Raw genomic sequence first — 57,671 nt, forward strand, 5'->3', positions numbered from 1 at the left:
ACCGGGCCCGGTGCCCGGTGGCGCGCCGCGGTTGTCCCGGACGTCACCTCATATGCCGCCGCCGCAGGCGCGGTCGGCGCTCCTCACTCGCCCAGGATGGTCAGATCCGTCCGGCTGAGGCGGTCGGGGGCGGCCCGCATGTCGATGCCGGTGATCCGCTCGTCCACGATCGTGAAGCCGAAGACCACCCTCGGCCGGCCGCGCGGCGCCCACACCGCGCCCACCGACCCGTCCACCAGGGCCAGTCGGGCGTGCCGGGCCCGCCCCGAGAACGTCCGCGCCACCGAGCTCGCGCCCCGCACCTCCGTCGGCGAGCCCGCCGCCACCGCCTCCGGGTCGGCGTGCAGCACCACGTCCGGGTCGAGCATCGCGATCAGGGTGTCGAAGTCGCCGCCGCGCGAGGCGGTCAGGAACGAGTCCACTATCCGGCGCAGCCGGTCGGGCCGGTCGTCGGGCAGCGGGTCCACGCTCTGCACCCGCACCCGGGCCCGGCCCGCGAGCTCACACGCCGCCCGCGGGCCGCCGACGCCGACGATGGGCGCGATCTCCTCGTACGGCAGACCGAAGAGGTCGTGCAGCACGAACGCCATCCGCTCGGCCGGGTCCAGCGTCTCCAGCACCACCAGCAGGGCCAGGCCCACCGAGTCCGCCAGCAACTCCTCGTGTGCCGGCCCCATCCGGGCCAGGTCCGCAGCCACCGCGTCCGGCACCGGCGCCGCCAGGTCGTCCGGCGCGCGGCGCGCGGCGGGCACCCGGGGCAGCAGGGGAGCATCCGGCAGAACCGTTCCGCGGGTGCGCAGCCGGTCCAGGGAGACGTTCGCGACCACCGTCATCAACCAGGCGGGCAGCCCCCGGACACCCTCGTCCGTGGCGTCGTCACCGCTGTCGACGATCTGTAACCACGCTTCCTCGACGGCTTCGTCGGCCTCGTTCAGCGTCCCCAGCATCCGGTACGCCACGGCCCGCAGATGCGGGCGGTTCTCCTCGAAACGCCGCGCCAGCCATTCGCCGTCGTCCATCGGTCACATTCCTCCGTCGCGCTCCGTCAGTGAGTGACGAACGCGTCACGGTCACACCCTCTGGCCACGTTCCGTCATAGCAGTGACGAACAAAACCCAGCTCATGTGACAGGAAGAGGTACCCCGATCGAGTCGAGGCGATCGGGTCGTACAGGGGAGGCCCCTCGAATCAACCGGAGTTCGACCGAGCCCTGAGCGCCGCACGGCCGCGCGGGGCTCCCGACCCTTAGCGAGCAGTCATGACGACGCATCCTCCATCACCCAGGCAGTCCGTCGAGGAGCCGCCGCCCCCCGCAACGACTTCGTTCGCCCACAGGTACGCGAGGGCCGTCGTCGGCCGCCGCTCCAAGTGGGCGGTCCTCGTGCTGTGGGTGCTGCTCATCGGCGTGGGCGGATCCCTCGCGGCCAAGCTCGGTGACGTCCAGAACAACGAGGCACAGACCTGGTTGCCGAAGAACGCGCAGGCGACCAAAGCGGTGAAGATCGCCGAGGACTACTTCGCGGACAAGGGCCGCCTCGGCGCGGTCGTCGTCTACGCGCGCGAGGACGGCCTCACCGACGCCGACCTGGCGAAGATCAACAGCGACCGCGGCCAGTTCGTCACGGACAAGCTCGCGGCGGCGGCGATCCCGCCGGTCACGGTCGCCGGCGACAAGAAGGCCGCGTTCCTCAGCGTGCCCATCAAGTCGGACAAGAGCGACAACAAGGTCCTGGGTGACGGGGTGAAGGACGTCCGCAAGGCCGCCCAGAAGAACGCGCCGGACGGCCTCGACGTCAAGATCGCGGGCCCGGCCGGCAGCATCGCCGACTTCATCGATGTCTACTCCGGCATGGACGGCGCGCTGATGGGCGCCACGATCGGACTCGTCGCGATCTTCCTGCTGTTCACCTACCGCAGCCCCATCCTCTGGCTGATCCCGCTGATCTCGGTCTTCCTGGCCAGCCAGGTCGCCAGCGCGGTCGTCTACCTCCTCGCCAAACACGCCGGGCTCACGGTCAACGGGCAGAGCGCCTATGTACTCATCGTCCTCGTCCTGGGCGTCGGTACGGACTACGCGCTGCTGCTGATCGCGCGCTATCGCGAGGAGCTCCATCGCCACGAGGACAAGCACGAGGCGATGGAGTACGCGCTGCGCCGCTGCCTGCCCGCGATCACGGCCTCCGCGGCGACCGTGGGCATCGCCACCATCTGCCTGGTGTTCGGCTCCATGAACTCCACCCGGGGCCTCGGCCCGGTCGTCGCCCTCGGTGTCGTCATCGTCTACTTCGCCATGACCACGCTGCTGCCCGCGTTCCTGGTGATCCTGGGCCGCTGGGTGTTCTGGCCGTTCACCCCGCGCTACTCGGCGCAGTACGTGGACGCGGCCGTCGAGAAGGAGCACGGCTTCTGGGCCAGGATCTCCGGCTTCGTCGGCCGCAGGCCGCGCCCGATCTGGATCGGTACGGTCGTCGTCCTCGGCGCGCTGGCGTTCGGCGCGATGTCGCTGTCCACCGGACAGACCCAGGCCGAGCAGTTCACCAAGAAGGTCGACTCGGTGGCGGGCCAGGAGCTGCTGTCCCAGCACTTCCCGGCCGGCTCCTCCGCTCCCGCCGACGTCTACGTCAAGGACGCGGGCGCGGCCACCGCGCTCTCCACCGTCCAGGGCGTGCCCGGTGTCACCAGCGCCACCTCGGTGGAGTCCAAGAACGGCTGGACGCACATCGAGTCCGTCCTGAAGAACGCGCCGGACACCCAGGCCGCCCGGCAGACGGTCGACCGGATGCGCGACGCGCTCGACCGCGCCTCCGGTGAGGCCCAGGACGCGGTGGTCGGCGGGCAGACCGCGATCGCGCTCGACACCTCCGACGCCCAGGGCAAGGAGGAGAAGGTACTGATCCCGCTCATCCTCGCGGTGGTCCTGATCATGCTGATCATCCTGCTGCGGGCCCTGGTGGCGCCGCTGGTGCTGCTGCTGTCGGTGGTGCTGTCGTACACCGCCGCCGTGGGCGCCGCCGCGCTGCTCTTCCACGCCGTCGGGTATCCGCGGATCGACCGGGGGCTGCTGCTGTTCGGCTTCCTGTTCCTGGTCGCGCTCGGTGTCGACTACACCATCTTCCTGATGACCCGGGCCCGCGAGGAGGTCGGCAAGCGCGGCCACCGCGACGGCATCCTCACCAGCCTCACCGTCACCGGTGGTGTGATCACCTCGGCGGGCCTCGTCCTCGCCGCCACCTTCAGCGTCCTTGCGGCGATCCCGACCGTGGCCTCGCTCCAGCAGGGCCTGCTGGTGGCGGTCGGCATCCTGCTGGACACGTTCATCGTCCGCAGCCTGCTGATCCCGGCGCTCGCGCTGGAGCTCGGCCCGAAGTTCTGGCGCCCGGGCCGTCCCGAGCGCGACGAGGCGGACCTGCCGGTCAGCGCGCGCACCGAATCGGCGCGCCTGGGCTGACCCCGTACGTACGACGGGCGCACCGGCTCGTAGGTGCGGTCCTCGATCGCGGGCGCGTCGCTTCCTTGGGGGAGCGACGCGCCCGTGCGCGTGTCCGGGGCCGGTCCGGAACCGGGACGTCACACTTTCTGGGGCCGGCTCGTCAAGGTGGCGACACTTCGACGAAGGAGGAGCCATGACGTCGCCCATCCTGGTGACCGGCGGCACGGGCACGCTGGGACGACTGGTCGTCTCCCGGCTGCGGGACGCCGGCGCCGACGTCCGGGTGCTCAGCAGGAAGAGCCGTCCGGCCGAGCACGGCGTCACGTATGTGACCGGCGACCTGGCCAAGGACCAGGGCATCGGCCCGGCGGTCGAGGGCGTGCGGACGGTCGTGCACTGCGCCAGCGACAAGAAGGGCGACGACGAAGCGGCCCGCAACCTGGTCCGCGCGGCCGGGGCGGCGGGCGTCGGGCACCTCGTCCACATCTCCATCGTCGGCGTCGAGGACGTCCCCTTCGGCTACTTCAAGGCGAAGCTGGCGTCCGAGCGGGTGGTCACCGGGTCCCCGGTGCCGTGGACGCTGCTGCGCGTCACCCAGTTCTACGACTTCATCCTCAACGGGGCCCAGAAGGCGAGGAAGCTGCCGCTGGTCCCGGTGCCCTCGGGCTTCCGGGTGCAGCCGATCGACCCCGAGGAGGTGGCCGACCGGCTCGCCGAACTGGCCCTGGACAAGCCGGCCGGGCGGGTGCCCGACCTGGTGGGGCCGCAGGCCACCGACGCGGTCGCGATGATCCGCGCCTACCTCAAGGCCCTGCACCGGGGCGCCCCGGTGATCCCGGTGCGGATGCCCGGCATGGGGAAGATCCGCGCCGGCGGGCTGCTGCCCAAGGGCCCCGACGGGTACGACACGGCCCGGGTGACCTGGGAGGAGTTCCTGGCCGCCAAGCTCGGCTGATCGGCCGAGGCGGCGGTCCCCTCACCCGGCAGATCCGCCCGGAAGACAATTTCATAGGAAATAACCGAACTGGATACTGAACATCCAAGATCTGAACGTGATGTGACTTGTCCCATAGGCTGGGTTTCGCGTTGTGTGACGGGCCCGGTGGAGGAATGTGACCCATGGACGAGACCGAACGGCTGGCGGAGCGTTTCGAGACGTACCGCCCTCATCTACGGGCGGTCGCCTACCGGATGCTGGGCCAGCTGAGCGAGGCCGAGGACGCCGTGCAGGAGTCCTGGTTCCGGCTCAGCCGCTCCGACGTGAGCGCGGTGGAGAACCTGGGCGGCTGGCTGACGACGGTCGTCGCCCGCGTCTGTCTGGACATGCTGCGCTCAAGGGAGTCGCGGCGCGAGGACCTGCTGGGCGAGCGGCCGCCGCCCGTCCACCACGGCGTGCACGAGGGCGCCGACCCCGAGCAGGAGGCGGTGCTGGTCGACTCGGTCGGCCCGGCGCTGCTGGTGGTGCTCGACACGCTCTCCCCGGCCGAGCGGCTCGCCTTTGTGCTGCACGACATGTTCGCCGTCCCCTTCGACGACATCGCCCCGGTCGTGGGGCGCTCCACCATCGCCACCCGGCAGCTGGCCAGCCGGGCGCGCCGCCGGGTGCAGGGCGCCGAGGCCGCGCCCACCGCGGACCGCGGGCGCCAGCGGCAGATCGTGGACGCCTTCCTCGCCGCCTCGCGCGGCGGCCGGTTCGACGAACTGCTCGCCCTGCTCGACCCGGAGGTCGTCGTCCGCGTCGACGGCGCCGCGCTGGCGATGGGCGCGAGCGGCGCCCTGGGCTCCCAGGCGGTCGCCAAGACGTTCTCGGGCCGGGCGCAGGTCGCCCAACTGGCGCTGGTGGACGGGGCCCCGGGCATGGTCTGGGCGCCGAACGGCAGTGTGAAGGTGGTGTTCGACTTCATCGTCGTGGACGGGCGGATCGCCGCGATCGACATGCTGGCCGACCCGGAGCAGCTGGACGAGATGGACGTGAAGATCCTCGCGGAGTAGCCCTGAGCGCCCTGGACGCGGTGGCGGCAAGGGAGCGGGAGGAGCACGAAACCGGGAGCGCGCCCCGTTTTCGTGGGTGTGCACCTCCCGGAACACCCGTCCGGGCCACCCACTCCATGCAACACCAAGAGGCGCAGCGCGGCCATCGGGCCGTGCTGCGCCTCTGCTGTTCCTTGAGCGGACCCCGAGCCGGTACGGACCGGCCGCGCCCCGGCCGCGTACTAGCCGCGCCGGACCGCCATCCGCCGGCGGGCCGCGTCCGCCAGCGCCGTGAACGGGCTGTCGTCGTCGGACTCCTCGGCGTGCCACTGCACTCCGACCGCGAACGGGTGGCCGTCGACCTCGATGGCCTCGACCGTGTTGTCCTCGGACCAGGCGGTCACCGTCAGACCCTCGCCGACCTGGTCGATGACCTGGTGGTGGTGGCAGGGCACGACGTCCTTCTTGAGGAAGTCGGCAATGAGGCTGCCCGGTTCGAGCCGCACCTTCTGCTGGCCGTACTCCTTGCCGCCGGGGGAGTGGTTGTCGTGGCCGACGACGTCCGGCAGATGCTGCTGGAGCGTGCCGCCGCGCAGGATGTTGATCAGCTGCTCACCGCGGCAGATGCCGAGCGTGGGCAGCTTGTCCTCCAACGCGGCCTCGATCAGAGCGAGTTCGGCCCGGTCGCGGGTGGTGTCGTTCCAACCGGTCTTCTCGTGCTTGTCCTGTCCGTACAGCGCCGGGTCCGCGTCGGGACCCGCGAGCAGCAGCAGACCGTCGAGCCCGTCGATGGTCTGCTCCACGCCGGGCTGCGGAGCCAGCAGCACCGGTATGCAGCCGGCGTCGGCGACCTTCTGGACGAACGTCTGCGGTACGAACGTCGCGTCCATCTCGAAGATCGCGAACTTGATCTGGGTCACGACGGCCGTGATGCCGATGATGGGCCGGCGCGTACGGTCCAGCGAGCTCAGGGTCTCGTTGACGGCGGAATGCACAGTGCACCTCACAAAGTGTCAGAGCTGGAGTGCGGAGCGGAACTCCGCCTCGTGGTGGGTGATCCACTCGGCGTACGTGTAGGCGGGCCGTCCGGTGACGACGTCGACGGTGGGCAGCACTTCGGCGTCCGCCCCCTGCAACCGCTCGCGCCGGTCGAGGAGTTGGTCGGCCACGAACCCGGAGAGGTAGTGGACCATCTGGGCGCGGACGCGGTCGCGCGGCACCTCCTGGAAGCGGACGGGGATGCCGAGCGCGGCACCGAGCATGCGCACCCGCTCCTCCTGGCTCAGCGACTGGGGCCCGGTGATCGCGTGGATCCTGCCGGATTCCGCCGCGAGCAGGGACTTCACCGCGACCGCCGCGATGTCGCGCTCATGGATCGGCGCCATCGCGGAACTTCCGTACACACCGTGGACCACTCCGTCTTCGGCGATCTGGGGTATCCAGAGGAGATCGTTGGACATGAACGCGCTCGGCCGCAGGAACGTCCACGACATTCCCGACTCGACGACTGCCTTCTCGCACGCGATGTGCGGCTCTTCGGCAGCATAGGTGACCGCCTCGGAAGACAGCATGACCACATGTTGCACCCCGGCTCGCGCGATGGCGTCGACCGCTCCCCGGAGCTCGCCGAACACCGGCCAGAGGTAGAGGCGGTCGACCCCGCGCAGCGCCGGGGCCAGGGTTTCGGGCCGGCTCAGGTCGGCCGCCAGGACCTCCACCTCGCTCGGCAGGGCGCACTTGGCGGGGTCGCGTGCGATGGCCCGCACCTGCTCCCCCGATTTCAGCAGCTCGTCGACGATGTTTCTGCCGACGTTCCCGGTCGCGCCGGTAACCAAGATCATGTCTTTTCTCCCGTGGTCAAGGGGGGACGGACGTGCGACGGATGTCCTGCAATTTCGCGAAGGCGATACAAGCGGCACGGATAATCCGGGCAGGTGGGGGAGTGCGCTCGAAGGGAAGGGGCAGCGGGGCGCCGCCCGGTTGTCCCTCGGGCGGGCGGATGCGGCGAAATAAGTAACTGACCGGTAGGTACGGGGATAAGTGACCGACTGGTAAGTAGGGAGAGGGAAACAAAGGTGCTGTCGCAGTAAGCGTCGGCCATGAGGCGGCGGTGCCCCATGGCCGACGGTGAAGCGGGGGAGTGCGGTTACTTGACCTTGCTCTCGGAGAGGTTGATCCGCCAGGAGACGCCGAAGCGGTCGTTGACCCAGGCGAACTTCGCGCTGAACCCGTAGGTGCCGACCGGCATGATCACCTCACCCTTCTCGGAGAGGCCCTGGAAGACCCGGTCGAACTCCTCGTCCGAGTCGCACTGCACGTACACCGCCATGGCCGGGGAGAACGAGTAAGTGTCCCAAGGGGCGTGGTCGGAGCCCCGGGCGCCGTCCGGTGGGATGTTGATGCACATGAACTGCTGGCCGGCCAGGGTGAAGACCGCGTGCTGAAGGGTCCCCTCCACCCAGCCCGGCTCACCGGCCCGGGCGCGAATGGTGTTGATCACCTCTGAGTCGTCGAAGAGGGACGTGTAGAACGTCACCGCCTCCTCGGCATCCTGCGGGAACGCCAGAAAAACCGTGAGCTTCTGCGTGACTGCGGAGGACATCGCTCTCCTTATTAAGTCTGGTGTTCTGCGTGGATCACCCTTCCAACATCCAATTCACCCAGTCAAGAGGGCAACCGCGGAAAGTCGATGTCGAGCGGTGAATTGGATCTTGTTGTCCCGCCGTGGCCCCGAAGCCATCCGGAACAAGGGACTTCGGTCTCTTGAATGCCTCATTCCTATTCTGTTTTATCGATCATTTCCGCGCGACGGAAAATGATCACCGTGGAAGAGGTGGGAGGCATTTCCATAAGCCTTGCCCAAGTGATGGATGGGTTCCGGGAAAAGATCATGAAAAACAGCAGGACCCATTCCCCTTGACGCCCCTGATCGACGGGTTGCAGACTTCTTCGGCGGCCCGAAAGGTCTTTTCCGTGAGCCGTTGAGCATGATCACATTCAGTGCTCCGTTTTCGATCTCGATAGGCCGGTTGAGCGGTATCGAGAGGCGTCGCGAGTTGATTCCCGAAGTGCTGAATTCGATCTCGCATATCTCACCCAGGAGGGCGAAGAATGGGAACTGGCGTGATCATTGCCGGTGCCGGACCCGTCGGGCTGATGCTGGCCGGCGAACTCCGGCTGAACGGCGTCGACGTCGTCGTCTACGAGCAGAGAGCCACCCCCAGCGGTGAGTCGCGCGGGGTCGGCTTCACCCGGCGTGCCGCCGAGGTGTTCCACCAGCGCGGACTGCTGGCCCGCTTCGGTGACATCGAGATCGGCAACGAGGGCCACTTCGGCGGGGTGCGCATCGACTTCACCGCCCTGGAGGACAACCACTTCGGCATCCGCGGTGTGCCGCAGTACCGCATCGAGGAGATCCTGGAGGCGTGGGTCACCGACCTCGGCGTGGATGTGCGCCGCGGCCACGAGGTGGTCGACTACCGGGAAGGCGCGGATGACGTCACGGTGGTCGTCGACGGGCCGGACGGCCGTGCCGAGCACACCGCCCGGTACCTGGTGGGCTGCGACGGCGGACGCTCCAGGATCCGCAAGCTGGCCGGCATCGCGTTCCCCGGCCGGGAGGCCACCCGCGGAATGTACGTGGCCGACGTCGTGGACCGCCCCGACATCAAGCCGCGCGTCATCGGCGAACGGGTCGACGGCGGCATGGTGATGGCGATCCGCCTGGAGGAGGGGGTGACTCGGATCATCATCCACCCGGCGAAGCTCACTCCCCGCGACAACAGCAAGCTGACGTTCACCGAGATCGCGGACTCCTGGCAGGAGCTCACCGGGCAGTCGCTGCACGGCGCCGAGACGAAGTGGGTGAGCGCGTTCACCAACGCCACGCGCCAAGCCGCCGAGTACCGGCGCGGCCGGATCCTGCTGTGCGGCGACTCCACCCACATCCACATCCCGGCCGGCGCCCAGGGGCTGAGCGTGGGGGTCCAGGACGCGGTGAACCTCGGCTGGAAGCTGGCCGCCACCGTCAACGGCTGGGCGCCCGAGGGTCTGCTCGACACGTACCACGCCGAGCGGCACCCGGTGGGCGAGAAGCTGCTGCGCAACACCCTCGCCCAGGCCTCCCTCTATCTCACCGGCGACGAGATGGAGCCGATGCGCCAGGTGATGCGGGAGCTGGTGCAGTCGCCGGACGCGGCGCGGCGCCTCGCCGGGCACGTCAGCGGTCTGGGTATCCGCTACGACATGGGCGGTGCCACCGGCCACCCGCTGCTCGGGCTGCGGATGCCCGACCGCGAGGTCAAGCTGGGAGACGGCTCCACCACCCGGGTGTCGGAGCTGCTGCACCCGGCGCGCGGTGTGCTGGTCGTCGCGGACGGCAGCGCCGAACCGGCCAGGCTCGCCGCCGGCTGGTCCGACCGGATCGACATCGTCACCGACGCGGGCTGGTCGGACCGGGTCGACATCGTCCCGGACGGCTGGGTCCCGGCGGACACGGCCGAGGGGACGACACCGGACGCCGTCCTGCTGCGCCCCGACGGGCACGTCGCCTGGGCGTCGCCGGACGGCGGCGAACTGCTCGACGCGCTCGTCCGCTGGTTCGGCTCGCCGCGCTGACCCGGCGTCCCGTCCACCCCGCAGACCGACAGGAGATCCCGTGATCGAATTCGTGGAGGCCGACGAGACCACTCCTTATACACAGCAGCTCCAGGAGCGGACCGGCCCGGTCGTGCTCGTCAACACGTTCACCGTCCCGGAGGGCAAGGCCGAGGAGTTCCTGGCGCTCTGGCGCCGGGACGCCGCATACTTCACGCGGCAGCCCGGTTTCGTCTCCACGCAGATGCACCGGGGCATCGCCGGCAGCCGGATCCTGGTGAACGTCGCGGTCTGGCAGTCCGCCGCCCATCTGGCGGCGGCGCACAGCAACCCCGAGTTCCACCCGGGCGGTGAGGGCTACCCGAAGGGGTGCACCGTATCGCCCCATCTGTACGAGAAGGTCGCGGTCGAGGGCATCTGCTCCGACTGAGGCAGCGCAGGCCCGGGGGCCCGTCACGCCGGTGTGACGGGTTCCGGGTCTGTTCTCGGCCAATAAACCGGCCAACTTCACGCCACCGGGCTGGAGTTGCCCCGACGCTCGGCCCGGGAAGTGCGACCGGCGGTTACCCCGGTGGTGGGCGACCGCCTCGGGCGCATCACGAGTGCGAAGCCGATCAACGGGCCGGAATGTGCGATTCCGGCCCCTCTTCTGACGGTCCCTGACGTCCGGCGCCACTCGGTGGGCCGATTCCCCCGACTGTTCACCTTCGACGGTACAGAAGGTTGTCCGCGCTTGACGGAACCTGAACTTCCGCTCTGTCGGCCCGGCGTTTGCCCTCGTACAGCAGTGCGGTACGCACGGCTCCGGGGGCCCCTCGGGCTGCCTCGCGGGCGTCTCGCGCGCGCGTGAACGCCCTTGTCCCGCACGGGAATCCGGGCTCCGCGAACCGGCTCCGGGGTGGTTGACAAGGCCTCCCCCGTCGCCTTTCATTTCGCACACCGGAAGTGGATTCCGGTTCCGATTCATTGCGAGGGGGCGCAAAGTGAGTCTGGCCGAGCAATCGATTGACGATCAGTTACTGAAGATCCACGCGGCGGACCTCGACGAGGTCGTGACCTCCATGGTCTGGATCGAGTCGCATCCCGCCGGTGAAGTACGCATCGACTCCCTGGTGTTCGAGGACTCGCCCCGCCTCGGCGGCGCGGACGAGGACCATGTGCGCGTGCTCGCCGAGGCCGGCGACTCGCTGCCGCCGATCACCGTCCACCGCCCGTCGATGCGTGTCATCGACGGTACCCACCGGGTGCGCGCCGCGCTCCTCAACGGCCGTACGACCATCCAGGCCCGGATGGTCGACTGCGACGAGGGCGCCGCATACGTCCTCGCGGTCAAGGCCAACGTCACCCACGGTCTGCCGCTCTCGCGCTCCGACCGCTCGGTGGCCGCCGCGCGCATCATCATGACCCACCCGCAGTGGTCGGACCGGGCCGTGGCCGCGGCCGTCGGCCTCTCCGACAAGACCATCTCCCGCATCCGTTCCCGCTCCTCGGCGGACGCTCCGCAGTCGAACGCGCGCCTGGGCCGCGACGGCCGGCTGCGCCCGCTGGACAGCGGATACCGCCGCCAGCAGGCCGCCGCGATGATCCACGAGCGGCCCGACGCGGGGCTGCGCGAGGTGGCCCGGGCGACCGGCCTCTCCCCGGCCACCGTCCGGGACGTGCGCCAGCGCATCGACCGGGGCGAGGACCCCGTACCGGGCCGCTACCGCACGGCCGCGGGCCAGAGCCCGGCGCCGGGCGGGCCCGTGGTGCCCCGCCAGACGCAGCGGGCGGTGAGCGCCCGCAGCGAGCGCCGGGACGTCACCGTCGACCGGCAGAAGCTGCTCGCCAAGCTGAGCGAGGACCCCTCGCTGCGGCTCAACGAGGCCGGCCGGCGCACCCTGCGCTGGCTCCACCACTACACGGTGGAGCCGGAGGGCATGGAGACCCTCGGCCGCGGTCTGCCCGGGCACTGGGCACCCGAGGTCGCCGACCTCGCACGCAGCTGCGCCGCCGCCTGGCAGACCCTTGCCGAGCAGCTCCAGCAGCGGGCCGAGTGAGCCGGCCGGGCGCCGGCCGTGACAGCGCCGCCGAGCGCTGAGCACCGCGCACACGCACCGAGCGGCGCGGAGGGAGTGCTGGTCGCGGGCAGAGCGCCCGCGCCAGCACTCCGCCCGTTCCGCCGTGCAACTGCGGCACACCCGTATCCGTCCGTCGGCGGGCGGATCATCGATACGTTCGAACAGCTGCCCAACCAGCCGCCACTAACGTCAGGTTGGAAAGGCTTCAACGCGCTGACGTAACCAGGAGGCTGTCCGTGTCCCCTTACGCAGATACCCGCGACCAAGGCCCCCGGACGGGGGTCTGGTTCATCGGAGCCCGCGGCTCCGTCGCCACCACGGCGGTCGCCGGCTGCGCCGCCGTCGCCGCCGGGCTCCAGCCCGCCACCGGCATGGTCACCGAGACCCCCGACTTCGAGGGCGCCGGCCTCCCGGAGCTCTCGTCCTTCGTCTTCGGCGGCCATGACACCGCCGCCAGCCCGCTGCCCAAGCGGGCCGAGGAGCTGGCCGCCGGCGGCGTGCTGCCGCACGGGCTGCCCGCCGCCGTGCGCGCCGAACTCGCCGCCGCCGACGAGGAGATACGCATGGGCGGCCCGCTGCCCGGCGACACCCGCGACGACGAGGAGCTGATCGCCGCGTTCGCGGCCGACATCAGCGACTTCGCCCGCCGCACCCAGGTGGCCCGTACGGTCGTCGTCAACGTCTCCTCCACCGAGCCCGCGCCCGCCGAGGGCGACACCCGGCTGCCCGCGTCCTCGCTGTACGCCGCGGCCGCGCTGCGCGCCGGGTGCGCGTACGTCAACTTCACCCCGTCCACCGGGCTGCGCCACCCCGGCCTGGAGCAGGCGGCCCAGGCGGCCGGTGTCCCGTACGCGGGCCGCGACGGCAAGACCGGCCAGACCCTGCTCCGCGCGGTGCTCGCGCCGATGTTCCGCCAGCGCGCGCTGGCCGTACGGGCCTGGTCCGGCAGCAATCTGCTGGGCGGCGGGGACGGCGCCTCGCTCGCCGACCCGGCGGCCGCCGCGGCCAAGAACGCGGGCAAGAACCGCGTCCTGGAGGACACCCTCGGCACGCTGCCCGAGGGCGAGGTGCACATCGACGACGTGCCGGCGCTCGGCGACTGGAAGACCGCCTGGGACCACATCGTCTTCGAGGGCTTCCTCGGCTCCCGGATGGTGCTCCAGACGATCTGGCAGGGCTGCGACTCGGCGCTCGCCGCGCCCCTCGTGCTGGACCTGGCCCGTCTGACCGCCCGTGCCCATGAGGCCGGGCTGAGGGGCCCGCGCCCCGAGCTGGGCTTCTACTTCAAGGACCCGGACGGCGGCTCCTCGGCGCTCGCCGAGCAGTACGGCGCCCTGCTGGCGTTCGCCGAGCGGCTGCGGGAGGCCCGGTGAAGCCGGTGCTGCGCGACTGGGCCGAACTCCTGCGGATCTCCGCCCTGTTCACCGTGCCCGGCGACGCCCTCGCGGGGGCGGCGGCCGCCGGGCTGCGCCCCAACCGGCGCACCGCGCTCGCCGTCGGCTCCTCCCTCTGCCTGTACGAGGCGGGGATGGCCCTGAACGACTGGGCGGACCGCGAGGAGGACGCCGTCGACCGCCCGCACCGCCCGATCCCGTCCGGCCGGGTGAAGCCCGCGGCGGCCCTGGCCGCGGCGGCCGGTCTCACCGGCGCGGGCCTGGCGCTCGCCTACCGGGCGGGCCGTCCCGCCGCTCTGGTGGCGACCGCGCTCGCGGGCACGGTGTGGGCGTACGACCTGCGCCTCAAGCACACGGCGGCGGGACCGGCGGCGATGGCCGCGGCCCGCTCCCTCGACCTCCTGCTGGGCGCGACGGCCACCGGTGGCAAGGTGGCGAAGCCGTCCCTGCTCCCGGCCACGGCCCTGGGCGCGCACACCTACGCGGTGACCACCGTCTCCCGCCACGAGACGCAGGGCGGTTCGTCCGGCGCGCCGCTGGCGGCGCTGGCGGCGACCACCGTGCTGGGAGCGCTGACGGCCGGGCGTCCGCCGAGGCGCGGAAGCCGGCCCGCCCCGGGTGACCTGGCCCGCGCGGGCCTGGCCGCGGCCTATGCCGCCACCGCCGCCAAGCCCCTCTTCCACGCCGCCCTCAACCCCTCGCCCCCGCTCACCCAGCGGGCTGTCGGCGGCGGGATCAAGGCGATGATCCCGCTCCAGGCGGCGCTGGCGGCGCGGGCCGGATCCCTGCGTACCGCCGCCGCCCTGACCGGCCTCGTCCCGGTGGCCCGCACGCTCGCCCGAAAGGTCAGCCCCACATGAGCCTCCGCCTCGGCTACGGCACCAACGGCCTCACCGACCTCCGCCTCGACGACGCCCTCGGGCTGCTGGCGGACCTCGGGTACGAGGGCGTCGGGCTGACCCTGGACCATATGCACCTCGACCCGCTCGCCCCCGAACTCGCCGCCCGCACCCGCCGGGTGGCCGACCGCCTCGGCGAGCTCGGCCTCGGCGTGACCGTGGAGACGGGCGCCCGGTACGTACTCGACCCCCGGCGCAAGCACGGCCCCTCCCTGCTCGACCCGGACCCGGAGGCCCGCGCCCGCCGCACCGCCCTGCTCGTCACGGCCGTCCGCGTCGCCGCCGACCTCGGCGCGCACGCCGTGCACTGCTTCAGCGGCATCACCCCCGAGGGCACCGACGACGACACCGCCTGGAAGCTGCTCGGCGAGGCGCTCGGCCCGGTGCTCGACGCGGCTGCGCAGACGGGCGTTCCGCTGGCGATCGAACCCGAGCCCGGCCATCTCCTCGCCACCCTCGCCGACTTCCACCGCCTGCGTGAGCAGCTGGGCGACCCGGAGCCGCTGGGGCTGACCCTGGACATCGGGCACTGCCAGTGCCTGGAGCCGCGCTCGCCCGCCGAGTGCGTGCGCGCCGCCGCGCCCTGGCTGCGGCACGTCCAGATCGAGGACATGCGGCGCGGGGTGCACGAGCACCTGCCGTTCGGGGACGGCGAGATCGACTTCCCGCCGGTCCTGGAGGCGCTGGCCGCCACCGGCTACCGCGGACTCACCGTCGTCGAGCTGCCCCGCCACTCGCACGCGGGCCCCGAACAGGCCCGCCGTTCCCTGGAGTTCCTGCGCCCGCTCGTCGCGGGTGCCGCCGCGCCCCTGAAGGGAGCCTAGCCGTGATACCTCGTGCGGAGCTCGACGCCCGCTTGGGCGGCGCCGCCCGTGCCTGGCTCGACGAGGCGCTCGCCGAGGCGGCGCACACCGCCGCCCGCCCGTCCGCCGGGTACGGCACCGCCCCCTGGGAGCTGCGGTTCGCCTCGGCCGGGCGCCACCTCGGCGCCGACGTCCTCGACGACGCCCGCGTCCTGCTGCTGGTCACCGCCCGGGTGGACGCGCCCACCGCGACCCGGATCTACCAGCAGGGCACCGCCGCCGAGCGCCGCGCCGTCCTGCTCGCGCTGGCGGACCTCGGCATCGAGCCGTCCGCCGGGGTGCCGCTGGTCGAGGACGCGCTGCGCGCCAACGACACCCGTCTGGTGGCGGCGGCCGTGGGCCCCTACGCGGCGGCCCACCTGGACCCGCACGCCTGGCGGCACGCCGTACTGAAGTGCCTGTTCACCGCCGTGTCCGTGGACGCCGTCGCCTCCTTGCGGGAGCGCGCCCACGGTGATGCGGAACTCGCCCGGATGCTCGGCGACTACGCGAAGGAACGTATCGCCGCCGGCCGCCCCGTCCCCGACGACCTGCACCGCGTACTGGCCCTCACCGGGGCCGAGGAGTCCTGACCATGCGTATCTTCGACCCGCACATCCATATGACGTCCCGCACCACCGACGACTACGAGGCCATGTACGCGGCGGGCGTGCGGGCGGTGGTGGAGCCCGCCTTCTGGCTGGGCCAGCCGCGCACCTCGCCCGCCAGCTTCTTCGACTACTTCGACGCGCTGCTCGGCTGGGAGCCGTTCCGGGCGGCCCAGTACGGCATAGCCCACCACTGCACCATCGCCCTCAACCCCAAGGAGGCGAACGACCCGCGCTGTACGCCCGTCCTCGACGAGCTGCCGCGCTATCTGGTCAAGGACGGCGTGGTGGCGGTCGGCGAGATCGGCTACGACTCGATGACCCCCGCCGAGGACCACGCGCTCGCCGCCCAGCTCCAGCTCGCCGCCGAGCACGGGCTGCCCGCCATGGTGCACACCCCGCACCGCGACAAGCTCACCGGGCTGCGCCGCACGATCGACGTCGTACGGGAGTCGGCGCTCGCCCCCGACCGGGTGCTGCTCGACCACCTCAACGAGACGACGGTGCGCGAGGCCAAGGACAGCGGCGCCTGGCTCGGCTTCTCCGTCTATCCGGACACCAAGATGGACGAGGACCGGATGGTCGCCGTCCTCGACGAGTACGGCCCGGAGAAGGTGCTGGTCAACTCGGCCGCGGACTGGGGCAAGAGCGATCCGCTGAAGACCCGCAAGGTCGCCGACGCCATGCTGAAGGCCGGGTTCGACGAGGACGCGGTGGACCTGGTGCTGTGGCGCAATCCCGTCGCCTTCTACGGGCTCAGCGGCCGGCTGGACCTGGATCTGACGGCGCCCGGGGCGCTTCACGAGGGCAACTCCATCCTGCGCGGCGGCGAGTAGCCGATGCGACTGCGCCATCCCGACGGCTCCACTGTCCACCTCGCGTACTGCACCAACGTCCACCCCGCCGAGACCCTCGACGGCGTCCTCGCCCAGCTGCGCGACCACTGCGAGCCGGTGCGCCGGCGCCTGGGCGCCGACCGGCTCGGCATCGGCCTGTGGCTGGCCCGGGGCGCGGCCCAGGAGCTGAGCGCCGACCCGGCCGCGCTGCGCGGTCTGCGCGCCGAGCTCGACGGACGCGGCCTGGAGGTCGTCACCCTCAACGGCTTCCCGTACGAGGGGTTCGGCGCCGAGGAGGTCAAGTACCGCGTCTACAAGCCGGACTGGACCGATCCGGAACGCCTGGAGCACACGGCCGACCTGGCCCGCCTCCTCGCCGCGCTGCTCCCCGACGACGTCACCGAGGGCACCATCTCCACCCTCCCGCTCGCCTGGCGCACCGGCTTCGACGAGGCGGCGCGCCAGACGGCGCACTCTGCGCTCCGCGCGCTCGCGGGGCGCCTGGACGCGCTGGAGGAGGCGACCGGGAAGTCGATCCGGATCGGTCTGGAGCCGGAGCCCGGCTGCACCGTCGAGACCACCGCCGACGCGATCGCCCCGCTGACCGCGATCGGCTCGCCGCGCATCGGCGTCTGCGTCGACACCTGCCATCTGGCCACCTCCTTCGAGGACCCGTCCGCCGCGCTCGGCGCGCTGGCCGCCGCCGGGATCGCCGTCCCCAAGGTCCAGCTGTCGGCCGCGCTGCACGCCGAGCACCCGGACCGGCCCGACGTGCGCGCCGCGCTCGCCGAGTTCGCCGAACCGCGCTTCCTGCACCAGACCCGCACCACCGGCGACGCCGGGCTGCTCGGCACCGACGACCTCGACGAGGCGCTGGCCGGGCGGGCCCTGCCGGACACCGCGCCCTGGCGCGCGCACTTCCACGTACCGCTGCACGCGCGGCCCGCGGCGCCGCTGACCTCCACCGTGCCGGTGCTGCGCGAGGTGCTCGCCCAGCTGGTCGGCGGCCCGGTCGCGCGCACCCGGCACCTGGAGGTCGAGACGTACACCTGGCAGGCCCTGCCCGCCGAGCTGCGCCCGCGCGACCGGGACCAGCTCGCCGACGGGATCGCCGCCGAACTCGCGCTCGCCAAGGACCTGCTGACCGACCTCGGCCTCAAGGAACTGCCATGACCGACGCCCCCGCACCCACTCCGCTGCTCGTCCTGGACGTCGTCGGTCTGACCCCCAAGCTGCTCGACCACATGCCCCGCCTCAAGGAGCTGAGCCGCTCCGGCTCCCGGGCCCGGCTCGGCACCGTGCTCCCCGCCGTGACCTGCGCGGCCCAGTCCACCTTCCTGACCGGCACGCTCCCCGCCGAGCACGGCGTCGTCGGCAACGGCTGGTACTTCCGCGACCTCGGCGAGGTCCTGCTGTGGCGCCAGCACAACGGCCTGGTCGAGGGCGACAAGCTGTGGGACGCGGCCCGCCGCGCCCACCCCGGCTACACCGTCGCCAACATCTGCTGGTGGTACGCGATGGGCGCGGACACCGACATCACCGTCACCCCGCGCCCCGTCTACTACGCCGACGGCCGCAAGGAGCCCGACTGCTACACCTGGCCCCCGGCGCTCCACGACGAACTCCACGACAAGCTCGGCACGTTCCCCCTCTTCAACTTCTGGGGGCCCGGCGCGAACATCGTCTCCTCGCGGTGGATCGTCGACGCCACCCGCCACATCCTGGCCACCCGCGACCCCGACCTGGCGCTCTGCTATCTGCCGCACCTGGACTACGACCTCCAGCGGTACGGGCCCGACGACCCCCGCTCCTACCGCGCGGCCGCCGACCTCGACTCGGCCATGGCACCGCTGCTCGACGACGCCGAGGCGGCCGGGCGCACGGTGGTGGCCCTGTCGGAGTACGGCATCACCCGGGTCAGCCGGCCCGTGGACATCAACCGCGCGCTGCGCCGCGCCGGACTCCTGGAAGTCCACACCCAGGACGGCATGGAGTACCTGGACCCGATGGCGTCCCGCGCCTTCGCGGTCGCCGACCACCAGCTCGCCCACATCTACGTCCGCCGGCCCGAGGACCTCGACGCCACCCGGGAGGCCCTCGCGGACGTGGCCGGAATCGAGCAACTCCTCGACGACGAGGGCAAGAAGGCCTTCGGCCTCGACCACCCGCGCTCGGGCGAGCTGGTCGCGGTCGCGGAGCCGGACGCCTGGTTCACGTACTACTACTGGCTGGATGACGCCCGCGCCCCGGACTTCGCCCAGCTCGTGGAGATCCACCGCAAGCCCGGCTACGACCCGGTCGAGCTGTTCATGGACCCCCTCGACCCGTATGTGAAGGTCAAGGCCGCCAAAGCGCTGGCCCGCAAGAAACTCGGCATGCGCTACCGGATGGCGGTCGTCCCCCTCGACCCGTCGCCGGTGCGGGGCAGCCACGGGCGGCTGCCCGACGACCCGCGGGACGGGCCGCTGCTGCTGTGCTCGGCTCCGGACGCGGTGGGCGAGGAGGTGGCGGCCACCGAGGTGAAGGGGCTGCTCCTCAAGCTGGCGGGGCTGGCCTAGCCCTGGGGCGTGCGTACTCCTTGTGCGCAGGTACGGAGAAGCTCCTGGCGGAAACGATCCGCCAGGAGCTTCTTTCGGCAGTGCGACCGGTTCGGGGCCGGTCAGACCGGGCGCGCCTCCACGATCGAGACACCCGCGGCGGTCTGCACGATGCGGTCCAGCTCGAAGCCGGTGGCCCGCAGGATCTCCGAGTACTGGCGGGCGGTGCGCTCCTTGCCGCCGACCAGGATCATCAGCCACAGGTCGACCAGCTTGGCGGGGTGCGCCGCGTTGCCCTCCGGAGGAACGAATTCCATGACGAGCAGCCGGCCGTCGGGGCTGATTGCCTCACGGGCGTTCTTGAGGATCTCCAACGCCTTCGGCTCCGGCCATTCATGCAGAATGTGCTTCAGCAGATAGGCGTCCGCGCCGGTCGGCAGCGGACCGAAGAGATCGCCCTTGTCGATCTCGACCCGCTCGGCCACGCCCTCTTCCGTGAGAAACGCGTGGGCGCCCAGCTCGTCCGCCCGGGAATCGAAGAGGATGCCCTTCGACTGGGGCGTCTTCTTCAGGATCGCCGACAGCAGACCGCCACGGCCGCCGAAGACGTCCACGAGCGTCTTGTACTTGGAGAAGTCGTACGCCGCGAGAATGGGCTCGGTCTCCATATTCGAGAGCGTGCCCATGCCGTTGAGGAAGATCTCCGCGAATTCCGGGTTCTGGCCCAGGTACTCGTACGCGTGCATGCCGCGGTTCTTCTCGAGGCTCGGCTGGCCGGTGCGCACGGTGTGGATGAGTCCACCCCAGTCCTCCCAGCTCGCGGGGTGACCTGTCAACAGGGCCAAGTCGCGCATCGACGTCGGCGTCCCGGTGCGCAGCGCGGAGGCCATCGGCGTCAGCTTGAACCGGCCGTCGCTCTGCTCGCTGAATATCCGGTAGCTGGCGAGGGCGCGCAGCAGGCGGTGGACCGCGTCCGGGTCGGCCTCGACCCGCCGGGCGATCTCCTGCGAGGACAGCGGGCCGTCGGCGAGCTGGTCGGCGATCTTCAGCTCGGCCGCCACGTAGATCGCCTGGGACACCCAGGCGCCCTGGGCCAGTTCGAGGACGGCGATCGGCGCGGGCACCATCAGCTGGGCGAAGCGCTGCACCCGTGCGCGGAACCCTTCGACGATGCGGACGACTCGGGCGGGCGGAATTGGGGGCATGCGTATCCTCCGTGGGCGGTTGCGCAGCGGTATCAAGAGTCTCAATTACCGGGATACCGGAAACTATGGCGTCAGCTATGGGCGTCGCCCGCCAGACTCTAGAGCCGCGCACGGCGGCGAACAACCACTCAACACATCAGAACCGGCCCCTGGTTGGCCGAAATGCCCGCCCGAGTTCGGCCCAGGTGAATTCCGAGTGCGAATCAAGTGTGCAACTGCGGATAGGCCGCAGTCGGACGCCCCTGACAACTCACCCGCGAATACAGGACGGTTGAGGTAGAAGCGTCTATCGTGGCGCCGGTTGAGTCGGCTCCCAATGACGGGGGCACGCCATGATGAGGGAGAGACATGTCGAGAATACGCAGGTCTTGGAGTGGGGCCTTCGTGGCAGCGGCAGCCGTGGGCACCATGGCCGTCACGCTGATCCCCGGCCCGGCACAGGCCTCGCCGACCTCGCCGAAGGAGGCGAAGGCCGCTGCCGCCACCGCGAACATCGAGGTCATTGCGAGCAAGCTCAACAACCCTCGCGGCCTCTCCGTCCAGGCGGACGGGACGATCCTGGTCGCCGAGTCGGGCGTGGGCAAGCCGGGCTGCGCGCCCGGCACCAAGTGCGTCGGGCTGACCGGTTCCATCTACCGCGTCAAGGGGACGCAGCAGGGCCGGGTCGTCACCGGCCTCGCGTCCTCCGCCGTCGCCCCCACCAACCCGTACGAGCCGATCTCGGCCGCCGGCCCCAACGACGTGGAGGCCAACGGGTCGGGTTACCTCGTCCTCAGCGGCTTCGGCGGCGGCACGGACGACCGTGACAAGCTCGGCGCGGACGCGGCCAAGCTCGGCACGCTGCAGACGGCGAGCGGCTGGGTCGTGGGCGACCCGGTCAAGCACGAGACGCTGCTCGACCCCGACTGGGTGCTCGGCCACCCGGCCAACCCGGAAGAGGCCTCGGTCCACAGCAACGCGTGGCGCTTCGCCCGCAACGGCCGCGGCTTCCTGGTCACCGACGCGGGCGCCAACGACCTGATCGGCGTCGGCTTCGGCGGCCGCACCACCACCGAGGCGATCTTCCCGGACAACGAGCTGCCCGCCCCGGGCGGCGCCGCGGCCCCCTCCGCCAAGGAGAAGAAGGTCCTGGAGTCGCTCGCCCCGCAGACCAAGACGGTCGCGGCCGACGGCACCGTCAAGGTCCAGGCGGTGCCCAGCGGCATCGTCAAGGGCAAGGACGGCGCCTTCTACATCGCCGACATGGGCGGTCTGCGCCCGGGCGGCTCGCGCATCTGGCGCCTGGTGCCGGGCCACCGCCCGGAGGTCTTCGCCAGCGGTCTGACCGCGGTGAGCGACCTGGCGGCCGACAAGGACGGCAACCTGGTCGCGCTGACGCTCACCGGCGGCTTCCAGCAGCAGGGCCCGCCGCTGCCGGGCAAGCTGAACCGGATCGACATCAAGACCAAGGCCGTCACCGAGATCCCGACCGACGGCAAGCTGGCCATGTCCACCGGTCTGGCCGTCGGCCCGCAGAACGAGATCTACGTCACCAACAACTCGGTCGGCACCGAGGGTCAGCTGATCAAGATCACGCAGTAGTACGCCCGATGACGGGTATGTGACCCGCGGCCCCGCAAGGCACCTGACGCCTTGCGGGGCCGCTTCGTCGTGCCGTCGGGGAGAGCGGTCAGAAAAATCTTCGCCTCCCTCGGTCACACTCCCGGGCCGCGACCCGTCAGACCTGTGACACGGGATTCCGACCGATGGAATCGAGCCGTCGTCACCTGAACGATCGCTGTAGATCTCTGAAGGAGAGCAGTCATGGAAGCACGGATGCAGAACCCGGCGATGGTCCTCCCGGACGCGATGCAGGCCATCCAGAGCCTGTACAAGGCGACCTACGCGGGCGGCGTCCCGGCGGGTCTGCTCGCGCTCAGCCATCTGCGGGCGAGCCAGATCAACGGCTGCAGCCCCTGTGTGGAGTCGGCCTCCGGCCAGGCGCGCAAGGCGGGCGAGAGCGACGAGAAGATCTTCTCCGTCGGCGCCTGGCGCGAGACCCCCTTCTACACCGACTCCGAGCGCGCGGCGCTGGCGCTGACCGAGCACGTCACGCGGCTGGCCGACCGCGAGGACGCGGTTCCGGACGCGGTGTGGAACGAGGCCGCCAAGCACTTCAACGAGCAGGAGCTCGCCGCGCTCGTGCTGCACATCGCGGTCAGCAACCTGTTCAACCGCCTCAACGCCACCACGAAGCAGCAGGCCGGCCAGAAGTGGTAGGCACGGCCTAGCGGAGGTGTTCGGCACGGACAGGCCGGACCCGGACCGAGCGGGCGGTGTGGTCGCGCGACGACACGCGAAGGCCACACCGCCCCTGGGTGGACCTCCCCGGACGCGCCTCGGAGTCCGGTGCAGTATGCAGATCATCGCGATGGCTTGTTCTCGCCTGTGGACAACGTTATCCACAGGGGTGGTGAGGGGTCGCCCGGCACGGGACCGTCGGAGCATGAACAAGCACCGCGAATCGCACGGCTCCCACGGTCTGCCCGACGACGACCCGCAGCTCACCCTGCGCAACCCGGCCGAACTGGCCGACGCCCTGCCGTATTTGATGGGCTTCCATCCGACGGACTCGATCGTGATGGTCGCCCTCCATGGTCGCCGGGGCCGCTTCGGCGGGCGGCTCCGGCTCGGCATTCCGCGTGCGCCGGGGGAGTGGCCCCATGTCGCCGAGCAGTTGGCCGAGTGCCTGGTGACGGGGAGCGAGCGGCGCGGGCCGCGCCCGGACGGGATCATCGTGTTCCTGTGCAAAGACCCGGGCCCGATCGGCGAGGTGACGGCCGGTCAAGTCATGGAGGGCTTGCGTCCGTTGGCTCAACTGCTGCGGACGGCCTGCGGCGCCCTGGACGTCCCGGTCCTGGAGGCGCTGTGCATCTCGGACGGCAGGTACTGGTCGTACTGCTGCCCGGACGCGCGCTGCTGCCCGCCGGAGGGGAACGTACTGGCCCTGCCCGGTACGTCAGTGCTGGCGGCCGCCGCGACCTTCGCGGGACTCCAGGTCCGGGGCTCCCTGCGGGAGATGGAGGCCCGGCTCGCCCCGTGGCGCCGCCCGGCGGCGGCCGACCAGGAGCGGGTGCTCGCGGCGACGGAGGAGGTGCTGGTGCCGCGCATCCTGGACGAGGAGGAGCGGCTGCGGGTCGGCCGGGAGACCCTCGACCTGGCGGACCGTCTGATGCGCCGCCTGTGCGGCGCACCCCCGGCCACGGGCCGTACGGACGGTGACGCGCTGGACGACGGTCTGATCACCCACGAGGAGGCGGCGGCCCTGCTCCTCGGCCTCCAGGACCGCACCACCCGGGACATCGCGGCCGAGTGGATGGAGGGTCCGGACGCGGCCCCGGCCCTGCGGCTGTGGCGCGCCCTGGCCCGCCGCTGCGTGGGGCGGTACGGGGAGCACGCGGCGGTCCCGCTGACACTGGCGGGCTGGGTGGCCTGGTCGACGGGCGACGAGCCCGCCGCCCGGGTCGCCCTGGGCCTGGCCCTGCGGGCGGACCCGGACTACCAGTTCGCCCAACTCCTTCACCAGGCCTGCAACCAGGGCCTGGACCCGGAGGCGCTGCGCAGATGTCTGCGGGAGGAGAGGCGGGAGCGGGAGCAAGGGGGCGGCGGGGGTGCGGCCCCGGGGTCTGCCGCTGATGTGACGGAGCCGTTGGCCGCCGCCGGGCCCGGACTGTCCGGCGGAGACGGGGTTACGGGACACCGGGCGTCCGGCGCGGCGGGGCCGGAGAAGGTCGTGGAGGCGCAGCCCTCCGCCGTGCTGGTGCCCGCTCGGCGGCAGGGGACCCGCCGTAGGCCGCCGGGCAGGTTCACGAGGAACCGGCAGGACCGCACGGCGGCCTCCGCCCCGGCCAACCGGAGGGACGAGGTGCCGGCCGCCGTCGTTCCCGAGGCCGTTCCCGAGGCCGTCGAGGCCTTCGAGGGCGACTCCTCGACGGCCGCGCCCGCCCGGCGCGGGGCGCGTCGGGCCGGCCGTGCGGGGCAGCGGGACGGGACCGGCCGATGACACCGGGCCGACGCCACGCCGTGTCGCTCCGTGACTCGTGCACGGCCCGCCGCGTTCACGAGGGGGGCGCCGCGCGAGGGCGGTCCGCCCGACCCACGCACGCGGCCGGAGTGCCCGGAAGGCAAGGTATGGCGTTCAACAGCCCTCCCCGGGCGAATCCCCCCTCCCGTACGGACACCCCTCCCTGGGGTGACGTCCCGCCGAAGGCCGAGGCCCCTGCGCAGGGCAATCTCCCGCCGGGCGGCTGCCCGCCCAGGGTGTCGGGTGGCGCAGGCCCGCTCCCAGGAGGCTCGGCCCCTTCCGTCACCGGGCGGCCCGCGCCGGGCCGTGGCCCAGGGCCGGGGCGGCGCCCATCGGCACCGCCACCCCGGCCGTCAGGCTCGGCCGGACCCGGCGGAGCCGGCACCGGACCCGCGCCCGGACCGGGGTTCGGCGCGCTCCCGCCGCTGCACGCCGCGCTGATCTCCGTCGCCCTGCCCGGCCTGGTCGTCTCGGCGGAGCACGGTCAGCTCACCGGCCACGGCCTGGAGGGCTTCTACCGGCACGGCCGCCGACTGCTCGCGCGCTGTCAGCTGAAGGTGGCCGGACGGGAGCCGATCGCCCTCCAGGGCAGACCGATATCGGCCGACCGCGCCCGCTTCGTCGCGGTGGTGCGCACCCCGGCCGACAGCGGCCCCGACCCCGAGATCGCGATCGAGCGGCTGCGCCAGGCCGAGGGCAGCGAGCGGATCACCCTGCGCAGCTCCTCGCCCCGCCCCCTGCGGCTGCCCGTGGAGATCGCGCTCGGGACCGACCTGGCCGACCTGGGCGCGGTCGCGGCGGGCCGGGGCGGGCCCGAACTGCCGGGCAGCGTCCATGACTCGGGCATCCGCTGGACGGCCCCCGGCGCGCACGCGGTGGTGAGCGCGCACCCGTCCCCGGCCGACGCCCTCGCCTCGGCGGGCGTGCTGCGCTGGGACGTGGAGCTGCCCCCGGGCGGGTCGTACACGATCGAGCTGACCATCCGCACCGACCGTCCGGCCCGCCCGCCCGGCCAGGCCGCGAGCCACCCGCTGCCGCAGGCCGAGGCGGAGGGCGACGACCCCCGGGTGGCCCCGTTCCTCCAGAGCGGCCTCGACGACCTGCGGGCCCTGCTCGTCCGGGACCCGGCCCACCCGGCGGACCTGTACGTGGCGGCGGGCGTTCCCTGGCGCACCGGCCCGGCCCCGGCCGAGGCGCTGTGGGCGGCACGGATGGCCCTGCCGCTCTCCACCCGGCTGGCGGCGGCGACGCTGCGGGCCGTCTCGCGTACGCAACTGGCCGGTGGGGAACGGGACTTCGGCCTCATCCCCGGCCCACTGCGGGATGCCGGGCCCCATCTGCCGCCGAGCTGCACCGGAGTGGAGGCCACACTCGCCTTCCCCGTGGTGCTCGCCGAGGCCCGCCGCTGGGGCCTGGCCGAGTCCGAGGTGGCCGAGCTGCTGCCGACGGCGGAGCGGTGTCTGCGCTGGCTGCGCGCGTGCGCCGGGGACGACGGCTATCTGGGCGAGCCGGGCCCGGCGGCGGGCCTGGCGCGCGCCGAGACCCAGGCCCACGCCCACCGCGCCGCCGTCCTCGGCGCGGAGCTGCTGCGGGAGTGCGGCAGACCGGGGGCCGAGGAGTGCGCGAGCTGGGCGGCGGGACTGCGGGAGCGGTTCCGGGAGGAGTTCTGGGTCGAGGACCTCGCGGGCGGCCGCCCCGCTGCCGCCCGTACCGCCGACGGCCGCCGCCTCCCGCCGCTCGGCGCGGGCGCGGCCCACCTCCTGGACACCGGGCTGCTCGGCGCCGGACGGCTCGCCCCCGGGCTGCTCGACAAGGTGCAGACCGAACAGCTCGCCCGGCTGCTCGGCGGCCCGGCCATGGACTCCGGCTGGGGCCTGCGCGGCCTGGGCGCCAGGGAGCCGGGCTACAACCCGTTCGGCCACCGCGCGGGCGCGGTGCGGGTGTACGACACGGCCGTGGCCGTCTCGGGCCTCGCCGCCGCCGGGTACGAGAAGGAGGCGAGCGCGCTGCTGCGCGGACTCCTCGACGCTGCCGAGGCGTTCGGCTACCGGCTGCCCGAGATGTACGCGGGGGAGCAGCGCACCGCCGACAGCGCCCCGCTGCCGCACCCGGCCGCGTGCCGCCCGGCCGCCGTCGCCGCGGCCTCGGCTGTCCAGCTGCTCACCGCGCTCGCGGGGATCCGCCCGGACACCCCGGCGGGCACGGTCGCCCTCTGCCCCGTCCGGTCGGCGCCGCTCGGCGCGGTGCGGCTGTCGGGGCTGAGCGTGGCGGGGGAGCCGTTCGCCGTGCGGGTCAGCAGGCTCGGCGTCGGCATGGTCGAGCAGGCCGCCGGCCGGCTCCAGTTGGGAGGCTGAACGGAGTGCTGAGTGAACCCGGTACCGAGGAAGGGGTCGCTCCGGTGGGCGCGGCGGCGCGGGCGAAGGCCGCGGGCGGCGATCCGGACGCGGTGCGGAGCCGCGCGTGGGGCGGCTCGTCGGGAACCCGTGGGGCGGGTGGCGAAGACGGGGCGACGGGCCGTGCCCGGGGGCGTGTTTATCGTCAGGGAGACGACTATGATCGCTCCATGTCTCCCTACGACCCGTCGGCCTACCCGCCCTTCGCCGTGACCGTCGACCTGGTCGTGCTCACCGTGCGTCGCCACGCGCTGTGCGCGCTGGTGGTCCGGCGCGGGGAGCCGCCGTTCCAGGGGCGGTGGGCGCTGCCCGGCGGCTTCGTCCGGGCCGACGAGGACCTGTCGGCCGCGGCGGCCCGCGAGCTGACCGAGGAGACCGGCCTGTGCGCCCAGGACCCGGCGGCCACCGCCCCGGCCCCGGGCAACGGCGCACATCTGGAGCAGCTCGCCACGTACGGCGACCCCCGGCGCGACCCCCGGATGCGGGTCGTCAGCGTGGCGCATCTGGCGCTCGCCCCCGATCTGCCCGCCCCGCGCGCGGGCGGCGACGCGCACAGTGCGCGCTGGGCGCCGGTGGAGGACCTGCTGAGCCAGGAGGGCGGCTTCGGCCGGGAGGACGAGCAGCCCGCCCCGCTCGCCTTCGACCACGCCCGGATCCTGGCGGACGGTGTGGAGCGGGCCCGTTCCAAGATCGAGTACTCGTCGCTGGCCACGGCGTTCTGCCCGGCCGAGTTCACCGTCGGGGAGCTGCGGCGGGTGTACGAGGCGGTGTGGGGGGTCGCGCTCGACCCCCGTAACTTCCACCGCAAGGTGACCGGCACCCCGGGCTTCCTGGTCCCGGCCGGCGGCACCACGACCCGCCAGGGCGGCCGCCCCGCCCAGCTGTTCCGCGCGGGCGGCGCGACCCTGCTGAACCCCCCGATGCTCCGCCCGGAGGTCTGACCGGCCGGGGGCCCGCGCCCCGCCCCGTACGCCCGGCGCTCCGGCGTGCACGCCAGGTGTGGGCACGCGCGTGTCTGAGGTTGCATAAAAAGTCCGAAATGTCGAGTTATGTTACTCCGGTACCCGTCCTCCCGCCGTGCCGTCGAGCGGTCTCACCCCCGCGAGAGAAGCGATGCTCCAGGCCATCGGACTCACCAGCACACCCCGCCGCGACCGTCCGCCCGAGGTGGACGATCTGACCTTCGAGGCCCGGCCGGGCCTGATCACCGGCCTGCTCGGCGCGCCCGGCTCTGGCAAGACCATGGCCCTGCGCCTGATGCTGGAGCTCGAACCGGGCCGGGGCGTCACCTACTTCCGGGGCCGCCCGCTCCACAAGGTGGCCCACCCGGCCCGCGAGGTCGGCACCCTGCTCGGCGACGTGCCGGGCCACCCCGCCCGTACGGTCCGGGGCCAGCTCCGGCTGATGTGCGCGGTCGCCGGGGTCCCGGCGGGCCGCGCCGAGGAGATGCTCCACGTCGTCGGCCTCGACGGCCTCGGGGACCAGCGGCTCGGCACGCTCTCGCTCGGCATGGACCGCAGACTCGGCCTCGCCGCCGCCCTCCTCGGCGACCCGCACACCCTGGTCCTCGACGAGCCCGCCGAAGGCCTCTCGCCGCGCGAGAACAGCTGGCTGTACGGGCTGCTGCGCGGCCACGCCCAGCACGGCGGCACCGTGCTGTGCACCTTCGCCGACCCCAAGGAGGCGGCCCGGGTGGCCGACCGGGTGGTCACCATCGACGGGGGCCGCCTGGTCGCGGACCAGGACGCGGCGGAGTTCGCGCGCACCCGGCTGCGCCCGCGGGTGGCCGTCGCCACCCCGCACGCCGCCCGGCTGGGCGCGCTGGTCAGCCGGGAGGCCCGGGACGCACGCCGCTCGGTCGAGGTGGTCGCCGAGGACGGCAGCCATCTCTCCGTCTACGGCACGACGTGCGCCGAGGTCGGCGAGACGGCGTTCCGCCACGGCGTCCTCGTCCACCGCCTCACGGACGAGGTGGGCGACACGGGCCCGATGGCCCCCGCCCCCCGCCCGGCCCCGGCCACCGCCTCGGACGCACTCCCCGCGCCCTCCAGCGGCGCCCGGGCTCCCCACCCGCGCCCCCCGATCACCCCCGCCCTGCCCCGCACCCCACTCCGCCCCCTGCGCTACGAACTCCGCCGCCTCTTGGGCGTACGCACCACGTATCTGCTCGCCGGCGCCGTGCTCACCGCCTCCGTGGCGCTCGCCGTCGTGCTCGGGCGCACCGGGCACACTCCGCTGCCGCATCTGCTCGCCGCCTGGCCCGCCCTGCTGCCGCTGCCGCCCGCCGCGCTCGGCGCAGGGATCCTGGGGGCGCTGGCGTTCGGCGAGGAGTACCGCTACCCGGCGCTCGCCGCCGACCGCGGCACCGTGCCGCGCCGACTCGGGCTGCTGCTCGCCAAGCTCGCCGTCTCGGCCGTCGCCGCCCTCCTGCTCGCCGTGCTCGCCCTCGCCCTGGACGCCCAGGCCCTGCGACTGGTGTACGGCACCGACTTGGTGCGGATCCCGCCGGACTGGCCCTCGCTCGCGGCGAGTTGGGCCGGTCTGGTGGTCGGCTGCGCCTGGGCCGGGCTGCTCGCGGCCGGCATCTTCCGGGCCACCGCGGCCGGGCTCGCGGCCGTCCTGGCGGTGCCGGTCGCCGTCGTACCCCTCGTACAGAAGGCGCTGGCGGCGCCGCAGGCGCGTTCGGTGGCCGGACTCCCGGCCCGGCTGCGGGACGTGGCCTGGCTGCGCTGGCCGCATCTGCTCGACAACGGGCTCGCCGCGGCGCTGCACCTGCTGGCCCGCCCGCAGGGCGCGGCCCTCGCCCTGTCGCTCGCCGTGCTGCTCTGCGCGTACGTCTTCACCGGCCTTCGCGGGAGGGCCCGTTGGTGACCACGTCCGGGCCCGGGCGGATACGGACGGTCACAACTCCCCAGGGAATGCCCGCTTCTTTCCGATAAAGCGTCAATTGCGAGGGGTGCGGCGATCACCCTTTCGTGTGCTTTTCACCAAAGACCTCAAGGGCCGTGGACGTCCCGCCGACAAAGGATGCGTGAGTACCCTTGCGCACACCATGATGACCACCGCCCGCGCCGCCGACTCCGGCCTCGCAGGACCGGGCGAACTCGACCGCTACCCCTACGCGGAGGCGCGTGGCGCCGACCGCGTCTCCCTCCCCGCGTGGGACGGAGCCGAGGCCGACCTCGGCCGGGTCAGCCGGCGCGCGGCGGGCAGCCGCGGGAGAGGACTGCACGGCCAACTCGTCCAGCAGCTCGGCCAGATGATCGTCTCCGGCGATCTCGGCGCCGACCGCCCGCTGGTCCCCGAGGAGATCGGCCAGCGCTTCGAGGTCTCCCGGACCGTCGTCCGCGAGTCCCTGCGCGTACTGGAGGCCAAGGGCCTGGTCAGCGCCCGCCCCAACGTCGGCACCCGGGTCCGTCCGGTCAGCGACTGGAACCTGCTGGACCCCGACATCATCGAGTGGCGCGCCTTCGGGCCGCAGCGCGACGACCAGCGGCGCGAGCTCAGTGAGCTGCGCTGGACGATCGAGCCGCTGGCCGCCCGCCTCGCGGCGGGGCACGGCCGCGAGGACCTCCAGCAGCGGCTCGGCGACATGGTCGAGATCATGGGCCACTCGCTCTCCCAGGGCGACGTGATCACCTTCTCGCGGGCCGACGCGGAGTTCCACTCCCTGCTGATCCAGGCCGCGGGCAACCGGATGCTGGAGCACCTCTCCGGCATCGTCGGCGCGGCCCTCCAGGTCTCCGGCGGACCGGTCACCGGCTGTGACCGCCCCTCCGACGCCGCGCTCACCCACCACGCCCGGATCGTGGACGCGCTGGCGGGCGCCGACGGGGCCGCGGCCGAGGCGGCCATGCGGCAGCTGCTCACCGTCCACCCCGAGGTCGAGCGCGTCGTCCCCGCGCCGCGCGAGCACTGACGGCGGAGCGCGGGCGGGCGCGGGCCCGCCGCCCCGCCCGGAGGAAACACGCGTCGCCGGACCTCGGGGGGTCCGGCGACGCGATTGTGGGCATTCTTACCCGTGTGACCGTTTCTGCCGTATATGGGGTGTGACTCGGGCCACGTAGATTGGGCGTAACACTCCTCGAAACCGTGCGATGACCTAAGAGGTAACAGCCGAGGAAGGAATACAGCGACCGCTCGCGGCGCTGTGCAGCTCCGAGGTTCAGCCCGCGCCGTCGGCACAATCCCCAGCCGACGGTCGTCGGCTCCGGCCCGATCATGGGCGGGGCCGGAAGCCGTTTCCATCGTTCCGAGAGGTTGTTCGTGTCGGCCAGCACATCCCGTACGCTCCCGCCGGAGATCGCCGAGTCCGAGTCTGTGATGGCGCTCATCGAGCGGGGAAAGGCTGATGGGCAGATCGCCGGCGATGACGTGCGTCGGGCCTTCGAAGCCGACCAGATTCCGCCAACCCAGTGGAAGAATGTTCTGCGCAGCCTCAACCAGATCCTCGAGGAAGAGGGTGTGACGCTGATGGTCAGTGCCGCGGAATCTCCCAAGCGCACCCGGAAGAGCGTCGCAGCGAAGAGCCCGGCGAAGCGCACCGCCACCAAGACCGTCGCGGCCAAGACGACCGTGACCAAGACCGTCGCGGCCACCGCGGCCCCGGCGGCCGAGAGCGTGGACGCCTCGGCGGACGACGCCGACGCGCCCAAGAAGGCCGCCGCCAAGAAGACGGCCGCGAAGAAGACCGTCGCCAAGAAGGCCGTGGCCAAGAAGACGGCCGCGAAGAAGACCGCCGGCAAGAAGGGCGACGAGGAGGTCCTGGAGGGCGAGGAGCTCCTTGAGGACGTCGCGCCCGGCAAGGGCGACGAAGAGGAGGCCGAGGGCGAGAACAAGGGCTTCGTCCTCTCCGACGACGACGAGGACGACGCGCCCGCGCAGCAGGTCGCCGTCGCCGGCGCCACCGCCGACCCGGTCAAGGACTACCTGAAGCAGATCGGCAAGGTCCCGCTGCTCAACGCCGAGCAGGAGGTCGAGCTCGCCAAGCGCATCGAGGCCGGTCTGTTCGCCGAGGACAAGCTGTCGGCCGCCGACAAGCTCGCCCCCAAGCTCAAGCGCGAGCTGGAGATCATCGCCGAGGACGGCCGCCGCGCCAAGAACCACCTGCTGGAGGCCAACCTCCGCCTGGTGGTCTCGCTGGCCAAGCGCTACACGGGCCGCGGCATGCTCTTCCTGGACCTGATCCAGGAGGGCAACCTCGGTCTGATCCGCGCGGTCGAGAAGTTCGACTACACCAAGGGCTACAAGTTCTCGACGTACGCCACCTGGTGGATCCGCCAGGCGATCACCCGCGCCATGGCCGACCAGGCCCGCACCATCCGTATCCCGGTGCACATGGTCGAGGTCATCAACAAGCTCGCGCGCGTGCAGCGCCAGATGCTCCAGGACCTGGGCCGCGAGCCCACCCCGGAGGAGCTGGCCAAGGAGCTCGACATGACCCCGGAGAAGGTCATCGAGGTCCAGAAGTACGGCCGCGAGCCGATCTCGCTGCACACCCCCCTGGGTGAGGACGGCGACAGCGAGTTCGGTGACCTCATCGAGGACTCCGAGGCCGTCGTCCCGGCCGACGCGGTCAGCTTCACGCTCCTCCAGGAGCAGCTGCACTCGGTCCTCGACACCCTGTCGGAGCGCGAGGCGGGCGTGGTCTCCATGCGCTTCGGCCTCACGGACGGCCAGCCGAAGACCCTGGACGAGATCGGCAAGGTCTACGGAGTGACGCGTGAGCGCATCCGCCAGATCGAGTCGAAGACCATGTCGAAGCTCCGCCACCCGTCGCGCTCGCAGGTGCTGCGCGACTACCTCGACTAGGTCGGATCCGTACGGCTGTCGTACGAGCCGTCAGTCGACGAGGGCCCGGTTTCCGCAAGGGAGCCGGGCCCTCGGGCGTGTCCGAGCGGGTGCGGGCCGTCAATACCTCGTTGACTCTGGGTGTGCCTGTGTCACCCGGAGTCAGGAGACCGTATGCGACGTCCCACCGTCCGAGCGCTGCGCGGGGCGCTGGCCCTCACGGCGGCAGCGACCGCCGTACCGCTGGCCACGCCGGTGTCGGCAGCGGCCGACAGCGTGGTCATCGGAGGCAAGCCCGTCCCCGACGGGGGCGGCTCGTTCACCGTCGCGCTCTCCAGCCGTAACCGGTTCGGGGGTAAGCGGGCGGGTCAGTTCTGCGGGGGTGTGGTGGTGGCGCCCGCCAAGGTGGCCACCGCGGCGCACTGCCTCAGCAAGGAGGTGCTGGGCTCCAACGGAACCAAGGACTTGAAGGTGATCGCGGGACGCTCCAAGCTGGTCGACGGCGGCGGCCAGGAGGTCGCCGTACAGGGCACCTGGGTGAACCCCGACTACAACCCGGTCACCAACGTCGGCGACCTGGCAGTGATCACCCTGGCGAACGCGCTCCCCGAGTCATATGTGATCAAGCTCGCCGGGCCCGGCGACCCCGCCTACCTGCCCGGCACACCGGCGGCGGTCTACGGGTGGGGCGACACCGTGGGGGACGGCAGCTATGCGTCCTCGCTGTACGCGGCCGAGGTCCAGGTGCTGCCCGACAAGGCCTGTAAGGACGCCTACCCGGGGAACTCGGAGGGCACGTACCTGAAGGCCACCATGCTCTGCGCGGGCCTTCCCGGGGGCGGCCGCGACGCCTGCCAGGGCGACAGCGGAGGACCGCTGGTCGCCAACGGCCGACTGATCGGCCTGGTGTCCTGGGGCAGCGGCTGCGCGCAGGCGGCGTACCCCGGGGTGTACACCCGGATCTCCGCGTTCGTGCGCCCGGCACGGAACGCGGCACCCCTGTAACAGGGCGTGGACACGAGAACGGGCGGCCACCCCGCGCGCGGGGTGGCCGCCCGTCGCCGGTCCTGGACCGGCCCTGGCTCGTCGTCAGTGCGAGGTGTCAGCGATCCTCTTCACCTGCGGATTCGGGCACCGCCGTGAGGCGGTCCGTCTCGTCCTGTATCTCAGCGGCGATCTTCTTCAGTTCCGGCTCGAACTTGCGTCCGTGGTGAGCGCAGAAGAGCAGTTCGCCACCGCTGGTCAGAAGCACACGCAGGTATGCCTGTGCACCGCAGCGGTCGCAACGGTCAGCGGCCGTCAGGGGGCTCGCGGGGGTCAGAACAGTAGTCACGTCGCCTCTTCTCTAGCTCGACGAGCTGTCGTACCAGGGTCAACATCCAACCAGGCCGAAAACGTTCCCGCTCGTGCCTTTTCCTCGAAACTTCTTGGTCAAGGTGGCTGTCTGCTGCCGGTTGGCGGCGAATGAGCCGTATTGCTGTGCTTTACGGGTTTCGCGTTGCTTGTCTCGTTTGGTCCTCCCGGCGGGGTTGCCGGTTGTTCATGAGGACGTGCCCGGAGCCTAAATGGTTCATGCCTGGATGGGAACGTGATATCCGCATCACCCCAACGAGGGATCGAACATGCATACGACGCTGGACTAGCATGAGTATTGCCGAGGGTGGCGTGACAACGGCTCTACCAGGCCTCGGTACCCTCTGACCGGCGACCGACGCCGGCCCCCTACCCACCGGGGGCGAATTGAAATTCAGCGAGGAGCGAACTGCGTGACCGCCGAGACGTCCGTTCCGTCCACTGCGCTGCTCTCCGGCGCCGACCGGGACGGCTCCAACTACACCGCGCGGCACCTGCTCGTCCTTGAAGGCCTCGAAGCGGTCCGCAAGCGCCCCGGCATGTACATCGGCTCGACCGACAGCCGCGGCCTGATGCACTGCCTCTGGGAGATCATCGACAACTCCGTCGACGAGGCCCTGGGCGGGTACTGCGACTTCATCGAGGTGATCCTGCACGACGACGGCTCGGTCGAGGTGCGGGACAACGGCCGGGGCATCCCGGTCGACGTCGAGCCCAAGACCGGCCTGTCGGGCGTCGAGGTCGTCATGACCAAGCTGCACGCCGGCGGCAAGTTCGGCGGCGGCTCCTACGCCGCCTCCGGCGGTCTGCACGGCGTGGGCGCGTCCGTGGTGAACGCGCTGTCGGCCCGCCTCGACGTCGAGGTCGACCGCAACAGCGCGACCCACTCGATCAGCTTCCGGCGCGGCACCCCCGGCATGTTCACCGAGCAGGGCCCCGACGCCCCCTTCGACCCGTCGAGCGGGCTGCTCAAGGGCAAGCGGGTGCCCAAGACCCGCACCGGGACCCGCATCCGCTACTGGGCGGACCGCCAGATCTTCCTCAAGGACGCCAAGCTCTCCCTGGAGACGCTCCACCAGCGCGCCCGCCAGACCGCCTTCCTCGTCCCCGGCCTGACCATCGTCGTCCGGGACGAGCGCGGCATCGACGGCGAGGGCAAGACGGAAGAGACGTTCCGGTTCGACGGCGGGATCAGCGAGTTCTGCGAGTACCTGGCCCAGGACAAGGGCGTCTGCGACGTGCTGCGGCTCACCGGCCAGGGCACCTTCAAGGAGACCGTCCCGGTCCTGGACGAGCGCGGCCACATGACCCCCACCGAGGTCACCCGCGAGCTCGGCGTGGACATCGCGCTGCGCTGGGGCACCGGGTACGACACCAATCTGAAGTCGTTCGTGAACATCATCGCCACCCCCAAGGGCGGCACCCATGTCACCGGCTTCGAGCGCTCGGTGACCAAGACCGTCAACGAGGTCCTGCGCTCCGCGAAGCTGCTGCGCGTGGCCGAGGACGACGTGGTCAAGGACGACGCCATGGAAGGCCTGACGGCGGTGGTCACCGTCCGTCTCGCCGAGCCGCAGTTCGAGGGCCAGACCAAGGAGGTGCTCGGCACCTCGGCGGCGAACCGGATCGTCGCCAACGTGGTCGCCAAGGAGCTGAAGGCCTTCCTGACCTCCACCAAGCGCGACTCCAAGGCACAGGCCCGGGCGGTTCTCGACAAGATCGTGGCGGCGGCCCGGACCCGGATCGCGGCCCGTCAGCACAAGGAGGCGCAGCGGCGCAAGACCGCCCTGGAGTCCTCCTCGCTGCCCGCCAAGCTCGCCGACTGCCGCAGCGACGACGTGGAGCGCAGCGAGCTCTTCATCGTCGAGGGCGACTCCGCGCTCGGCACCGCCAAGCTCGCCCGGAACTCGGAGTTCCAGGCGCTGCTGCCGATCCGCGGCAAGATCCTCAACGTTCAGAAGGCGTCCGTCTCGGACATGCTCAAGAACGCCGAGTGCGGCGCGATCATCCAGGTCATAGGAGCGGGCTCGGGCCGCACCTTCGACATCGACGCGGCGCGGTACGGCAAGATCGTCCTGCTCGTCGACGCCGATGTCGACGGCGCCCACATCCGCATCCTGCTGCTGACCCTCTTCCAGCGCTATATGCGCCCGATGGTCGAGGCGGGCCGGGTCTTCGCCGCGGTGCCGCCGCTGCACCGGATCGAGCTGGTCCAGCCCAAGAAGGGCCAGGACAAGTACGTGTACACGTACTCGGACAACGAGCTGCGCCAGACCCTGCTGGAGTTCCAGCGCAAGGGCGTCCGGTACAAGGACTCCATCCAGCGCTACAAGGGCCTCGGCGAGATGGACGCCGACCAGCTGGCGGAGACCACGATGGACCCGCGGTTCCGCACCCTGCGCCGGATCAACATCGGCGACCTGGAGGCCTCCGAGCAGGTCTTCGACCTGCTGATGGGCAACGAGGTGGCGCCCCGCAAGGAGTTCATCACCAGCTCGGCGGCGACGCTGGACCGCTCGCGCATCGACGCGTAGCCGCGCGGCCCCCGGCGGGGGCACGGCAGGGGCGGGGACGTCCGGCCGTGGCCTCCCGGGCGGTGATGCCCAGGTCCGGGGCGGTGTGTCCACCCGTGGGTGGAGCTGAGAGCTCCACCCACGTTCCACCCCTGCTCCGATGCGTCTGACCAGGCCGTCTCCGTAACTTCGAGGGCGTAGGGAAAACCTGCCGTCCTAGTTCCGGAGGCCCAGATGTCCGCGCTCGTGAACGTGCTGCTGGCGGTGGCCGTCGTCGCGCTGATCGTCTCGCGCCAGGTGCGGCCCCAGCAGCTGGCCGACGCCAAGCGCTGGTGGATCGTCCCGGCGGTCCTGGTGTACCTGGGGATACGGCAGGGCCTGGTCGACCCCGACCACCAGGTGGCCTCGGTGCTGCTGCTCGGCACGGAGGTCGCGACCGGGCTGCTCATGGGCGCCGCCTGGGGCTGGACCAGCAAGGTGTGGACCGAGCCGGACGGCTCGGTGTGGACCAAGGGCACCAGGGCGACGGCGGCCGTCTGGGCCGTGGGCATCGCGGTGCGGCTGGCGCTCGCCGGCATCGGAGCGCTCGCCGGGATACGAATGGGCACGGGCGCGCTGCTGCTGGGCCTGGCGGCCTCGCTCCTGGTCCGCAGCGGCATCCTGGTGTGGCGAGCCCAGTCCCTGCCCGCGTCGTACGGTGCTGCCGACGGCTCGGCCCGCCCGCTGTGGAAGGACCGCGTGTGACCACCGACGTCTGGTTCATCTGGCCCTCGCGGGAGGCGCTCTCCCACGAGGGGCTGAGCCGCGCACGGCTCGCCATCATGTGGGGCGTGCGGGCGCTGCTGCTCGGCGGGATGCTGTGGACCGCGATCAGCGAGAAGGGCCCGCACGGCTGGTCCTGGACGGTGGGCGTCTCCATGGTGCTGGTGATGGTCGTGCTGGCCCGGGCGTTCTGGCGGCAGACGCTCGCCCACCGGCTGTGGCCCTCGCTCGGGGTGCTCGCGCTGCTCATGGCGACGGCCCTGGCGGCGCAGCAGACCGACTGGCGCATCTTCGCGATCATCGCCTGGTGCGGCTGCGCACTCTCCGCCCTGGAACGGCTCCCGCTGGGCGCGGCCGTCCCCACCACCCTGGTCGCCCTCGGGGCGTATGCGCTGGTGAACACGGACGGCCTGCTGACCACCGCCCTGACCACCACGGGCCTCGGCCTCGCCGGATACGTGCTGCGGCTGGACGCGGAGGCGCGGGGCACCGCCCAGCGGCTGCTCGCCCAGGAGCGCGCCGCCCGGGCCGCCGAGGCCGAGTCGGCCGCGCTCGCCGAGCGGGCCAGGATCGCCCGCGAGATCCACGATGTGCTGGCGCACAGCCTCTCGGCCCAGCTGGTGCATCTGGAGGCGGCCCGGCTGATGATCGAGCGCGAGCCCGCCGGGGAGTTCCGGGACGGGATCCTGGAGCGGGTGGTGGCCGCCCGCTCGATGGCGCGGGAGGGCCTCGCCGAGACTCGGCAGGCGCTCTCCGCGCTGCGCGGCGAGATCACCCCGGTGGAGGACTTCCTGCACACGCTCGTCGACGGCGGCGGCCCGGGCGGCCCGGCGGGGGTCGAAGTGACGGGGGAGCGGCGGCCGTTGACGGCCGAGGCGTCCCAGGCGGTGCGGCGGGTGGCGCAGGAGGCCCTGACGAATGTGCGCAAGCACGCGCCGGGGGCGGCCGTGGCGGTCCGGTTGGAGTATCTGCCGGACGAAGTGGCCCTGGAGGTAAGGGATTCGGGCAGCGGCCGGGTCGCCGACGATTTGGGACTGAGCGGTTCCGGATACGGTCTGCTGGGGATGAGGGAGCGCGCCGAACTGCTCGGCGGATCCCTGGAGGCGGGACCGGAGAATGAGGGCTTCGTGGTGCGGCTGAGGGTGCCGGCATGAGCGGTGAAGGGGGCGGTGTGACCGTTGGGGGTACCGGGACGGGGGACGGGACCGCGGGTGCGGGCCGGGCGATCCGCGTGGTGGTGGCGGACGACCAGTCGGTGGTGCGCGAGGGCATCGTGATGCTCCTCGGGCTGCTGCCCGGCGTCGAGGTGGTGGGCGCGGCCAGGGACGGCGAGGAGGCGGTGGCGCTGGTCGCCGAAGTGGGGCCGGACGTCGTGCTGATGGACCTGCGGATGCCGCGCTGCGACGGGGCCGAGGCCACTCGCCGTATCCGCGCCGCGTACCCGGGCACGCAGGTGGTGATCCTGACGACCTACGCGGACGACGACTCGCTGTTCCCGGCGCTGCGGGCCGGGGCGCGCGGGTATCTGACCAAGGACGCGGGCGGCGACGAGATCGTCCGGGCGATACAGGACGTGCTGGCCGGACAGGCCGGGCTGGCGCCCTCGGTGCAGCGGCGACTGCTCGAACGGGTGACGGCGCCCCCGCCCCCGGCGGCTCCCGCGGTGCTGCCCGACGGGCTCACCGGCCGCGAGGGCGAGGTGCTGGGCCTGGTCGCGGAAGGCCTGTCCAACCCGGAGATCTCCCGTGCGCTGCACATCTCCACGGCGACGGTGAAGACGCACATCAACAACATCTTCGCCAAGACGGGAGCCAGGGACCGGGCGCAGGCCGTGCGGTACGCCTACCAGCACAACCTCGCGCGGCCACCGGGTGCACCGGGTTCATCCATCACCTAATGGGGTGAAGAGGGGGCGTTGAAGAGTGCGCGGGCGTCCCCTCTGCCCATCCTTGGGCACGCGGCCGAACAGGACCGTGGACTAAGGAGTGTTGTTCGGTGGAGAAACGAGAACGGCACGAACCGGCGGCGGCGCGGATCGACGACCCCTGGTACGACGCGCTCGCCTCCGGCTGGGGCGAGCTGGACGGCACGGTGCCCGCGTTCGCCCCTCAGCGGCGGGCGGCCGAGCCGGTGCCGGAGCACACCGCGGCCGAGATCTATCTGGAGGTGCAGCGCAGCGCCGCCTTCCAGGAGGTGCGCGCCCGCTACCGCCGGTTCGTGGTGCCGGCGGCGCTGGGGTTCCTCGGCTGGTACCTCGCGTATGTCGTCGCGGCCACCACCGCGCCGGGGCTGATGTCCCGTCAGGTGGCCGGGGCGGTCAATGTCGCGATGGTCGCGGGGCTCGGTCAGTTCCTCTCCACCTTCCTGCTGACCTGGGCGTACGCCCGTCATGCGCGGCTGCGCCGGGACCGGGCCGCGCTCGAACTGCGCTGGGACACCCAGGAGATGACACGGGGGATGGCCAGGTGAGTGTCGGCAGGGATCATCAGGCGCTGGCGCTGCTGCTGTTCAGCGCGTTCGTGGCGGCGACGCTGGCGATCACCACATGGGTGAGCCGCAACCGGCACGGCTCGGCGGAGGAGTTCTACGCGGGCGGGCGGCTGTTCTCCCCCATGGAGAACGGTTTCGCCATCGCGGGCGACTATATGTCCGCCGCCTCGTTCCTGGGCATCTCCGGGCTGATCGCGCTCTTCGGGTACGACGGGATGCTGTACTCCGTCGGGTTCCTGGTGGCGTGGCTCGTGGTGCTGCTGCTGGTGGCCGAACTGGTCCGCAACTGCGGGCGGTTCACCCTCGCCGATGTGATCGTCGCCCGGATGAGCGAGCGCCCGGTGCGGATCGCGGCGGGAACTTCCTCGGTCACCGTGTCCGTTCTCTATCTGGTGGCGCAGATGGTCGGCGCGGGCAGTCTGGTGGCGCTGCTGCTCGGCGGCTCCAGCGGCGCCGCCCGCTCGTGGACCGTCATCGGTGTGGGCGCGCTGATGGTGATCTATGTGTCGCTGGGCGGGATGCGGGCGACGACCTGGATCCAGATCGTGAAGGCCGTCCTCCTCATGGCCGGGGCGGTCACGCTCACCGTGCTGGTGCTGATGCGCTTCCACGGCGACGTCAATCTCCTGCTCAACACGGCGGCCGAGCGCAGCGGCCACGGAAAGGAGTTCCTCTCCCCGGGGCTCCGATACGGCGGAGGCTGGACCGCGCGGCTCGACTTCATCAGCCTGGGCCTCGCCCTGGTGCTCGGTACGGCGGGGCTGCCGCACATCCTCTCCCGCTTCTACACGGTCCCGACCGCCCGGGCAGCGAGGCGCTCGGTCGTCTGGGCGATCGGGCTCATCGGCGGCTTCTATCTGATGACCATCGTGCTGGGCTTCGGTGCGGCCGCCGTGGTCGGCTCCACCGAGGTGCGGTCCGCCAACGCGGCGGGCAACACGGCGGTACCGCTGCTGGCGCTCAATCTGGGCGGCGGCGCGAGCTCCACAGGCGGAACGGTTCTCTTCGCGGTCGTGGCCGCGGTCGCCTTCGCCACCATCCTGGCCGTGGTCGCCGGGATCACGCTCGCCTCCTCCGCCTCCGTCGCCCATGACCTGTACGCCTCGCTGCGGCGGCGCCATGCCAAGCAGCGCAGCGAGGTGGCGGTGGCCCGGGTCGCGGCCGCCGGGATCGGGGCGGTGGCGATCGGTCTCGGGCTGCTGGCCCGCGATCTGAACGTGGCGTTCCTGGTCGGGCTCGCGTTCGCGGTGGCCGCCTCGGCCAATCTGCCGGTGCTGCTCTATTCGCTCTTCTGGCGGAACTTCACCACCCGGGGCGCGGTCTGGTCGGTCTACGGCGGGCTCGTCCCGGCGCTGGTCCTGGTGGTGCTCTCACCGGTGGTCTCGGGCGGGCCGCACGCGCTGTTCCCGGGGGTGGACTTCCAGTTCTTCCCGCTGGAGAACCCGGGCCTGGTCTCCATCCCGCTGGGCTTTCTGTCCGGGTGGCTGGGCACGGTCACCTCGCCCGAGCCGCCGGACGAGGCACGGCACGCGGAGACGGAGGTGCGGGCGCTGACGGGGGCGGGGGCGGTGTAGAGGTGCGCAGGATCGATCCGCCCGTGTGGCGCCGTGTTGTGTCGCCCCGCCTCACACCGCCCACGCGTACCGGTGTCCAGACGTTCACCACCGAGTTCGTGGCCAAGGTGCCCAAGGGCTGGGTGCCGGCCTTCGAACCCCCGCCCGCGCAGCGGCGGTCGGCGCGCAGCCGGGGGGCAAAAGAGGCAGGCTCTCAGCGGCCGGCTGCCCACTCGTAGCGGTGCTCGGGGCGGCCGGTCTCGCCGTAGCGCAGACCGAGCCGCACCCGGCCCGCCCGCTCCAGGAGCTTGAGGTAGCGCTGGGCGGTCTGCCGGCTCACCCCCGCCCGCTCGGCGATCTCCTGGGTCGAGAGAGGGCCCTCCGCCGCCAGCAGCACCTGGCGCAGCAGCTCGGCGGTGGTGGGGGAGTGGCCCTTGGGCAGATCGGGCTCGGCGGAGACGGAGAGGGCGCCGAAGATCCGGTCCACCTGGGTCTGTTCGGCCTCGCCGCCGCCGTCGAGGGTGCGGCGCAGCGCGGCATACGCCTCCAGCTTGGTGCGCAGTCCCGCGAAGCTGAACGGCTTGACCAGGTACTGGAGCGCCCCCTGGCGCATCGCGGCCTGGACGGTGGCCACGTCACGGGCCGCCGTCACCATGATCACGTCGGTGTGATGGCCGAGCCGGCGCAGCTCGCGTACGACGGCGAGGCCGTTCTCGGCCGGCAGATAGTGGTCGAGCAGGATCAGGTCGACGGGGCGCTCGGCGATGAACGCGAGCGCCTGCGCGGCCGAATGCGCCTTCGCGACCACCCGGAAACCGGGAACCTTCTCGGCGTACGCGGCATTGATGTCGGCGACCCGCCGGTCGTCGTCCGCCACGAGAACGTCGATCACCGTGCCTCCTGACGCAGTACGGCCCCGTCGGCATCCTCACCCGGTACGGTCCCGCTCCCCGGTGCGGCCGGGTCCTGGGGGCCGGTCGCCCTCGGATTCCCGTCCAGGGCCTCGCTCAGCGCCTCCGGCAGGACGACGGTGAACTCGGCCCCGCCGTCCGCGGCCGTCGCCACGCGCGCGTGCCCGCCCTGGCGCTCGGCGAAACGCCGGACCAGGGCGAGCCCGAGGCCCCGCTTGCCGTGCGAGGGCGGCTCCTTGGTGGACCAGCCCTCGGTGAAGATCAGCTCACGCTGCTCGTCGGGAACACCGGGACCGCTGTCGACGACCCGCAGGACGGCCGTACGCCCCTCGGCGCGCAAGGTGACGCCGACCCAGGCGTCCGGGGTGCCCGCGGCCGCGTCCAGCGCGTTGTCCACGAGGTTCCCGACGACGGTGACGAGCCCGCGCGGGTCGACCACCCGGTCCGGGAGCAGGGTGTCCGCGGTGATGCGCAGGGCGACCGCGCGCTCGGCCGCCACGGTGGCCTTGCCGACCAGCATCGCCGCGAGCAGCGGGTCGCGGACCTTCTCGGTGACCTGCTCGGCGGTGGTCCGGTGGACCCCGACGACCTCGGTGACGAACTCGACCGCCTCGTCGTACATCTCCAGCTCCAGCAGGCCGAGCAGGGTGTGCAGCCGGTTGGCGTGCTCGTGGTCCTGGGCGCGCAGGGCGTCGATGAGGCCGTGGGTGGAGTCCAGCTCGCGGCCCAGGCGCTCCAGCTCGGTGCGGTCGCGCAGGGTGGCGACGGCGCCCCCGTCGTCGGTCGGCATCCGGTTGGCGACCAGGACGCGGTGGCCGCGTACGGTCAAAAGATCGGTGCCCGAGACGCGGCCCGTGAGCACATCGGTCGTCCGCCCGGCGCCGAGCACCTCGTCCAGCGGGCGGCCCGCGGCCTCGGGGCCCACGCCGAGCAGCCGCTGCGCCTCGTCGTTGAGCAGCCGGATCCGGCCGTCGCGGTCGAGTGCGACCACGCCCTCGCGAATCGAGTGGAGCATCGCCTCGCGCTCCGCGAGCAGCGCCGAGATATCGGAGAACGCCAGGTCACGGGTCTGCTTCTGGATCCGCCGGGAGATCAGGTACGCGGCGAGCGCACCGGCCGCGAGGGCCCCGCCCGCATAGGCGAGCAGCCCCGGGATGGCGGCGAGCAGCCGGGCGCGCACACTGTCGTACTCGATCCCGACCGACACCGCCCCGACGATCGCGCCGCCGGAGTCCCGCAGCGGCACCTTGCCGCGCGCGGAGCGGCCCAGCGTGCCGCTGTCGATCTCCATGACGTCCTCGCCCGCCAGCGCCTCGCTGGGGTCGGTGGAGACGACCTTGCCGATCTGTCCGCCGTCCGGGTGCGACCAGCGCACCCCGTGCCGGTCCATGACCACCACGTACTCGGCGCCGGTGGCCCGGCGGATCCGCTCGGCCTCGCGCTGCACCGGGCCGTCGACGGTGGGCCCGGACGCGACCAGGTCCGCCGCGAGCTGCGGCTGCGCGGCCGTGGACTGGGCGATGGCGAGGGCCCGGCGCATCGCCTGGTCGTCGAGCTGATGGCTGAGCGGGGCGAGGAACAGGCCGGTCGCGAGCACGGTGACACCGGCGGCGATGGCCAGCTGCATCAGCAGCACCTGGGAGAAGACGCGCTGGGGCCAGCCGAACCGCCGCCGTCCGGGAGCGGGCGCGCTGGGGACGGCACTCATGCCTATGCACGGTAGACGGCCGCCCGACGCATTCCTAAAACGGTTCGCACCGTGGCTACCGACGCACGCTGAGCCACTGGCTCGTCCGCAAGCGCTACGTAAGTCGCTTGCATTGTATGCGGTGAACTTACGGCCCTCTGTCCGGCGCGGCGAAAAGCCGCAGGACCGGCCGGTGATACGGGTGAAAGCGATCGTTCCGGTGGGGCGGGACGGGTGCGGAGGCGGTCGGTCCACGCTGCGAGAGCCATGGACGGCTCGGCATATCTCTGCAACTCTCTGACCGCTTGACGCAAAAGCCTTGGTTCTTCAGTGCAGAAATCCCAGTGCAGTCACCCCCAACCGCACGGATCGAGGACCCATGAGAATCCCCCACAGGAGACGGCGCGCACGGATGAGGGCGCTCCTCGCCGCCGTGGTCGTCACCGCTCTGATGACGCTCGGATGGCCGTCGCCCTCCGCGTCGGCGGCCGGCGGCCCCGACCTCGCGGCGGGCCGGCCGGCCGCGGCCTCCAGCGCCAAAGCCCCCTACACCGCCGCCAACATCACCGACGGCGATGCCTCGACCTACTGGGAGAGCTCCGGCAGCGGCTTCCCCCAGTGGGTGCAGGCCGACCTCGGCGCCTCCGCGCGCGTGAACGAGGTCGTCCTGCGGCTCCCCGCCGGATGGGAGGCCCGGCAGCAGACCCTCGCGGTCCAGGGCAGCGCGGACGGGACCGGCTTCACCACCCTGGTGAGCGCGGCCGCGTACAGCTTCGGCCCGGCGTCGGACAACACCGTGAAGATAGGTTTCCCCGCCGCCCAGACCCGGTTCGTACGGATCGACATCCGGGCCAACACCGGCTGGCCCGCCGCCCAGCTCGGGGAGCTCGAGGTGCACGCGGCGGGCGACCGGAGCGGCAACCTCGCCCTCGGCAAGACCCTCACCGCCGGCAGCCACACCCAGACCTATGTGCCGGGGAACGCCAACGACGGCGACCGGGGCAGCTACTGGGAGAGCGCCAACGGCGCCCTGCCGCAGTGGATCCAGGCCGACCTCGGCGCCTCCGTGCGGATCGACCGGGTGGTGCTGCGGCTGCCGGACGGCTGGGGCCCGCGCACCCAGACCCTGAAGATCCAGGCCTCGGCCAACGGCACCGACTTCACCGATCTCACCGCCGCCAAGGGGTACGAGTTCAGCGCGGCCACCGGCCAGTCCGCCTCCCTCGCCTTCGACGCGGCCACCACCCGTTACGTACGGGTCCTGGTCACCGCCAACACCGGGCAGCCCGCCGGTCAGCTCTCCGAGCTGGAGATCTACGGTCCCGCCACCGGCGACACCGAGCCGCCCACGGCTCCCCGCAACCTCGCCTTCACCGAGCCCGCCACCGGACAGATCCGCCTCACCTGGGACGCCGCCACCGACAACGAGGGCGTGACCGGGTACGACGTGTACGCCAACGGGGAGCTGCGCACCAGCGTGGCCGGGAACGTCACCACGTACACCGACACCCAGCCCACCGGCGCGACCGTCTCGTACAACGTACGGGCGAAGGACGCCGCCGGGAACCAGTCGGGCAACAGCGACACGGTCACACGCAAAGGCGACACCGGGGACACCCAGGCCCCCACGGCGCCGGCCGGGCTCGCCTTCACCGAGCCTTCGAGCGGCCGGATCAAGCTGACCTGGCAGGCCTCGACCGACAATGTGGGCGTCACGGCGTACGACATCTACGCCAACCAGACCCTGATCAAGAGCGTGGCCGGGAACCTCACCACGTATACCGACACCCAGCCCGCGAGCCTGACCGTCTCGTACTTCGTACGGGCCAAGGACGCGGCCGGGAACCAGTCGGGCGACAGCAACACCGTCACCCGCAACGGGAGTTCAGGACCCGGCTCCAACCTCGCGGTGGGCAAGCCGGTCACCGCCTCCTCCGTGATCCAGAACTTCGTCGCGGAGAACGCCGTCGACAACAGCCTGACCACGTACTGGGAGGGCGCCGCCAACAGCTATCCGAACACGCTCACCGTGAAGCTCGGCGCCAACGCCGACACCGGATCGGTGGTGCTCAAGCTCAACCCCGACAGCGGCTGGGGCACCCGGACCCAGCGCATCCAGGTCCTCGGCCGCGAGCAGAGCGCGAGCGGATACACCTCTCTGGTCGACGCGAAGGACTACACCTTCAGCCCGTCGAGCGGGAACACGGTGACGATCCCCCTCGCCGCCCGGATCGCTGACGTGCAGCTGAAGTTCAGCGCCAACTCCGGTGCCACGGCCGGACAGCTCGCGGAGTTCCAGGTCATCGGGGTGCCCGCGCCCAACCCGGACCTGGAGATCACCGCGCTGAGCGCCGTCCCGGCGGCGCCCGTGGAGTCGGACGCCGTCACGCTCTCGGCGACCGTGCACAACAAGGGGACCTCCGCCTCGCCCGCCACCACCGTGGCCTTCCAGCTCGGCGGAGCCGAGGCGGGCACCGCGAACGTCGGCGCGCTGGCTGCCGGAGCCTCGGCGACGGTGACGGCGAACATCGGATCGCACAGCGCGGGAACTTATGCGCTGGGCGCGGTCGTTGATCCGGACAACAGCGTCATCGAGCAGAACGACTCCGACAACAGCATCACGGGCACACCGCTGGTGATCAAGCCGGTCGACTCCTCCGACCTGGTCGCCTCGGGTGTGGGCTGGTCCCCGAGCGCCCCCTCGGCAGGCCAGTCGGTGTCCTTCTCGGTGACGGTGAAGAACCAGGGCACGGTGGCGTCCGGTGGCGGCTCCCACGCCGTGACGCTCACGCTCCTGGACGCGTCGGGCGCGCCGGTGAAGACCCTCACCGGTGCCTACAGCGGGGTGATCGCGGCGGGTGCGAGCGCCCCGGCCGTGAACCTCGGCGACTGGACGGCGGCCAACGGCACATACACGGTGAAGGTGGTGATCGCGGACGACAGCAACGAACTGCCGGTGAAGCGCGGCAACAACACCAGCACGCGGCCGTTCTTCGTGGGACGCGGCGCCAACATGCCGTACGACACCTATGAGGCGGAGGACGGGGTCACGGGCGGCGGGGCCAAGGTCATCGGCCCCAACCGGACCGTCGGCGACCTCGCGGGCGAGGCGTCCGGCCGCAAGGCCGTCACGCTCGACAGCACGGGCAGCTATGTGGAGTTCACGACCAGGGCACCCACCAACACCCTGGTCACCCGGTTCTCGATCCCGGACGCGGCGGGCGGCGGGGGCATCGACTCCACACTGGACGTCTATGTGAACGGAGCCTTCCGCAAATCCGTCCCGCTGACGTCCAAGTACGCCTGGCTGTACGGCGCCGAGGCCGGACCCGGCAACTCCCCGGGCTCGGGCGCGCCCCGTCATGTCTACGACGAGGCGAACGTGCTCCTCGGCGACACCGTCCCCAAGGGCAGCACGATCCGGCTGCAGAAGGACGCCGCGAACACCTCCTCGTACACGGTCGACTTCATCAGCCTGGAGCAGGCGTCCGTGGTGCCCGACCCGGATCCGGCCGCGTACACCGTGCCCGCCGGGTTCGCCCACCAGGACGTGCAGAACGCGCTGGACAAGGTGCGGATGGACACCACCGGCAAGCTGGTCGGCGTCTATCTGCCACCGGGTGACTACCAGACGTCGAGCAAGTTCCAGGTGTACGGGAAGCCGGTGAAGGTGGTCGGGGCCGGGCCCTGGTTCACCCGGTTCCACGCTCCGACGGGCCAGGAGAACACCGACATCGGCTTCCGCGCCGAGAACACCGCGAACGGGTCGGTGTTCACCGGCTTCGCCTACTTCGGCAACTACACCTCGCGCATCGACGGACCGGGGAAGGTCTTCGACTTCTCCAACGTCGCGGACATGACCATCGACGACATCTGGGCCGAGCACCAGGTGTGTCTGTACTGGGGGGCCAACACCGACCGCGTCACCATCAGGAACACCCGGATCCGCGACACCTTCGCGGACGGCGTCAACATGACCAACGGGTCCACGGACAACCATGTGGTCAACAACGAGTCCCGGGCCACCGGCGACGACAGCTTCGCGCTGTTCTCGGCGATCGACGCGGGCGGCGCGGACGAGAAGAACAACGTCTACGAGAACCTGACCTCGCTGCTGACCTGGCGGGCCGCGGGAATCGCCGTGTACGGCGGATACGACAACACCTTCCGCAACATCAGGATCGCGGACACGCTCGTCTACGCCGGGATCACCGTCAGCTCGCTGGACTTCGGCTATCCGATGAACGGCTTCGGGACCGGCCCGACGACGTTCGACGGGGTCACCATCGAGCGCTCGGGGGGCCACTTCTGGGGAGCGCAGACGTTCCCCGGGATCTGGCTCTTCTCGGCCTCGAAGGTGTTCCAGGGGATCCGGATCAACAACGTCGACATCATCTCCCCGACGTACAGCGGGGTGATGTTCCAGACCAACTACGTAGGAGGGCAGCCACAGTTCCCGATCAAGGACACGGTCCTGAGCAACATCAGTGTCTCCGGGGCGCACCGCAGCGGTGACGTCTACGACGCCAAGTCCGGCTTCGGCCTCTGGGCGAACGAGATGCCGGAGGCGGGCCAGGGGCCGGCGGTCGGCGAGGTCACGTTCAACGGTCTGAGGTTCGCCGACAACGCGCAGGACGTCAGGAACACGACCTCCACCTTCAAGATCAACATCAACCCGTAGGACGGCGGTAACCCGTAGGACAACGGCCATCCGCAGGGCAGCCGCGATCCGTGGCGGCGGCCGTGTCGTGGTCGGCGGATGCCGCCCGGGCTCCCCCCGGGCGGCATCCGCAGCCATGTTTCCGCGGAGGACACATTCACGCAAGCCACTTGCAGAGCTTGCGCTAGTCTTGCGCGCATGACGCGACGACTTGCTCAGGTGGCCAAGAAGGTCGGGGTCAGCGAGGCCACGGTCAGCCGGGTGCTCAACGGCAAGCCAGGGGTCTCCGAGTCCACCCGGCAGGCCGTGCTCACCGCCCTCGACGTCCTCGGCTACGAGCGCCCCACCCAGCTGCGCGGCGAGCGCGCCCGGCTGGTCGGACTGGTCCTGCCGGAGCTCCAGAACCCGATCTTCCCGGCGTTCGCCGAGGTCATCGGGGGTGCGCTGGCCCAGCAGGGGCTCACCCCGGTGCTCTGTACCCAGACGAAGGGCGGTGTCTCCGAGGCCGACTATGTGGACCTGCTGCTCCAGCAGCAGGTCTCCGGCGTGGTGTTCGCCGGCGGACTCTTCGCGCAGATGGACGCGCCGCACGGGCACTACCAGCAGCTCGCCGACCGCAAGGTGCCGGTGGTGCTGATCAACGCCTCCATCGAGCACCTCGACTTCCCCTGTGTGGCCTGCGACGACGCGGTCGCGGTGGAGCAGGCTTGGCGCCATCTCGCCTCGCTCGGCCACCGGCGCGTCGGCCTGGTCCTCGGCCCGCCCGACCATGTGCCCTCCCGGCGCAAGCTCGCCGCCGCCCGCGCGCTGGCCGAGGCGGCCGGCGGGGCGCTGCCCGAGGAGTGCGTGGAGCGGGCGATGTTCTCCCTGGAGGGCGGTCAGGCGGCAACGTCACGGCTGTTGGAGCGCGGGGTCACCGGCATCATCTGCGCCAGCGACCCGCTCGCCCTCGGCGCCGTCCGGGCGGCCCGCCGCCGCGGTCTGGACGTGCCGCGCGACATCTCGGTGGTGGGGTACGACGACTCCGCCTTCATGAACTGCACCGAGCCTCCGCTGACCACCGTGCGCCAGCCCATCGAGGCGATGGGCCGGGCCGCCGTGGAGCTGCTGTCCGCGCAGATCGGGGGCGGTGTGGTGCCGCCCGGCGAGCTGCTCTTCGAACCGGAGCTGGTGGTGCGGGGCTCCACGGCACAGGTGCCGCGCTGACGCGCGCTGCCCAACACCCCTGCGCGCCGGGCGACTTCGCCCGGCGCGTTTCTTGTGTGCCGGAGGTCGTCGCAGAGCTGTCAATCATTTGCGAATTCTGCGTGAGATATTGCGTCCCTCTGGTGTCGGTGGTTGAGTGTGCCGCGCCCCGGGGCCGTCGGTCGGGGGCCCTCCCACGCTGAGCCCGAAGGGGACCATCGATGAGACGCACCTGGCTCGACCCCGCCCGCCCCCACCGTCGCACCCCGGCCGCCGCCCTCCTCTGCGTGGTCGCCCTCACCGCCCTCGCCGCCTGCGGCACCAGCAGCAGCGGCAGCGGCGGCGACGCCGACGGCTCGGGCGGCAGCGGCTCGTCCGACCCGGCGGCCCCGCTCGACCCCCGAGCCAAGGTCACGCTGACCATCGACTGCATGCCGCCCGCCGCCAAGGCCGCCGAGCTGAAGGAGTGGAACGAGGACGTCGCCACCTTCAACAAGGCGTATCCGAACGTGAGGATCGTCGGGCGGTCGACTCCCGGCCAGTGCGAGGAGCCGGCCCGGTTCACCGCGATGCTCAAGGCCAAGTCCCAGCCCGATGTGTTCTACACGTACTTCACCGACCTTCAGCAGGTCCTCGACAACGACGGCGCCGCCGACATCTCCGCGTACGTCAACCAGAAGTCGGTCCCCGCGCTCGCCGACATCGACCCCGGCGTCCTCGGCGTACTGAAGAAGGACGGCAAGCTCTACGGCGTCCCGACCAGCAACTACCGGATGGGCCTGCTGATCAACCGCAAGCTCTTCCGGCGCGCCGGGCTCGACCCCGACAAGCCGCCCACCACCTGGGCCGAGGTCCGCGCCGACGCCAAGGCCATCGCCGGGCTGGGCAACGGCGTCTACGGCTACGGCGACTACAGCGCCGAGAACACCGGCGGCTGGCACTTCACCGCGGCGCTCTACGGCCTCGGCGGCGACGTGGTCTCCGCCGACGGGACCAAGGCCGCGTTCGACTCCGACCTCGGCCGCCAGGTCGCCCGCAACCTGCACGAGATGCGCTGGACGGACGCCAGCATGAGCAAGACGCAGCTGCTCAAGTGGGGCGACCTCCAAAAGCAGATCACCGCCGACAAGCTGGGGATGTTCCTCGCCGCGCCCGACGACATCGCGTACATGGTCCAGCAGCTGGGAGCCGAGTACGAGAACTTCGGCATGGGGCCGATCCCCGGCGGCAGAGCCACCCTCGGCGGCGGCAACGGCTACATGATCAAGAAGGGCAGCTCGCCCGACAAGATCAAGGCGGCCGTCGCCTGGCTCAACCTCAAGACCCTCTCCCCGGGCAAGGGCCAGTTCGACTGGTCCCGCAGCAAGGCGGACGGGCTGCCGGTCGGTGTGCCGCAGCCGAACTTCTTCCTCGGCGCCACCAAGACGGCCGACGACGCGGCACGCGCAGCCCACGCCACCATGCCGGTCGCCAACTTCAAGGCGTACATGGACAACCCGGTCCCCGGGAAGGCCGAGCCGCCCAAGGCGCAGGAGATCTACAAGGTCCTCGACAACGTGATGTCCGGGGTCCTCACCAACAAGGACGCGGACGTCGACAAGCTCCTGTCCACCGCCGCCTCCCAGGTCGACCAGGTCCTGGCGAACCGATGACGAAGGGGGCAGGGCCGGTGACCGGGGCGCTCAGGCGCCAACTGACCGCGCACGGCTTCCTGATCGGCGCCGTGCTCTGCTTCGCGTTCTTCTCCTGGTACCCGATGGCCCGGGAGTTCGTGCTGGCCTTCCAGAGGACCGAGAACGGCCACACCGGCTGGGCGGGCTGGTCCAACCTCTCCTATGTCTTCCACGACCCGGCGTTCTGGCAGGCGTGGCGCAACACGCTGCTGTTCACCGGACTCGCGCTGGTGCTCGGCTTCGCCGTCCCGTTCCTGGTCGCCGTGCTGCTCAACGAGTTCCGGCACGGACAGGGGTATCTGCGGCTGCTGGTCTATCTGCCGGTGATGCTGCCGCCGGTCGCCTCGGTGCTGCTGTTCAAGTACTTCTACGACCCGGGATACGGCCTCTTCAACCGGGTCCTGGAGCTGGCGCACCTGCCCGCGCAGCAGTGGCTCCAGTCCACCGACACCGCGATGATCTCGGTGGTCATCGCCGCGACCTGGATGAACATGGGCGGCGCCACCCTGATCTACCTGGCGGCGCTCCAGGGCATCCCGGGCGAGCTGTACGAGGCGGCGGAGCTGGACGGGGCCGGGCTGCTGCGCAAGATCTGGCACGTCACCATCCCGCAGACCCGGCTGATCCTCTCGCTGATGTTCCTGATGCAGATCATCGCGACGATGCAGGTGTTCACCGAACCGTTCCTGCTGACCAACGGCGCCGGCCCGGAGGGCTCCACCACGACCGTGGTCTATCTGATCTACCAGTACGCCTTCAACTTCAACAACTACGGCGGCGCCGCCGCGCTGGGCCTGTGCCTGCTGGTTCTCCTGGCGGGGTTCTCGGCGCTGTACGTACGGCTGAGCCGCACGGCCGTGGACTAGGACGGACGGTGGGACACCCATGTCGACACGTACCCTCATCTCACCGGCCGCCCTCGGCCGGACCCGGGGCAAGGTCGTCTACTGGGGAGTGTTCGCCCTGGTGACGGTCGTCTTCACGCTCGTCTTCGTCGGGCCGCTCTACTGGATGGCCGTCAACGGGCTGAAATCCACGGAGGAGTTCACCCGGATCCCGCCCACCCTGGTCCCGCACGGAGCGCACACCGACAACTACCGCCACGCCTGGAAGGTGATGGACCTGGCGCGGCTGCTGCGGAACACACTCTGGTACGCGTTCGGCGCACTCGCCTTCCAGCTGGTCCTGGACGTGGCCGCCGCCTACTCGCTGTCCCGGCTGCGCCCGCTGTTCGGCAAGGTCATCCTGGGGATGATGCTGGCCACGCTGATGATCCCGGCCGCCGTGCTCGTCGTACCGCAGTATCTGACCGTCCTGGACGTGCCGGTCTTCCGGCGCAACCTGCTCAACACGCCCTGGGCGATCTGGCTGCCCTCGGTCACCAACGCCTTCAACATCTTCCTGCTGAAGCGGTTCTTCGACTCGATCCCGCGCGAGCTCCTGGACGCGGCCGCCATCGACGGGGCCTCGCCGCTGCGGACCCTGCGGTCCGTGGTGCTGCCGATCTCCCGGCCGATCCTCGGCGTCGTCTCCATCTTCGCGGTGGTCGGCGTCTGGAAGGACTTCCTCTGGCCGATGCTCACTCTCCCCGACCCGTCCAGGCAGACCCTCAACGTGGGCATCTACTCGCTCGCCCAGGGTGTCCCGGAGAACTGGCTGACGGCCGCACTCGCCATGGCCTCGCTGCCGACGCTCGCCATCTTCCTGATCTTCCAGCGCAACATCATGAGCGGTCTGACCGCGGGCGGCCTCAAGGGCTGACCGCCGCGCCGCCCCCCCGCTCCGCCGTCGGCCCTTCCATCCAGTCCCCGCAGCCAAGGGCCGGCGGCGGGATCCTCCCTGCCCGAAAGGACCGTGACGTGACCGTCCTCGATCCGGCCGACTGGTGGCGCTCGGCCGCCATCTACCAGGTGTACGTACGCAGCTTCGCCGACGGCGACGGCGACGGCACCGGGGACCTGGCGGGGGTGCGGGCGAAGCTGCCCTACCTCGCCGAACTCGGCGTCGACGCGCTGTGGTTCACCCCCTGGTACCTCTCACCGCTCGCCGACGGCGGCTACGACGTGGCCGACTACCGCGCCATCGACCCCGCCTTCGGCACCCTGGCCGAGGCCGAGAAACTGATCGCGGAGGCCCGTGAGCTGGGTCTGCGCACGATCGTCGACATCGTGCCCAACCACCTCTCGGACCAGCACGCCTGGTTCCGGGCGGCGCTGGCGGCCGGACCCGGCAGCCCCGAGCGCGAGCTGTTCCACTTCCGGCCCGGCCGCGGCGAGCACGGCGAACTGCCGCCCAACGACTGGCCCTCGCAGTTCGCGGGCGAGCCGCCGTGGACCCGGGTCGCGGACGGCGAGTGGTATCTGCACCTGTTCGCCCCGCAGCAGCCCGACCTCAACTGGGCGCACCCGGCGGTCCGCCGGGAGCACGAGGAGGTGCTGCGGTTCTGGTTCGAGCGCGGGGTGGCCGGCGTCCGCGTCGACTCGGCGGCCCTGCTGGTCAAGGACCCGGCGCTGCCCGACTTCACCGAGGGCGTCGACCCGCACCCGTATGTGGACGTCGACGGCGTCCACGACGTCTACCGCTCCTGGCGGGCGGTCGCCGACGAGTACGGCGGGATCTTCGTCGGCGAGGTCTGGCTGCCCGACAGCGAGCGGTTCGCCCGCTATCTGCGCCCCGACGAACTGCACACCGCCTTCAACTTCGCCTTTCTGTCCTGCCCGTGGGACGCGGCCCGGCTGCGCCGCGCCGTCGACGACACCCTCGCCGAGCACGCCCCGGTGGGCGCCCCCGCCACCTGGGTCCTGGCCAACCACGACGTGACGCGCACGGTGACCCGGTACGGACGCGAGGACACCGGGTTCGACTTCGCCAAGAAGCGCTTCGGCACCCCCTCGGACCTGGCGCTCGGCACCCGCCGGGCCCGGGCCGCCACCCTGCTCTCGCTCGCCCTGCCCGGGTCGGTCTACCTCTACCAGGGCGAGGAACTGGGCCTTCCCGAGGCCGACATCCCGCCCGAGCGCATCCAGGACCCGATGCACTTCCGCTCCGGCGGCAGCGACCCGGGCCGGGACGGCTGCCGGGTGCCACTGCCGTGGACCGCCGAGCCATGGGCGGACCCCTGGCTGCCGCAGCCGCCGGGCTGGGAGGCGTACGCGGCGCAGCGCCAGGACGGGGACCCGGGCTCCATGCTCACCCTCCACCGCCGGGCCCTACGGCTGCGCCGGACCCTGAGCGGCTTCGGGGACGGGCCGCTGACCTGGCTGGACGCGCCGGCCGGGGTCCTCGCCTTCGCCCGGCCGCCCGGGCTGCTCTGCCTGGTCAACCTGGCCGAGGAGCCGCTCGTACTGCCGCCGCACAGCGAACTGCTGCTGGCCAGCGGCGCCCTGGACGCGGACGGGCGGTTGCCGTGCGACACGGCCGTGTGGCTGCGGGCGTGAATTCCTTATGCGCTTCCTGTGCGCCTCCATTCCTTCCTTAACCGTTCCTTATGCCTCGGGGATGTCCGCCTTGGCACGCACCAGCGTTTCGCGGGTGATCGCGACGATCCGCTCGTACCGGGCACGCGCGGCGTCCAGGGGCAGCTTGCTGTCCAGGATCTCCGTCACGTCCGTACCGATGACCGCGAAGCGGCCGTCGCTCAGCTCGAAGATGTCGGGACAGGTCTGCCCCGAGAGGCTGCCCCGCTCTTGTGGGGAAGCGCCGACCCTGCGCACGATGTTCACCAGGGAATCCACCAGGGACCGATCCAATGGCTCGAAGAGTCTGGGACGTGGGACAGATAACCAGACTCGCGCAGGTCGCGGTAGACCTTCTGGGAATTGGTGAGGATCACCTCAACCGGCTGATGTTTTGCACGATCTCGTCGACGCGCCGACCGAGGTGTGCCTCGGGCGAACCCTGCTGGAGTACGGCCCGGTGCTGCCGGGTGGATTCCCAGTATTCGCGGAAAATAGGACTGCGGCAGATGACATGCAGATGTCCGCCGATCTCGCTCTCGCTCGTCGATCCGGTGCGGTAGGCGTGCAGCACATTGCTGTACAGCGCGTTCGCGTAGAGGAACTGCCGCTGTTTCACCGGCGGCACGTCCTCCTCGAACGTGTCCAGGACGGCGGCCAGCTCGGGGTCGTCCATGGCCTTGCTGAGCAGGTCGAAGTGGAGCCGGTGCTGATGGGTGAGGGTGATCCGGCGGGCCAGCAGCCGGTGCTGGAGGGCGAGTCCGGCGGCGCCCGCGGCGATGGCGAGCCCGGCGAAGACGCCCCCGGCGGAGGCGTTGCCGGCCGCCGGGGCGATCGCGTGGAACCCGGCGCCGAGCGCCAGGCTGAGGACGGCGGCCAGCGCCACGGCGCCCGCCGCGAGCGCCGCCGTCGCCGCCGTGCCGTCGTGCTGTCCGGTTCTTTGCTGGCTGGTCATGTCTCTTCTCCCGTACGACTGTCACTGCTGTGGGGGAGCGGGCGGCCCGGCCGCGGTCCTGATCTCCTCGTCGATCAGCTCTGCCAATTTCCTTTCGTGGCTGTCCCTGGGCAGAGCGAATTTCGCGTCCCTGGAGAGCGCCCAGTACCGACGATAGGGTTCGCTGTCCCGTAATGACCTCGCGTGTACGCGCAGTTCGTCGTCCGAATAGCTCCCCCACTGCCGGGCGAGCAAGAAGTGCCCGAACGTCAGGTTGGCGAACAGGTACTGTCGCTCCTCCTCATGAGGGATACCCGGAAAGCCGTTCCACACCGCCGCGAGGGACTGATCCTCCATGGCCATCCGGGTCAGCTGCACATGCAGCGCGCGCATATTCGCCTCGGCGCTGCGGTGCAGTTCCTGGCGGGACTGGCTCAGTTCCTCCCGCTGATCGGCGAGTTCACGTCGCTGCATGCGCAGTTCCTGGTATTGGAACAGCAGCGCCACCACGAGTATGAGGAATGCCAGCCCGGAGAAGACGGCGCTGGCGGCGCTGAAATAATTGCCGATCTGACTGCGGCCCTCGGCGCGCTCCAGACCGCCCTCGCGCCGCTGCACGGTGTCGATGAGCCAGCCGCTGACCAGGACGGCGGCTCCGCTCACCAGGGCGGTCCCGGCGAGCGTGGCCGCCGTCCACAGGGCGGCCTTCACGGTGGCGCGGAGCCAGGCGGACGGGGCTGGCGTGGCTGTCATGGGACCTCCCGGGTGGGCACGGCGCCGGTCGCGGCGGCACTCAATCTGCCCGCGGGCCGCCCGGGCGACGCGCGGCCCGGGCGGCGGGCACGCGCGTTCTGGCCATGGGCGGGGGGCGCTCAGCGCGAGAGGGCGCGCCGGGGCGCGCGCTTCCGGAGGCCGGCAGCGGGCCGCCCCCCCCGGCCCGGCACCCGTACGAGAAGGCGGTTCCCGGCATCCGTACGGGAAGGCCCGCTCCCGGCGGGTCCCGCTGCCGCGCGCCAATATCCTGGAGCGGGCCGAAGGAGAACGTCCCCGTACCCCCGGGGAGCGCCCCGCGCCCGCCCGTGTCCGCCCCCGCCCGAGAGAGGCCCCCTTCGTGAGTCCGACCGGTCCGACCCAGCAGCAGATCCCCGTCGTCGTCCTCGCGGGCTTCCTGGGCTCGGGCAAGACCACGCTGCTCAACCATCTGCTGCGGGCCAGCAGAGGCACCCGGATCGGGGCGATCGTCAACGACTTCGGGTCCATCGAGATCGACGCCATGACCGTGGCCGGACAACTGGGCGACTCGACGCTCTCACTCGGCAACGGCTGTCTGTGCTGCGCCGTCGACGCGAGCGAGCTCGACGTGTATCTGGAGAAGCTGACCCGGCCCGCCGCCCGGCTCGACGTCGTCGTCATCGAGGCGAGCGGTCTCGCCGAGCCGCAGGAGCTGGTGCGGATGGTCCTGGCCAGCGAGAACCCGCGGGTCGTGTACGGAGGGCTGGTCGAGGTCGTCGACGCGGCCGAGTACGAGGCGACCCGCGAGCGGCACCCCGAGATCGACCGCCACCTCGCGGTCGCCGACCTGGTGGTCCTCAACAAGACCGATCGCGTGTCCAGGGCCGCGCTCGACCGGCTGCGCGCCTGTCTCGGCGGGGCCGCCTCGGTGGTCGAGTCCGCGTACGGAAGGGTCGACCCGGAGCTGTTCTTCGACCGCAGGCCCAGCGCCGAGCGGGTGGGCCAGCTGGCCTTCGAGGACCTGCTGGACGAGGAGGACCAGCACGACGGGGAGCACGGGGACCACTGCGGCCCCGGCTGCGGCCACGCGGCCCATCTGCACACCGCGTACGAGTCCGTCGCCTTCACCTCGGCCGCGC

The 57,671-nt window shown here is 71.7% G+C and carries 46 protein-coding genes (1 of these 46 running past the window's edge); 35 read left to right on the top strand and 11 right to left on the bottom strand.

Going from position 1 to position 57,671, the window contains the following annotated elements:
* Positions 1–83: 83 nt before the first annotated feature.
* Entirely contained in the window at positions 84–1,019 is a 936-nt protein-coding gene (locus ABD236_RS00360; protein WP_344068208.1) for a sigma-70 family RNA polymerase sigma factor, read from the bottom strand.
* Positions 1,020–1,258: 239 nt separating this feature from the next.
* Here ABD236_RS00360 and ABD236_RS00365 point away from each other — a divergent pair, with 239 nt between their 5' ends.
* The 3 genes from ABD236_RS00365 (at position 1,259) to ABD236_RS00375 (ending at position 5,422) form a co-directional block, all read left to right on the top strand.
* Positions 1,259–3,448 carry an MMPL family transporter gene (locus tag ABD236_RS00365; protein ID WP_344068211.1) on the top strand — a complete coding sequence of 730 codons (2,190 nt, stop codon included), beginning with the start codon at positions 1,259–1,261 and terminating at the stop codon, positions 3,446–3,448.
* A gap of 175 nt (positions 3,449–3,623) precedes the next feature.
* Positions 3,624–4,385: an SDR family oxidoreductase gene (locus tag ABD236_RS00370; protein ID WP_344068214.1), complete on the top strand. Its 762-nt coding sequence runs from the start codon at positions 3,624–3,626 to the stop codon at positions 4,383–4,385.
* Positions 4,386–4,549: 164 nt separating this feature from the next.
* A complete protein-coding gene (locus ABD236_RS00375) occupies positions 4,550–5,422 on the top strand; it encodes a sigma-70 family RNA polymerase sigma factor (protein ID WP_344068217.1) in 873 nt (290 codons plus the stop codon).
* A gap of 221 nt (positions 5,423–5,643) precedes the next feature.
* On the opposite strand, the gene ABD236_RS00380 is transcribed toward ABD236_RS00375, so the two are convergent.
* The 3 genes from ABD236_RS00380 to ABD236_RS00390 all read right to left on the bottom strand — a co-directional run bounded on the left by ABD236_RS00380 (position 5,644) and on the right by ABD236_RS00390 (position 8,003).
* Positions 5,644–6,396, bottom strand: a complete 753-nt coding sequence (locus ABD236_RS00380) for a gamma-glutamyl-gamma-aminobutyrate hydrolase family protein (protein WP_344068220.1) — start codon at positions 6,394–6,396, stop codon at positions 5,644–5,646.
* Between the two features lie 18 nt (positions 6,397–6,414).
* The gene (locus ABD236_RS00385) at positions 6,415–7,242 is read right to left on the bottom strand and encodes an NAD(P)H-binding protein (RefSeq protein ID WP_344068223.1); all 828 of its coding nucleotides are present in this window, start codon (positions 7,240–7,242) and stop codon (positions 6,415–6,417) included.
* 305 nt (positions 7,243–7,547) lie between these two features.
* Complete coding sequence (locus ABD236_RS00390; protein ID WP_344068225.1) at positions 7,548–8,003, bottom strand: VOC family protein; 456 nt, start codon at positions 8,001–8,003, stop codon at positions 7,548–7,550.
* Positions 8,004–8,512: 509 nt separating this feature from the next.
* Between ABD236_RS00390 and ABD236_RS00395 the strand changes: the two genes are divergently transcribed.
* From ABD236_RS00395 to ABD236_RS00440, 10 genes are all read left to right on the top strand, one after another.
* Positions 8,513–10,018 carry an FAD-dependent monooxygenase gene (locus ABD236_RS00395; RefSeq protein WP_344068228.1) on the top strand — a complete coding sequence of 502 codons (1,506 nt, stop codon included), beginning with the start codon at positions 8,513–8,515 and terminating at the stop codon, positions 10,016–10,018.
* Positions 10,019–10,058: 40 nt separating this feature from the next.
* Entirely contained in the window at positions 10,059–10,427 is a 369-nt protein-coding gene (locus tag ABD236_RS00400; protein WP_344068231.1) for an antibiotic biosynthesis monooxygenase family protein, read from the top strand.
* 553 nt (positions 10,428–10,980) lie between these two features.
* The gene (locus ABD236_RS00405; RefSeq protein WP_344068234.1) at positions 10,981–12,036 is read left to right on the top strand and encodes a ParB/RepB/Spo0J family partition protein; all 1,056 of its coding nucleotides are present in this window, start codon (positions 10,981–10,983) and stop codon (positions 12,034–12,036) included.
* Positions 12,037–12,287: 251 nt separating this feature from the next.
* Positions 12,288–13,430 carry an inositol-3-phosphate synthase gene (locus tag ABD236_RS00410; RefSeq protein WP_344068738.1) on the top strand — a complete coding sequence of 381 codons (1,143 nt, stop codon included), beginning with the start codon at positions 12,288–12,290 and terminating at the stop codon, positions 13,428–13,430.
* Positions 13,427–14,311, top strand: coding sequence for an SCO3242 family prenyltransferase (locus tag ABD236_RS00415; RefSeq protein WP_344068237.1), 885 nt, complete (start codon positions 13,427–13,429; stop codon positions 14,309–14,311). The genes ABD236_RS00410 and ABD236_RS00415 overlap by 4 nt, the downstream gene beginning before the upstream one ends.
* Positions 14,308–15,174 carry a sugar phosphate isomerase/epimerase family protein gene (locus tag ABD236_RS00420; protein ID WP_344068240.1) on the top strand — a complete coding sequence of 289 codons (867 nt, stop codon included), beginning with the start codon at positions 14,308–14,310 and terminating at the stop codon, positions 15,172–15,174. Before ABD236_RS00415 ends, ABD236_RS00420 begins: the two co-directional genes overlap by 4 nt.
* Before the next feature lie 2 nt (positions 15,175–15,176).
* Positions 15,177–15,785, top strand: coding sequence for an EboA domain-containing protein (locus ABD236_RS00425; RefSeq protein WP_344068243.1), 609 nt, complete (start codon positions 15,177–15,179; stop codon positions 15,783–15,785).
* Between the two features lie 2 nt (positions 15,786–15,787).
* The gene (locus ABD236_RS00430; protein ID WP_344068246.1) at positions 15,788–16,636 is read left to right on the top strand and encodes a TatD family hydrolase; all 849 of its coding nucleotides are present in this window, start codon (positions 15,788–15,790) and stop codon (positions 16,634–16,636) included.
* A gap of 3 nt (positions 16,637–16,639) precedes the next feature.
* Positions 16,640–17,809, top strand: coding sequence for a metabolite traffic protein EboE (gene eboE, locus ABD236_RS00435; protein WP_344068249.1), 1,170 nt, complete (start codon positions 16,640–16,642; stop codon positions 17,807–17,809).
* Positions 17,806–19,194, top strand: coding sequence for an alkaline phosphatase family protein (locus ABD236_RS00440; RefSeq protein ID WP_344068252.1), 1,389 nt, complete (start codon positions 17,806–17,808; stop codon positions 19,192–19,194). Before eboE ends, ABD236_RS00440 begins: the two co-directional genes overlap by 4 nt.
* Positions 19,195–19,295: 101 nt before the next feature.
* Here ABD236_RS00440 and ABD236_RS00445 read toward each other — a convergent pair whose 3' ends face one another.
* Entirely contained in the window at positions 19,296–20,378 is a 1,083-nt protein-coding gene (locus tag ABD236_RS00445; RefSeq protein ID WP_344068255.1) for a methyltransferase, read from the bottom strand.
* A 384-nt stretch (positions 20,379–20,762) separates the two neighbouring features.
* Between ABD236_RS00445 and ABD236_RS00450 the strand changes: the two genes are divergently transcribed.
* From ABD236_RS00450 to ABD236_RS00490, 9 genes are all read left to right on the top strand, one after another.
* Positions 20,763–21,959, top strand: a complete 1,197-nt coding sequence (locus ABD236_RS00450) for a ScyD/ScyE family protein (protein ID WP_344068258.1) — start codon at positions 20,763–20,765, stop codon at positions 21,957–21,959.
* Between the two features lie 222 nt (positions 21,960–22,181).
* Positions 22,182–22,637, top strand: a complete 456-nt coding sequence (locus ABD236_RS00455) for a carboxymuconolactone decarboxylase family protein (protein ID WP_344068261.1) — start codon at positions 22,182–22,184, stop codon at positions 22,635–22,637.
* A gap of 226 nt (positions 22,638–22,863) precedes the next feature.
* The gene (locus ABD236_RS00460; RefSeq protein WP_344068264.1) at positions 22,864–24,420 is read left to right on the top strand and encodes a DUF4192 domain-containing protein; all 1,557 of its coding nucleotides are present in this window, start codon (positions 22,864–22,866) and stop codon (positions 24,418–24,420) included.
* Between the two features lie 257 nt (positions 24,421–24,677).
* The gene (locus ABD236_RS00465; protein WP_344068267.1) at positions 24,678–26,795 is read left to right on the top strand and encodes an amylo-alpha-1,6-glucosidase; all 2,118 of its coding nucleotides are present in this window, start codon (positions 24,678–24,680) and stop codon (positions 26,793–26,795) included.
* 209 nt (positions 26,796–27,004) lie between these two features.
* Positions 27,005–27,775, top strand: a complete 771-nt coding sequence (locus ABD236_RS00470) for an NUDIX hydrolase (RefSeq protein ID WP_344068270.1) — start codon at positions 27,005–27,007, stop codon at positions 27,773–27,775.
* 172 nt (positions 27,776–27,947) lie between these two features.
* Positions 27,948–29,705: an ATP-binding cassette domain-containing protein gene (locus ABD236_RS00475; RefSeq protein ID WP_344068273.1), complete on the top strand. Its 1,758-nt coding sequence runs from the start codon at positions 27,948–27,950 to the stop codon at positions 29,703–29,705.
* A gap of 160 nt (positions 29,706–29,865) precedes the next feature.
* Positions 29,866–30,753 (top strand): FadR/GntR family transcriptional regulator, encoded by an 888-nt coding sequence (locus ABD236_RS00480; RefSeq protein ID WP_344068276.1) that lies wholly within the window; start codon positions 29,866–29,868, stop codon positions 30,751–30,753.
* 347 nt (positions 30,754–31,100) lie between these two features.
* Positions 31,101–32,645 carry an RNA polymerase sigma factor gene (locus tag ABD236_RS00485; RefSeq protein ID WP_344068279.1) on the top strand — a complete coding sequence of 515 codons (1,545 nt, stop codon included), beginning with the start codon at positions 31,101–31,103 and terminating at the stop codon, positions 32,643–32,645.
* Positions 32,646–32,798: 153 nt separating this feature from the next.
* Complete coding sequence (locus ABD236_RS00490) at positions 32,799–33,629, top strand: serine protease (protein ID WP_344068282.1); 831 nt, start codon at positions 32,799–32,801, stop codon at positions 33,627–33,629.
* A 97-nt stretch (positions 33,630–33,726) separates the two neighbouring features.
* On the opposite strand, the gene ABD236_RS00495 is transcribed toward ABD236_RS00490, so the two are convergent.
* Positions 33,727–33,957 (bottom strand): DUF7455 domain-containing protein, encoded by a 231-nt coding sequence (locus tag ABD236_RS00495; protein WP_067165114.1) that lies wholly within the window; start codon positions 33,955–33,957, stop codon positions 33,727–33,729.
* 433 nt (positions 33,958–34,390) lie between these two features.
* Between ABD236_RS00495 and ABD236_RS00500 the strand changes: the two genes are divergently transcribed.
* The 6 genes from ABD236_RS00500 to ABD236_RS00525 all read left to right on the top strand — a co-directional run bounded on the left by ABD236_RS00500 (position 34,391) and on the right by ABD236_RS00525 (position 41,316).
* On the top strand, positions 34,391–36,511 hold the full coding sequence (locus ABD236_RS00500) for a DNA gyrase/topoisomerase IV subunit B (RefSeq protein WP_344068292.1): 2,121 nt from the start codon (positions 34,391–34,393) through the stop codon (positions 36,509–36,511).
* Positions 36,512–36,724: 213 nt separating this feature from the next.
* Positions 36,725–37,234 (top strand): DUF1453 domain-containing protein, encoded by a 510-nt coding sequence (locus ABD236_RS00505; protein WP_344068295.1) that lies wholly within the window; start codon positions 36,725–36,727, stop codon positions 37,232–37,234.
* The gene (locus ABD236_RS00510; RefSeq protein WP_344068298.1) at positions 37,231–38,406 is read left to right on the top strand and encodes a sensor histidine kinase; all 1,176 of its coding nucleotides are present in this window, start codon (positions 37,231–37,233) and stop codon (positions 38,404–38,406) included. The genes ABD236_RS00505 and ABD236_RS00510 overlap by 4 nt, the downstream gene beginning before the upstream one ends.
* A gap of 122 nt (positions 38,407–38,528) precedes the next feature.
* Positions 38,529–39,149, top strand: coding sequence for a response regulator (locus ABD236_RS00515; protein WP_344068741.1), 621 nt, complete (start codon positions 38,529–38,531; stop codon positions 39,147–39,149).
* A gap of 98 nt (positions 39,150–39,247) precedes the next feature.
* Positions 39,248–39,721, top strand: a complete 474-nt coding sequence (locus ABD236_RS00520; protein WP_344068300.1) for a DUF485 domain-containing protein — start codon at positions 39,248–39,250, stop codon at positions 39,719–39,721.
* Positions 39,718–41,316: a solute symporter family protein gene (locus tag ABD236_RS00525; RefSeq protein WP_344068303.1), complete on the top strand. Its 1,599-nt coding sequence runs from the start codon at positions 39,718–39,720 to the stop codon at positions 41,314–41,316. Before ABD236_RS00520 ends, ABD236_RS00525 begins: the two co-directional genes overlap by 4 nt.
* 193 nt (positions 41,317–41,509) lie before the next feature.
* On the opposite strand, the gene ABD236_RS00530 is transcribed toward ABD236_RS00525, so the two are convergent.
* Together ABD236_RS00530 and ABD236_RS00535 are read right to left on the bottom strand one after the other, a co-directional pair.
* Positions 41,510–42,187 carry a response regulator gene (locus ABD236_RS00530; protein WP_344068306.1) on the bottom strand — a complete coding sequence of 226 codons (678 nt, stop codon included), beginning with the start codon at positions 42,185–42,187 and terminating at the stop codon, positions 41,510–41,512.
* Positions 42,184–43,914 (bottom strand): sensor histidine kinase, encoded by a 1,731-nt coding sequence (locus ABD236_RS00535; RefSeq protein ID WP_344068309.1) that lies wholly within the window; start codon positions 43,912–43,914, stop codon positions 42,184–42,186. The genes ABD236_RS00530 and ABD236_RS00535 overlap by 4 nt, the downstream gene beginning before the upstream one ends.
* A 391-nt stretch (positions 43,915–44,305) precedes the next feature.
* On the opposite strand from ABD236_RS00535, the gene ABD236_RS00540 reads away from it, so the two are divergent.
* The 6 genes from ABD236_RS00540 to ABD236_RS00565 all read left to right on the top strand — a co-directional run bounded on the left by ABD236_RS00540 (position 44,306) and on the right by ABD236_RS00565 (position 54,848).
* The gene (locus ABD236_RS00540; protein ID WP_425543793.1) at positions 44,306–48,574 is read left to right on the top strand and encodes a discoidin domain-containing protein; all 4,269 of its coding nucleotides are present in this window, start codon (positions 44,306–44,308) and stop codon (positions 48,572–48,574) included.
* A 177-nt stretch (positions 48,575–48,751) separates the two neighbouring features.
* On the top strand, positions 48,752–49,759 hold the full coding sequence (locus tag ABD236_RS00545; protein WP_344068312.1) for a LacI family DNA-binding transcriptional regulator: 1,008 nt from the start codon (positions 48,752–48,754) through the stop codon (positions 49,757–49,759).
* Between the two features lie 200 nt (positions 49,760–49,959).
* Positions 49,960–51,390 carry an ABC transporter substrate-binding protein gene (locus ABD236_RS00550; protein ID WP_344068315.1) on the top strand — a complete coding sequence of 477 codons (1,431 nt, stop codon included), beginning with the start codon at positions 49,960–49,962 and terminating at the stop codon, positions 51,388–51,390.
* On the top strand, positions 51,387–52,277 hold the full coding sequence (locus tag ABD236_RS00555) for a carbohydrate ABC transporter permease (RefSeq protein ID WP_344068318.1): 891 nt from the start codon (positions 51,387–51,389) through the stop codon (positions 52,275–52,277). The genes ABD236_RS00550 and ABD236_RS00555 overlap by 4 nt, the downstream gene beginning before the upstream one ends.
* A gap of 19 nt (positions 52,278–52,296) precedes the next feature.
* The gene (locus ABD236_RS00560) at positions 52,297–53,172 is read left to right on the top strand and encodes a carbohydrate ABC transporter permease (RefSeq protein ID WP_344068321.1); all 876 of its coding nucleotides are present in this window, start codon (positions 52,297–52,299) and stop codon (positions 53,170–53,172) included.
* A 98-nt stretch (positions 53,173–53,270) separates the two neighbouring features.
* A complete protein-coding gene (locus tag ABD236_RS00565; protein WP_344068323.1) occupies positions 53,271–54,848 on the top strand; it encodes a glycoside hydrolase family 13 protein in 1,578 nt (525 codons plus the stop codon).
* A 48-nt stretch (positions 54,849–54,896) separates the two neighbouring features.
* Here ABD236_RS00565 and ABD236_RS00570 read toward each other — a convergent pair whose 3' ends face one another.
* The 3 genes from ABD236_RS00570 to ABD236_RS00580 all read right to left on the bottom strand — a co-directional run bounded on the left by ABD236_RS00570 (position 54,897) and on the right by ABD236_RS00580 (position 56,553).
* On the bottom strand, positions 54,897–55,133 hold the full coding sequence (locus ABD236_RS00570) for a hypothetical protein (protein WP_344068747.1): 237 nt from the start codon (positions 55,131–55,133) through the stop codon (positions 54,897–54,899).
* Between the two features lie 106 nt (positions 55,134–55,239).
* Positions 55,240–55,821 (bottom strand): DUF6082 family protein, encoded by a 582-nt coding sequence (locus ABD236_RS00575; protein WP_344068326.1) that lies wholly within the window; start codon positions 55,819–55,821, stop codon positions 55,240–55,242.
* 21 nt (positions 55,822–55,842) lie between these two features.
* On the bottom strand, positions 55,843–56,553 hold the full coding sequence (locus ABD236_RS00580) for a DUF6082 family protein (protein WP_344068329.1): 711 nt from the start codon (positions 56,551–56,553) through the stop codon (positions 55,843–55,845).
* 358 nt (positions 56,554–56,911) lie between these two features.
* Here ABD236_RS00580 and ABD236_RS00585 point away from each other — a divergent pair, with 358 nt between their 5' ends.
* Positions 56,912–57,671: the 5' portion of a CobW family GTP-binding protein gene (locus ABD236_RS00585; RefSeq protein ID WP_344068332.1), read on the top strand. 374 nt of this gene lie beyond the right edge of the window; only the first 760 of its 1,134 coding nucleotides appear in the window; it begins with the start codon at positions 56,912–56,914; its stop codon lies off the right edge, out of view.

It is taken from the genome of Streptomyces crystallinus (assembly GCF_039521265.1).
GTDB classification, from domain to species: domain Bacteria; phylum Actinomycetota; class Actinomycetes; order Streptomycetales; family Streptomycetaceae; genus Streptomyces; species Streptomyces crystallinus.

What these genes read in the sequence shown, in the direction of transcription:
- ABD236_RS00575 (WP_344068326.1), bottom strand. Translation starts at nt 55,821, where the DNA reads ATGACCAGCCAGCAAAGAACCGGACAGCACGACGGCACGGCGGCGACG.
- ABD236_RS00470 (WP_344068270.1), top strand. Translation starts at nt 27,005, where the DNA reads ATGTCTCCCTACGACCCGTCGGCCTACCCGCCCTTCGCCGTGACCGTC.
- ABD236_RS00545 (WP_344068312.1), top strand. Translation starts at nt 48,752, where the DNA reads ATGACGCGACGACTTGCTCAGGTGGCCAAGAAGGTCGGGGTCAGCGAG.
- ABD236_RS00375 (WP_344068217.1), top strand. Translation starts at nt 4,550, where the DNA reads ATGGACGAGACCGAACGGCTGGCGGAGCGTTTCGAGACGTACCGCCCT.
- ABD236_RS00490 (WP_344068282.1), top strand. Translation starts at nt 32,799, where the DNA reads ATGCGACGTCCCACCGTCCGAGCGCTGCGCGGGGCGCTGGCCCTCACG.
- ABD236_RS00440 (WP_344068252.1), top strand. Translation starts at nt 17,806, where the DNA reads ATGACCGACGCCCCCGCACCCACTCCGCTGCTCGTCCTGGACGTCGTC.
- ABD236_RS00555 (WP_344068318.1), top strand. Translation starts at nt 51,387, where the DNA reads ATGACGAAGGGGGCAGGGCCGGTGACCGGGGCGCTCAGGCGCCAACTG.
- ABD236_RS00385 (WP_344068223.1), bottom strand. Translation starts at nt 7,242, where the DNA reads ATGATCTTGGTTACCGGCGCGACCGGGAACGTCGGCAGAAACATCGTC.
- ABD236_RS00430 (WP_344068246.1), top strand. Translation starts at nt 15,788, where the DNA reads ATGCGTATCTTCGACCCGCACATCCATATGACGTCCCGCACCACCGAC.
- ABD236_RS00475 (WP_344068273.1), top strand. Translation starts at nt 27,948, where the DNA reads ATGCTCCAGGCCATCGGACTCACCAGCACACCCCGCCGCGACCGTCCG.
- ABD236_RS00455 (WP_344068261.1), top strand. Translation starts at nt 22,182, where the DNA reads ATGGAAGCACGGATGCAGAACCCGGCGATGGTCCTCCCGGACGCGATG.
- ABD236_RS00560 (WP_344068321.1), top strand. Translation starts at nt 52,297, where the DNA reads ATGTCGACACGTACCCTCATCTCACCGGCCGCCCTCGGCCGGACCCGG.
- ABD236_RS00445 (WP_344068255.1), bottom strand. Translation starts at nt 20,378, where the DNA reads ATGCCCCCAATTCCGCCCGCCCGAGTCGTCCGCATCGTCGAAGGGTTC.
- ABD236_RS00370 (WP_344068214.1), top strand. Translation starts at nt 3,624, where the DNA reads ATGACGTCGCCCATCCTGGTGACCGGCGGCACGGGCACGCTGGGACGA.
- eboE (WP_344068249.1), top strand. Translation starts at nt 16,640, where the DNA reads ATGCGACTGCGCCATCCCGACGGCTCCACTGTCCACCTCGCGTACTGC.
- ABD236_RS00535 (WP_344068309.1), bottom strand. Translation starts at nt 43,914, where the DNA reads ATGAGTGCCGTCCCCAGCGCGCCCGCTCCCGGACGGCGGCGGTTCGGC.
- ABD236_RS00505 (WP_344068295.1), top strand. Translation starts at nt 36,725, where the DNA reads ATGTCCGCGCTCGTGAACGTGCTGCTGGCGGTGGCCGTCGTCGCGCTG.
- ABD236_RS00460 (WP_344068264.1), top strand. Translation starts at nt 22,864, where the DNA reads ATGAACAAGCACCGCGAATCGCACGGCTCCCACGGTCTGCCCGACGAC.
- ABD236_RS00540 (WP_425543793.1), top strand. Translation starts at nt 44,306, where the DNA reads ATGAGGGCGCTCCTCGCCGCCGTGGTCGTCACCGCTCTGATGACGCTC.
- ABD236_RS00580 (WP_344068329.1), bottom strand. Translation starts at nt 56,553, where the DNA reads ATGACAGCCACGCCAGCCCCGTCCGCCTGGCTCCGCGCCACCGTGAAG.
- ABD236_RS00515 (WP_344068741.1), top strand. Translation starts at nt 38,529, where the DNA reads ATGCTCCTCGGGCTGCTGCCCGGCGTCGAGGTGGTGGGCGCGGCCAGG.
- ABD236_RS00550 (WP_344068315.1), top strand. Translation starts at nt 49,960, where the DNA reads ATGAGACGCACCTGGCTCGACCCCGCCCGCCCCCACCGTCGCACCCCG.
- ABD236_RS00360 (WP_344068208.1), bottom strand. Translation starts at nt 1,019, where the DNA reads ATGGACGACGGCGAATGGCTGGCGCGGCGTTTCGAGGAGAACCGCCCG.
- ABD236_RS00365 (WP_344068211.1), top strand. Translation starts at nt 1,259, where the DNA reads ATGACGACGCATCCTCCATCACCCAGGCAGTCCGTCGAGGAGCCGCCG.
- ABD236_RS00395 (WP_344068228.1), top strand. Translation starts at nt 8,513, where the DNA reads ATGGGAACTGGCGTGATCATTGCCGGTGCCGGACCCGTCGGGCTGATG.
- ABD236_RS00420 (WP_344068240.1), top strand. Translation starts at nt 14,308, where the DNA reads ATGAGCCTCCGCCTCGGCTACGGCACCAACGGCCTCACCGACCTCCGC.
- ABD236_RS00390 (WP_344068225.1), bottom strand. Translation starts at nt 8,003, where the DNA reads ATGTCCTCCGCAGTCACGCAGAAGCTCACGGTTTTTCTGGCGTTCCCG.